Raw genomic sequence first — 56,535 nt, 5'->3', positions numbered from 1 at the left:
GAGGGCCCTGGCCACCACGGATCCTTCACGCGCTCGTCGCGGAGAACGGCTCGCCAGCATCCCTGGCGCGCCTCCCGTGCTCCACGGCGCCGCTGAGGGCTGCGCGTTCGCGCCCCGATGCCCCGCGCGGATCGACGCCTGCCTGACGACCCGACCCGAACCCGCGGCCACGCGCCACAGCCTGTGCATCCGGACCGAGGAGCTGCTGGCACAGGACCGGCTGGAGGTGAGCGCATGAGCGGCCTGGTGTCGGCCTCGGGCGCGGTGGTCGAGCTCGACGACGTTTCGGTGACGTTCTCGTCGGGCGTCGGCCGGGCCCGTCGCGAGGTGCGCGCGATGTCGGGGGTGTCGTTCGCGGTCGCACCCGGCGAGACGCTCGGCCTGGTGGGCGAGTCCGGATCCGGGAAGACGACCACTGGCGCCGTGGTGCTGGGATTGCAGCGGCCGGACTCCGGCGTAGTGCGTTTCGAGGGTGAGCCGCTGAGCCGCAGCCTGCGCTCGCGTGCCGGCCGGATGCAGGCGGTGTTGCAGCATCCGCGGTGGGCGCTGGATCCCCGGTCTACGGTGGTGAATTCCGTCCTCGAACCGCTGCTCGTGCATGAGCGGCGCGGCCCGCGCGTCGAGGCGCGCGCGCTAGCGATGCTCGAAGACGTGGGGCTGCCGGCTGCGTTCGGTGATCGCCGGCCGCATCAGCTCTCGGGCGGCCAGCTGCAGCGCGTGAGCATCGCGCGGGCGCTGGTCACACATCCCGCCTTCATCGTGTTCGACGAGGCGGTCAGCGCGCTCGATGTCTCGGTGCAGGCCCAGATCCTCAACCTGATCCAGGACCTCCAGCGCGAGCACTCCTTCGCCGCGCTCTTCATCTCTCACGACCTCGCGGCCGTCCGGTACATCTCCCACCGGGTCGCCGTCATGCGCGCCGGCGAGATCGTAGAGCTGGCGCCCACCGAGGTCTTCTACGAACTGCCCAGCCATCCCTATTCGCGTCAACTGTTCCAGGAGCTCTCACCGTGACCGACACCCATCGCCTCGCACCCGTCCTGCCCATGGGTCCCCGTCGCTCGAACGGCGACTTCGCGCTTGAGCCCGTGCACGGGAGCGACCGCGGGCAGGTGGAGTACGACTTCCCCGGCGTCCTCATCGGAACCGCGGAGTACGCCGAGGGTCCGACCGGAGCGACCGTGCTGTGGCTGCCGGAGGGTGCGCGCACGTTCGTCGACCGGCGCGGCGGAGCCGTCGGGGCGAGCGGCCTGTACGGCTTCAACCACGCGATCTGCCTCGCCGGCGGCTCGGTCTACGGCCTGTCGGCGGTGGCGGGCGTCTCGGAGGCTCTCTTCGAGCAGGTCGACCACCGTTCCGGCTTCGACCAGCTCCAGCTGGTCTCGGGCGCGATCATCTACGACTACTCGGTGCGCGACAACTCCGTCTTCCCCGACGCCGCGCTCGGCAAGGCCGCGCTCTCCGCCGCGCGACCCGGCGCAATCGAGGTGGGCCGCGTCGGCGGCGGTGCTTCGGCATCCTCAGGAAAGGTGGATGCCGCACGCGTCGAGTTCACTGGGCAGGGCGCCGCCTTCCGCCAGGTGGGCGATGTGAAGGTGCTCGTGGTGACGGTGCTCAATCCCTATGGGGTGATCCTCGACCGCGACGGCCGGATCGTGCGCGGCAATTACGATGCGTCCAGCGGCGAGCGCCGGCATCCGGCCGTCGACTACGAGGCTGCGATCGGCGAGTCCCGCCTCGTCGACTCGATGGCCGGCAACACGACCATCACCGCGGTCGTGACGAACGTCCGGCTGAGCGACATCGAGCTCAAGCAGTTCGGCCTGCAGGTTCACAGCTCGATGCATCGTGGCATCCAGCCCTTCCACACCCCGCTCGACGGCGACACGCTCTTCGCACTCACGACCGACGAGGTGTCGCTGCCGGAGGACCCGGCGACCTCGCGCGGCCGCCTCTCCCTGAATTCCACGGCCGTGGCCACACTCGCCGGCGAGACCGCATGGGATGCCATCCTCTGCGCGGCGGGCTGAGCGCGTGTACGAGTTCGAGAAGTACCGCGCGCCGTCGCAGCCCGAGGTGCACGACCTGGTGCGCAGCAACCCGTTCGCGCTCATCGTGTCCAACGGCGGCGGTGCGGAGGGAGCACCGACCGTCACGCATGCACCGGTCATCATTGAGCGGATGCCGCCGCGAGGTGACTTCGTCGGCGCTGAGCTGCTGGGCCATATCGCCCGGAAGAACCCGCAGTGGCAGCAGCTGACGGACGGCGACCCGGTGCTGCTGGTGTTCTCAGGACCGCACGGCTACGTCTCGCCCACGACCTACGCCGACGACCCGAATGTGCCGACGTGGGATTACGCCGCCGTGCATCTGACGGCTCGCGTGACGGTGCTGGACGACCGTGCCGACGGGATGCACGTCGTCACCCGGACGGTGGAGCAGCTCGAGAAGCTCGAGGCGACGCCATGGGACATGACGACGTCGCTGCCCACGTTCGAGCGCATCGTAGGCGGCATCGTGTCGTTCCGCTTCGAGGTGATCGAGCAGCGTGCCGTGTTCAAGGTGAGCCAGGACAAGCCGAAGGACGTTCGTGACAAGGTGGCGGCAGCGGCCAGGGCTCGGGGCTGCCCTCACGGCGACGTCGCTGCGCTCGTCGAGCGCATCGGAGGAGACGCATGATCGTGCACGAGTGGACGGCGCTGGGTGGTGACGGCCTTGATGAAGGCCGCAGATTCGGAGCCGCGTGGCCGTTGCAGCTGACGGCTGCGCTCGATTCCTACCTCGAGCTGTTCCAGGAGTCGGGGGTCTCGAGTTCCGTCGCGACCGAGGTTGCCCAGGGGTGTCGTGAGGCGACCGAGCAGCACGCCCCAGCAGTGGCCGCCGAGTTCCGTGGCGTGGCCGAAGGGAGTGGGCTGTCGTTGCAGGACGTGTACCTCCTGGCATCCCGCACCGAGGTGCTGGCGCGGATGACGCCGTCGATGGAGTGCTCGACGATCGTGCATGTGCCCGCCGACGGCGGCGGGCCACGCACGCTGCAGACGTGGGACTGGCACGAGACGCTCTCGAACGAGACGGTGGTGCGGCGATTCCGCGCGACGTCCGGCGCGCGGATCGCGACCTTCTGCGAGTTCGGTCAGCCGGCGAAGATCGGGGTGAACAATCGTGGGCTCGGCGTGCACTTCAACATCCTGCATCACCGCTCCGACGGCACTCGGACCGGCGTCCCTGTGCACGTCCTTGCGCGAATGATCCTCGAGGACGCCAGCACCGTCGCGGAAGCCGTCTCAATCGCCGAGAGCGTGCCTCTTGCCGCCTCGAGCGTGTTCACGGTGGCGGCGCTTCGCGACGGCGCTGCCGAGGCGGCGGCCATCGAGGTGTCCCCCGCCGCCGTCGCCGTCATAGCCGCGCAGCCCGGGCACACCCTCGTACACACGAACCACTTCCTCGATCCGGCTCTCGCTGCCGGTGAGTTCTCGCCGTATGAGACGACGAGCGTTCCACGGTACGAGTGTCTCGTCGACGCGGCCGACCTCGCGCGGATCCCGGACCACCACGAGCGGGCGCTGGCATTCGGCGCGATCCGCGACGCGCCGATCACCGTCCGTCCGCGGGCGGACCAGCCGGCCCACCTGCGTTGGGAGAGCAAGCTGACCGTGGCGCTCGACGTGGTGGATGGCGCACTCGAGTACGCGGCCGCGGCACCGGCCGACGTCGCCGACGCGACCTGGGTACGAGTCAGCGCCGCGTGAGCGAGCTGCTGCACGTCGGCGCGCTCATCCCCGCGGTCCTGGGCACGGGCGCGCTCGTGCGGGACCGTCGTCTGCGGCGCGCACCGGAGGTCGTCGCGTCGATCCTCATGCTGGTCGGGATGGCCGACGCGATGCTGTGGCACGTTGTCGCGCCGGTGTACTGGAGCGCGGCGCTGGTCGTCGTCGCACTGGGACTCGTCGTGGGACGGCGCCGCGGGGTGGTCGTGCGCGGTCGCTCGACCGCTGCACGCCGTGTCGGTGCGCACATCGCGCTCACGACCCACATCGCACTCGGGCTCGTGGTCATGGCGGCTCTGCTCGTGCTCACCGGCGAGGGAGCCTCCACAGCACCCGCCTCCGACAGCCACGGCCACGCGGGCGGTGGCGGCGTCGACGGCATTCGCCTGATGACGCTCGCGCTCTGCGCCGGTTACGTGCTCATCACGACGTGGTGCAGCCGCTCGGCGCAGCACCGGTCCGGCGGGCGCCTCCACTACTGGATGATGGCGCTCTCCGCCGTGGCGATGGGCGCGATGACGCTGGCGTGAGTGCCTGTCAGTCACTCAAGCGATCAAGGAGGTCGACGGCTGCCCGCGCGTACTCGCCGATCCATCGATCGTGGATGCGCTTGATCGGCAGGGGCGAGAGCGAGAGGTGACGCTCGCGGCCGATTCTGCGTCCTGAGACGAGCTCGGCGCTCTCCAGCACCCGCAGGTGCTGCAGCACCGTCGTGCGGTCGACCTCGGGGAACCGCGCGCACAGCGCCCCCGTGGTCAGCGGCTCTTCCTTGAGGGCGTCCAGCATGCGACGCCGAAGCGGCGACGCGAGAGCCTTGAAGACCGAATCATCGTCAGGCCCCTTGCCTTCGGCATCCGTCATGTTATAAAAATACAACATGTCTAACGAACTGAACGCTCTGTCTTTCACCGTGTCGGGACGGGTCGCCCGCCCGGTCGCACAGGTCTACGAGGCCGTCGCCGACCCCGATCAGCTGTCGAAGTACTTCACCACGGGCGGCGCGCGTGGCCGCCTCGAACCGGGCGCCGACGTCACGTGGGACTTCGCCGACTTTCCGGGCGAGTTCCCCGTGACCGTGGTCGAGGCCGACCCTCCCCGCAAGCTCGTCCTCCGCTGGGAGGGCCGATCGGCTCTCGAGAGCGAGACGACAACGACCTTCGAGTTCGAGCCCATCGACGGCGACTCGCGCACGCTCGTCACGATCACCGAATCGGCCTGGCAGCTGACGCCGGACGGCGCGAAGAACGCCTTCGGCAACTGCGAAGGCTGGACCGGGATGCTGAACGCGCTCAAGGCCTGGGTCGAGCACGGCATCAACCTGCGAGAAGGCTTCTACGCCTGACGTCCGTCGACCGTGCACGGCCGGGATGTGTCACCGGCGGCCGTCCGAGACGACCGCCGGTGACACTGCCTCGTCAGTGACCGGTCCGGTCAGCTGCGCGGCGGGTGGGCGGGCAGCCACCCCTCGAGGGTCGTCTCGAAGACCTGCGCGCCATCGACGGGCATGAGCGTGCGCTCGTCGATGCGCGCACCGAAGTAGGGCGCCTCGGGGTCGGTGACGACCTCGCGCGGGTCGCCGCGGAAGGCGAGGCCGCGGCGCACGAGCTCGTCCAGGCCCATCACCTCGGGGCCGGCGATCTCGATGTCGGCGTTCAGCGGAGCGCCCGCGGCCGTGCGGGCCACAGCCGTCGCGACGTCCTCCGCGGCGATCGGCTGCATGAGTCCCGGCGACAGGTGGATCGCCTCGTTCTTGCCCGACACCGCGGCGATGCTGCTGATGAACTCGAAGAACTGCGTCGCGTGGACGAGCGAATACGGGATGCCCGACTCGCGGATCAGCTTCTCCTGCGCGGCCTTGCCGTGGAAGTACGAGATGTCCTGCGGACGGTTCGTGCCGACCACCGTCAGGGCGACGTGGTGACCGACGCCGGCCTCGCGCTCGGCAGCGATGATGTTGCCGGTGGCGGTCGTGAAGAACTCCATGACGGCGTCCGGCTCGAACGACGGCGAGTTCGACACGTCGACGACGACGTCGGCACCCTCGAGGACCTCTTTCAGGCCCTCGCCGGTGACGGTGTTCACACCCGAGTTCGGTGACGCCGCGATCGCCTCGTGGCCGTGCTCGGTGAGCTTCGCGACGACCTTCGAGCCGATGAGCCCGGTGCCGCCGATGACGATGATCTTTGCCATGATGTGCCTTTCGTGTCACGAGCGCGGGAGAAGGGGAACGCTCACCAGCTACGACAAGATGGACCGCCCCGCTGTGACGGGTCCGACCGATCTGTCGATTCCGGATGCCCCGGCCCGGGCGTTCAGCGGCGGTTCCAGCTCTCGAGCTTGTCGGGGTTGGCGACAAGCCATGCTTCGCAGACCAGCGACCGCCGCACCCGCAGCACGAGCACCCCGACGACGGTGGCCCCGCGACGGACCACGACGCCCGGCATCCCGTTCACCGACTCGATGACCGTGTCGACCTCGGAGTCGCCCAGTACCCGCGTCAGGTATCGGACGACCTCGACACGACCCCGCAGCGGCGTGCGCGGAGCCGGCACGTGGCCGCCGCCGTCGACCGTGAGCGACGCGTCCAGATGAAGCACGCGAGCGAGGGCCGCGCCATCCGCATTCCTCGTGCCGGCGATCAGGGCTCGGGCCGCGCGCTCATGCTCGGCGGCGAGGGAAGTACTGGTGCGCAGATGCTTCAGCCACGTCGCCCGTCGGCGGCTCATGCCGCAGCCGGGGCGGCGTGCCCCAGCTTGTCGGGGCTCATCGTCCACAGCACCTGGATGATGCCTTCGTCCGACATCGTGAGCGCAAGGGTCGTCATCACGCCGTCCGCATCCGAGATCGTCGCGGCAGGCCGGCCGTTGAGCTGCACCCAGTCGATGGTCTTGCCGATCCAGAAGTGGCTCGAGAAGGCGGCGATGAACTTCGCGACCCGACTGCGACCTGCGACGGGGATACGTGCGGCGAGCTTGACTCCGTTGCCGTCGGTGTAGCTGACGACGTCTTCGGCGAAGAGCTGCTCGAGGGCCGAGACGTCGCCCTTCTGCGCGGCGTCGAGGAACGCCTCGAGTAGCCGGCGATGCTCGGACGCCTCCACCTGGGCGCGCTTGGCCGAGGCCAGGTGCTTGCGCGCCCGGCTGACCAGCTGCCGGGCGCTCTCGACGGTTGCCCCGACGATGTCGGCGATCCGCTCGTACGGATAGTCGAGGGCCTCGCGCAGGATGTATGCGGCGCGCTCGGTGGGCGTGAGCTTCTCGAGCGTCAGCAGGATGGCGAACTGCAGCGCTTCGCCGCGCTCCGCACCCAGCGCGGGGTCGGCATCCGTGTTCACCGGCTCGGGAAGCCATGGCCCGATATATGTCTCGCGGCGAGCGCGAGCGGACTGCGTCGCGTTGATCGACAGCCGCGTCGCGATCGTCGCGAGGAAGGCAGCCGGCTCGAGGATGCTGTCGCGGTCGGTGTTCTGCCAGCGGATCCAGGTCTCTTGCACGATGTCTTCGGCGTCCGCGACGGTGCCGAGCATGCGATACGCGATGCCGAAGATCCGGCGCCGGTGCTGTTCGAAGACATCGACGGCCGAGTCCATGTCATCCGCGTCCGCCGCGGGCGCCGCGCTCACACCCATGCTGCCTCTCACTCCGGTCGCCGCGCTCAGCGTACGCCCGCAGCCGCGTGTGCGGCGAGACCGGAGTTGTCGGGCGCCTGCACGCGCCACTGGTGGAAGGTCGTCGGGGCGATGATCGCGTCCGCGTCGGGCAGCAGCTCCCACCGGTCCAGTCGTGCTCCGAAGTAGGTCGCGAGGGGGTCGGCGACGACCTCGCGTTCGTCGCTGGTCCATTGCAGTTCCCTTTCCGCCAGCTCGCGCAGCTCGAAGATCTCGGGGCCGGCGTGCTCGACGATCGACTGGGTCGGGCGCCCGAGCGCGGTGCGCGCCACGGCGGCGGCCACGTCGTCGGCCGCGATGGGCTGCACGAGCGCGTCGGCGACGTGCGCGATGCCGCTGTGCATCGCCGCGGCGGTGATGCTGCGCACGAACTCGAAGAACTGCGTGCCGTGCACGATGGAGTACGGTCGGCCGGATGCCGTGATGAGGCGTTCCTGCGCGGCCTTGGCCTGGAAGTACCCGCCCTCGGAGCGCGCGAGTCGGTCGGTGCCGACGACCGAGAGCGCGACGTGGTGCCGCACGCCGGCGGCGTCGCCGTACGTGAGCAGGTTCATCGTCGAGGCGTAGAAGAACTCCCGCGCGGCCTCTTCGTCGAGGTACGACGAGTTCGAGGTGTCGACCACCGTCTCGACGCCCTCGAGCGCCTCTTCGAGCCCTTCGCCCGTGTACGAATTCACGCCGGTCGCGCGTGCAGCGACGACGACGTCGTGGCCCGTCTCCCGCAGCCGCGCGACCACGCGGGTGCCGATCAGGCCCGTTCCTCCGATGACAGCGATTCTCATGTCGATCCCTCTCCGTCGCAGCGGTCCGCGCGCGGGCGCGCACGGGCTCATCAGCCATGACCGGATGCCTCGGCCGGATGTGACGGATTCGCGAGAACTCGTCGAAATTCATGTCGGCTGTCACAGCTCGACGGGGTGGGCTGTCGTCTCTGGCAAGGGAACGTCTCCCCCGCTCGACCGATCCCGGCCCTGCTCGACAGATTCGCAAGGAACGATCATGACCACAGAAAAGCCCACCATCGTCCTCGTCCACGGCGCCTTCGCGGAGTCCTCCTCCTGGAACGGCGTGATCCTGCGGCTGCAGGAGCACGGCGTGCGTGCGGTCGCCGCCGCCAACCCCCTGCGCAGTCTCAGCATCGACGCCGCCTACGTGCGCGACGTGATCGCGTCCATCGGCGGCCCCGTCATCCTCGTCGGCCACTCGTACGGCGGGATGGTCATCACCGAGGCCGCCGCCGAGAACAGCGCCGTCGTGGGCCTCGTCTACGTCGCCGCGTTCACCCCCGACACCGGCGAAAGCGCCTTCACCCTCTCGGCGAGCGCTCCCGGCAGCACGCTCGGCGAAGCCCTCGCCGCCTACCCGGTGTCGACGGGCGGCAACGAGTTCGCCATCCGCCCCGACGTGTTCCACCACCAGTTCGCCGCCGACGTGTCCGAAGACGTCACGGCGCTCATGGCGGCGACCCAGCGTCCCGTCACCGAGGCGGCCCTGTCGGACGCCCTCGCGGCGCAGCGTCCGGCGTGGAAGGACACCCCGTCCTGGCACGTGGTCGCCGAACTCGATCTCAACATCCCGGCCGCAGTCCAGCGTGCCGGCGCCGAGCGCGCGGGATCGCGGGGCACGCACGAGATCGCCGGCGCCTCGCACGCCGTCGCCGTCTCGCAGCCGGATGCCGTCGCCGCCGTCATCGCCGCGGCCGGCAAGGCCTACCTCGCGAGCGTGACCGAAGCCGCGTGATCCGACCGGCGACGCCCCCGATGACGGTCCGGTCTCGGGGGCGCCGCCACCACCTTTTCTGCTAGGCGATGCGGGTGCCTGCTCTGCTAGGCGATGCGGGTGCCCGTCGGCAGGCGCCCGGCGGGCGTCCGCGTGCGCGCCCAGGCCCACCACATCAGACCCGCGGCCAGCAGTGCCTGCAGCGCCATGCCGACGAACCAGCTGGGCGCCGTGCGGGCGATGACCTCTTCGGCGGTGTCGGACTGCTCCATCGGGCGCGGGGAGCATTCGTCCCAGCGCTGCTCCAGGTCGGGCGCCTGCTGCGCGTATCGCACGCCGGACTTGATCTGGCCGAACAGGTCGACGGGGTACCCGTCCGCGTTGAACTGGGTCGGCGTCGCATCGGCCAGGATCACGAACGGATTGGCCGCGAGCAGCCACCACACACGGTCGAAGCGCGGCACCTCATACGTCATCACGTGCCAGTCGCCGCATGTGATCTCGACATCCTCGTCGCAGGGGTAGTCGCCCCGCGGCTCCTCCCCCGGCGCACACGGGTAGGTGTCGCCCTCGTACGACTCGTAGTCGAACGACCGGCTGTGACTGGTGACCTCCGAGCGCACCGTGTACCCGACGAGCGCGAAGGCGATGAGCGTGCCGATGACCAGTCCGGCGACGACGAGATACGTGGTCGCGACGGAGAAGAGCGGACGAGACAGGATGCCGCTGAGCGCGACGCCGATCGCCGCGATGACACCCACCTCGAACACGAGCACGAGCAGCGAGACCGAGATGGTCGCCGGGTCCCCACCGCCGGCGAGCGTCGCGATGAGGAGGAACGGCACGGACACGACGACGAACGCGAGCCCCGTGATCCATGCCGCGAGGAACTTGCCCACGAGGATCTCGAACGTCGTGGCGAGCGTGACTTGCACGGGCGCCAGGGTCGCGGCATCCCGATCCCCGTTGATCGCGTTGCCGCTGAGCGTGGGCGAGACCAGCACGACGAGCAGCAGCGTGATGTAGACGATCGTGGAGTAGATCGCCGCGCCGGGTTCGTTCGTGTATCCCCACGCGAGGAACGACAGCGCCGTCACGATCACCAGCAGCAGGGCGAAGACGCCCAGCAGCACGTACCAGGCGACACTGCGGGTGCGCTGCGTCAGCTCGAGGCCCACGATGGTGCCCAGGCGCTGAGCGTTCACGAGGTCGCCTCGCTTCCGTCGGCGGTGGGATGGGAGGGGGCGGATGCCGGAGGCGTGCGTTCGGGTGGAGGCTCGGCCACCGCGACCTGCGGCGGCACGCCTTCGCCGAGGTCGAGGAAGGTGCGCTCGAGCGTCCCCTGTGCGGCCGCGAACTCCACCACGCCGAGTCCCGCGGCGACGAGGTCGCGCAGCGCGGCGGCTGCGGCATCCTCCGTCTCGAAGGCGACCACGGCATCGCGACGGTCGGCGCGCACGGCCTCGGCGGGGATGTTCAGGGCGGTCGCGACCTGTTCGGCGGCGACGGATGCCTCGGCACCCGCGATCCGCACGCGCCAGGGGCGGGCGCGACGCGAGGCCGCCTCGACCCGGCTCGGATCCACGGTGGCACCGGCGACGAGGAAGACGGCGTCGTCGACGACCTCTTCGAGCTCGGACAGGATGTGGCTCGAGACCAGCACCGTGCGGCCCTCACCGGCGAGGCGGCGCAGCAGGATGCGCAGGTCGATGCGGGCCTGCGGGTCGAGCCCCGACGCGGGTTCGTCCAGCAGCAGCACGCGCGGGTCGTGCACGAGCGCCCGCGCGAGTCCCAGCCGCTGCTTCTGCCCTCGCGAGAGCACGCGCGCGGGCGCGTTGGCGAGTTCGACGAGCCCGACTTCGACCAGCAGCGCGTCGGCGCGAGCGGATGCCTCGGGCTTCGGCATCCCGTACAGCCGCGCCGTCACCTCCAGCGTCTCGCGCGACGTGAGCGTGCCCCACGCGCCGAGTGCGTCGGGCATCCAGCCGAGCCGAGCGCGGGCGGCCTGCGGCTCGGCGACCGGATCGACCCCGTCGAGGCGGATGGTGCCCGCGTCCGGCGCGAGCAGCGACGCGAGCATGAGGAGCAGCGTCGTCTTGCCCGACCCGTTGGGCCCGACGAGCCCCGTGACGCGGCCCGCGTGCGCCTGCAGCGTCACGTTGCGCACCGCCTGAACCTCGCCGAACGCTCGGCGCACACCCTCGACCACGATGCCCTGGGAAGTCACGCTCTCACCCTAGAGGTGCGCCGGCGTCTGTCCCCGCCGCCCCGCGGCCCCTCCGCCTCGCGGCGTCTATTCGCCGAGCCGTCGCAATTGGCCGCCCAGGCTCGGTAGAGGCGGCCGTTCGCGACGTCTCGGCGCGCTGCATCGCGCGCGGGAGGGGGCCAGGCGGAGGGGGCCAGGGCAGGAGTCCGGCTCAGGAGCGGAAGAAGTCGACTCCGAGGTCGGGGTGGTCGACGAAGACGCCGTCTACGCCGGCTTCCCGGATCACGGACCACTCCGACTCCCAGTCGCCGAACGCCGACGGGCCGCCACGACCACGGAACTGACCGATGAGGAAGTTGTTCTCGGGTCGGACCGTCCAGGTGAACACCTGCAGGCTCCGCTCGTGCGCGTCGGCGACGATCGGCGACGGTCCGGTCAGTCGCCCCAGCTTGTCGGGCGCGAGGATCATGCGCTTGTCGAGACTGATGCCGTCGACGCGTCCGACGAGCGCATCCAGGCCCGCGGGCGCCGCAGTCTGCCGGTATGTCAGCGCGGCTTTGCCGTGCGCCGACAACAGGTCGAACGGACGCCCGGCGGCCTCCAGCAGATACACGTACGCGGCCGGGATGCCTCGTTCCTGCAGCGCGTACAGAACGCTCGACTCGAACGACTCGATGACGAGGGGCAGCTCCCCCGCGGCCCAGCCGGCGTCGCGCAGCTCCGCGTCGATGAGTTCGGCGACATCCCAGCCGCCGGAGCCACCGAAGCACGTGCGGAAGTACGTGGCGTGCTTGATCTCGAGCACCACGCCGATCTCGCGACCGTGCTCGAGCGAGGCATCCCGCACCGCATCCAGCACGTCCCGCAGGCGCAGCACCGGCTGCTGATCGTCGAAGCTCGCACTGGACGGCCGCAGCTGCGGCAGCCGCTCGCGGCACCGGAGCGTGGCGAGCTCGTCCCACGTGAAATCCTCGGTGAACCACCCGGTCAGCTCGGCGCCGTCGATCGTCTTGGTGGTGCGGCGATCGGCGAACTCGGGGCGGTCGGCGACGTCGGTGGTGCCCGAGATCTCGTTCTCGTGCCGCACGACCAGCACGCCGTCGCGCGACACGACGACATCGGGCTCGACCGCGTCGACGCCCATCGCGAACGCGAGGTCGTACGAGGAGCGCGAGTGCTCTGGTCGATAGCCGGGCGCACCGCGGTGCCCGATGACGAGCGGAGTCCGGCGCGGCACGAACCCAGCGTAACCATCCACGATCGGCCGGGCCGGGGCATCCGTTCATAGCCTCCTCACAGCGGGAATCTGGGCGCGTGCACAGGCGTTCGGATACTGTGGATTCACAGCACCCCTGCTGGGACTTCCTTGACATTGGAGTGTGAGAGCAAGTGGCCCTCAACAACCCCGCGTTCAGCAACCCGGCCTTCCAGGATCCGAAGGCCGTTCAGACCTACCCGGGCGGCCGTCAGGCAGCGGGTCTGACCCCGCCGCCCGCAGCGCAGGCGCAGTACGGCGCCGCGCAGCACGCCGGAACGGATGCCGCGACCCAGGCACACCTCGAAGGCATGTACGCCGCCCCGTCGGCCGGCGCCGTCGAGACCGACCGCATGACGGTCGAAGACACCGTGTGGAAGACCGTCGGTCTCTTCGCCATCCTTCTCGTCACCGCCGCCGTCGGCTGGGTGTGGACGATGGCGGGCGTCACCGCGGCCAACCCGAACCCGTCGATCCTGCCCTGGATCATCGGCGGACTCGGCGGCTTCGTGCTGTCGCTCGTCGTGATCTTCACCTCGCGCAAGAAGGTGCGCCCGGCGCTCATCTTCGCCTACGCCGCGTTCGAGGGGCTCTTCGTCGGTGGCATCTCGGCGTTCTTCGAGTTCATCTGGCCCGGAATCGTCGTGCAGGCGACCCTCGCGACTTTCGCGGTCGTGGGTGTGACCCTCGCGCTCTTCGCGAGCGGCAAGGTGCGCGCGTCGAAGAAGGCCACCAAGGTCTTCATGATCGCGATGCTCGGCTATCTCGTGTTCTCGCTGATCAACGTCGGCCTGATGCTCTTCAACGTGCCGCTGGCCGGTGGCGCGTTCGGTCTGCTGAGCCAGGAGGTCTTCGGCATCCCGCTGGGCCTCATCATCGGTGTGCTGGTCGTGATCATGGCGGCCTATTCGCTGGTGCTCGACTTCGACCAGATCCAGCAGGGTGTGCGCAACGGCGCTCCCCGTCCGTATGCCTGGGTCGGCGCCTTCGGCATCATGGTGACGGTCGTCTGGCTGTACATCGAGATCCTCCGCATCCTCGCGATCCTGCGCGGCAGCGAGTAAGCACCGCGTCCCTTCGGAAGGCCGTCCGGTTCACCGGGCGGCCTTTCGCATTGTGTCGGCGGCGGTCCCGCTGCAGCGGATGACGGCGGTGCGTGCCACCATCGGTGCATGACGCGCTACGCGATCGATCTGCCGGCGGCGATACGTCTGCTCGAGGACGACGCCGCTGTCCCGGCGCAGCACAGCCTCGTAGGGCCGAACCTGCTGCGATCCCAGGCCTTGTCCGCGCTGTATCGCAGCGTGCGTTCGGGCGAGCGCTCCCCCACCGAGGGTCGCGAGCTGCTCGAACGGCTCGCCGCCCTCAAGATCCGGCTGCTCGGCGATCGGGTGTCGCGCGCGGTGGCGTGGCAGATCGCGGATCAGCTCGGCTGGGACGACACGGCGGATGCCGAGTATCTCGCCGTCGCGAAGCTCCAGGCCGATGCGCTCGTCGCGCTGGACCCGGCGCTCCGCGACGCGGCAGAGGGCATCGTTCCGCTCGCCGACTTCGACGACCTCACCCGCTGAGCCGGCGCCCGCGTTCTGCTGTGGGCGGAACACCTGGGCGGCGGCGGCATCCGCGTTCTATCGTGACGGCATGGCCGAGATCATTCCGCTGCCGACCCCGTCCGAGCGCCGCTCCGCGCGCGATCCCGAGCCGCTGTGGCGCGACGCCCTCGGCGATCGTCTGCGCCGTCTGCGGCATGAACGCGGCGAGCGCCTCGCCGACACGGCCGAGCGCGCCGGGGTGTCGCCGCAGTACCTGTCGGAGATGGAGCGCGGCCTCAAGGAGCCGTCGAGCGAGATGATCGCCGCCGTCGCCGGAGCCCTCGAGGTCACGCTCATCGAGCTGACCGCCGGAGTCGTCGACGACCTGCGCTCGCAGGCTTCGGAGCGCTCCGCCGTCGGCGTCCGTGCGACCTTCACCCTCGCCGCCTGACGTTCCGGCATGCCGCGCGGCCCGGGTCGCCCGTGCCCGGATTGCTCGACGCTGCTCCCGTCGTGCTCGCCCCGCGCCCCTCGCCGCCCGACGTCCGGCACTTCACGCCCCCACGCGCGGCCTGACTGACGCTCGCCCCACGGTTGCTCCGCCCTGCGCCTGTCGTGCTCGCCCCGCGCCCCTCGCCGCCTGACGTCCGGCACTTCACGCCCGCACGCGCGGCCTGGCTGCCGCTCGCCCCACGGTTGCTCGACCCTGCGCCTGTCGCATCCCGGGCGCCGTCACTCGCGCTCGACCGTCGTTCGCTTGCCCTGAATGCACGGCGAACCAGCCGATCCGCGTACATGCAGGGCAAGTGAACCGGGGGTGGCGCGGCAGAACCCCTGGCCGCGGCATCCGTCGCCTGGATAGCCTCGGAGACATGAGCCCGTCGAAGACCCCCGCCGAGATCCTCGATATCGGCGGCCACGAGGTGCGCATCTCGAGTCCCGACAAGGTGGTGTTCCCCGAGCCGGGCCTGACGAAGCTCGACATCGTGCGGTACTACCTCGCCGTCGCCGACGGTGCCCTGCGAGGCGCAGGCGGGCGGCCCATGGTGCTCAAGCGCTTCCCCAAGGGCATCGACGCCGAGCCGTTCTTCCAGAAGCGCGTGCCCGAGAACCACCCCGACTTCATCGATACCGCGACGCTGCAGTACGCCTCCGGTACGTCGGCCGAAGAGGCGGTGATCCGGGATGCCGCGGGCCTGGCGTGGATCGTCAACCTCGGCTGCCTCGACCTGAATCCGCATCCCGTGCGCGCCGAAGATCTTGACCGGCCCGACGAGCTGCGCATCGACCTCGACCCGATGCCGGGGGTCGACTGGTCGCAGATCGTGGACGTCGCCTTCGTCGCGCGCGAGGTACTCGACGACGTCGGCCTGGTCGGCTGGCCGAAGACGAGCGGCTCACGTGGCCTGCACATCCTCGTGCGCATCGCGCCGCAGTGGGATTACAAGCAGGTGCGGCTCGCCGCCGAGACCCTGGCCCGCGAGGTCGAGAACCGGGCGCCCGGGCTCGCGACCGCGCGGTGGTGGAAGGAGGAGCGCGGCGAGAGCGTGTTCGTCGACTTCAACCAGAACGCGAAGGACCGGACCGTGGCATCCGCGTATTCGATCCGCCCGCTGCCCGATGCGCGCGTGTCGACGCCGCTCGACTGGGACGAGGTTCGCGAGCGCCGGCCCGAGGAGTTCACCGTCCTGACCGTGCCGTCGCGATACGCCGAGGTCGGCGACCCGCACGCGGGCATCGACGACGCGGTCGGCACGCTCGACGGTCTGCTGCGCCTGGCCGAAGAACTCGGACCCGCTGAGAAGCCGCCGCGCGCAGGCGGCGCGGACGGCCGGCGGCAGTCCACGATGCCGCTCATCGAGGTGGCCCGCACCAAGACCAAGCCCGAAGCGCTCGAGGCTCTCGAGGAGTGGAAGTCGCGGCATCCGTCGGTCACCGAGCAGCTGCATCCGGCGGATGTGCTCGTCGACGGCATGCGCGGGTCGTCGTCGCTCTGGTACCGCGTGCGGGTGAACCTTCAGCACGTGCCGGAGGCCGAGCGCCCGCCGCAGGAAGAGCTCATCGCCGACTACGACCCGTGGGCCGGCAAGACCTGGCCCGGCCGTCCCGGCTCCTGACCGCACCCGGCGCATCGGTCGCGTGGGCGCAAGCCGCGTCCGCAATTCAGTCCCACCGGAATGGGCGAAGGAGCGTCGCCACGGAATTTCGCGGGCCTGAACTACTCGACCGACCGGTAGGACTGAGTTGCAGACGCCCCTCATCCCCGAACAGGGCATCCCGGGCGTCGAGCGAGCAGCGCTGGCCCACCCACGCCGCCGGAGGCTCCGCTCGCTCAACGACCCGAGGGCGGTCAGGCACGCAGTCCGGCTTCGAGGCGCTCGAGGCCGTACTCGAATGCTTCGTCCACGTCGCCGCCGAGGCGGAACGCGCCCGCCAGCTCCATGTTGATGAACCCGGTCGCCCACGCCACGACGAGCCGTGCCGCCTCGAGGGCGTGTTCGTCTCCGACGAGCGCCCGCGTCGCGTCGAGGACCGGACCCGCCGCGCGACCCAGCGCCTCCGACGCCCCGTCGATGGCATAGAGCAGCCGGAAGCCTTCCGGGTGCTCATGCGCGAATGCCCGGTACACGCGCGCAAGGCCGGCGATGTCGAGACCGGATGCCGCAAGCCGGCCGGTCAGCTCGTCCGCCGTCGCTTCGGCCACCAGCAGCACCAGCGCATCGCGATCCCGCACGCGCTTGTACAGCGACGGCGCACGCACGCCGACGCGTTCGGCCACCGCCTGCATCGTGAGACCGGCGGTGCCGCCCGTCTCCAGCAGCTCTCGGCCAGCGGCGACGATGTCGGGCAGGGTCGTGCGTTCCGGTGTCGGCATCCGTTCCTCCTCGAAGGCTATTGACGTAAGCCATCATAGCTACGTATCATAGCCATACTCAAGGAGGCATCATGAAGCTCGGTCCCCACCTGCACCGCCTCGGCAACGACATCGTCGCCGCGTACCTGATCGACGTTCCGGAGGGCATCACGATCATCGACGCCGGACTCCCCGGCCATTGGCGCGATCTGCAGGACGAGCTGGCCGCGATCGGCCGCCCGATATCAGACGTGCGCGGCGTCGTGCTGACCCACGGCGACAGCGACCACGTGGGCTTCGCCGAGAGGCTGCGCCGCGAGCACGGTGTGCCGGTGTACGTCCACGCGGCGGATGCCGATCGTGCCCGCGGCGGCGACAAGCCCAAGACCGAGATGGGCCGTATGCGCCTGGCACCCACGCTCGGATTCTTCGCATACGCGCTGCGCAAGGGCGGCGTGCGTACGACGTACCTCACGGAGGTGACCGAGGTCGCCGACGGCGATGTGCTGGATCTGCCTGGCGCGCCGCGGGTGATCGGGCTGCCCGGGCACTCGCCGGGCAGCATCGCCGTCCACGTTCCGGCGGCCCGCGCCGTGTTCGTCGGCGACGGGCTGACCACGCGGCACGTGCTCACCGGGCGCACCGGTCCGCAGCCGGCGCCGTTCACCGACGACCCCGCCGCGGCGTTGGCTTCGCTCACGGCACTCGCGAACGTCGACGCGGACTGGGTGCTGCCGGGCCACGGCGCACCCTGGCACGGGTCGCCCGCCGAGGCTGCGGCATCCGTCAGGGCTGCCGCCTCGGCGGCCACCGGCTGAGCCATTGGCACTCCGGGTTCACGGGCGCCTCCGCGGCAATCCGGCGCGTCTGCCGCAAACAACTGCCCCCGCGACGCCCGCTGCTCCCGTGCGCAACTCCGGAAGAATCGGCAGCCAGGGCCCCGTGAGGCACCCCGGACGCCGGTTCTTCCGGAGTTGCGCACACCCGACGCCGGTACGGACGGCCGGGGCGCAGCCGCGGGTGCCGCAGGACGATGCCCGCGCCTCAGGCCACGCCGCGCTCGAGCACGTGGTCGGCGAGCCCGTAGGCCACCGCGTCGACGGCGGTGAAGACGCGGTCGCGGTCGGTATCGGCCCGCAGCTTCGCGGCATCCTGTCCCGTATGCCGGGAGAGGATCGCCTCGACGTCGCCGCGAACGCGCACCAGCTCGTCGGCCTGCAGGATCAGGTCGGGGATCGTGCCGCGCCCCTGCCCGGCGGGCTGATGCAGCACGACGCGCGCGTGCGGCAGTACCGAGCGCTTGCCGTGCGCACCGGCGGCGAGCATCACGGCGCCGACGCCGATCGCCTGGCCCACGACGGTGGTCGCGACGTCGGGCCGCACGTGCTGCATCGTGTCGTAGATCGCGAGCATCGCGGCCGGATCGCCGCCCTCGCAGTTGATGTAGAGCTGGATGTCGCGCTCCGGGCTGTCGGCGTCGAGGTGAAGCAGCTGAGCGATGAGAGCGTTCGCGACGCCGGCGTCGATCCCCGTGCCGAGATAGACCACGCGCTCGGCGAGCAGGTGCGAGTAGACGTCCATGATGCGGTCGCCGCGCGGATGCTGCGCCACGACGTTCGGAATCGTGTACGAGCTCATGCCGCCACCTCATTCGTTCGCTCAGCCGGGACCCCGAGCCCTGCGGGCCGGCGCCGTCGCGGCACGACCTGTGAGAAGTCGTCGACGATGCCGTCGATGAAGCCGTACTCGAGTGCCTGGGTCGCCGTGTACCAGCGGTCGTGCAGCGAGTCCTCGAAGATGCGCTCGACCGGCTGGCCCGTGTCTTCCGCGGTGAGCCCGAGCACGGTGTCGCGGACGTACCGCAGATCGTCGGCCTGAACCTCGACCTCGACCGCCGAGCCGCCGATGCCGGCCGATCCCTGGTGCATCAGGATGCGCGCGTGAGGCAGGGCCCGCCGCTTGCCTTTGGTGCCCGACGACAGCAGGAACTGCCCGGCACTGCATGCCAGGCCGAGCGCGAGCGTCGCGACATCGTTCGGAATGAGCCGCATGACGTCGCGGATCGCGAGCATCGACGGCACCGAACCACCCGGTGAGTGGATCCAGAGGGCGATATCGGATGCCTCGTCCTCCGCCGCGAGCGCCAGCAGCTGGGTCGCGAGCAAGGTGCCGTTGTCATCGTCGAGCGGACCGTCGAGCACGAGCACGCGCTGGTGGTACAGCTCGCGCCGAGCCTCGGCTCCGAACTGCGGGATCTTGCCTTCTTCTGCCATGCCTCCAGCCTGCGTCGCGGCGCCGGCCGTGGCATCCGGATCCGCTCCCGGCGGCTCCGCCCACAGCGGAGCCGGAGCGACATCGTGACCTGGGACGGTCCACCGCGACAGCGCCGGTCGGTTGACCCGCCCAGCAGAAGTCCGCCAGCATGACGAGCATGTATCTCGTCTCCGTGATCGCCACGACGTTCGTCCTGCCTCTGCTCGCCACGATCATCGAACTGGTCGCATCACCCGGCTCAGACCCGCTGGTGGTCGCGGGCAAGTGGTTCGTCTTCTTCGGCGTGGGCATCCGCCTGCTCCTCGCCGGCCTGAGCCAGATCTTCCGTCCGGGGTTCACCGCGAAGAACCTGCTGGGCATCGAGACAGATGACGCGAACCAGGTCGTGCAGGAGCTGGGATTCGCCAACACCGCGATGGGCATCGCCGGCCTCGTGGCCTACTTCTTCGCTCCTTCGTGGCTCCCCGCGGTGGCCGCCATCGCCGGCATCTTCCTTCTGCTGGCGGGCCTGCGGCACCTCGTGAAGAAGGGCAAGAGCGCCACGGAATGGATCCCCACGATCACCGATCTGATCCTCGCCGTCGTCCTTCTCGCGTTCGTGGTCGTCTCGCTTCTCGCGTGACGGGCCCGGGAGTGCGGTCGTGACCTTCACCGCCGCGTCGACTCGGGCGACGCGATCGTGAGCGCCTCGAGCGCCCGCCGCTCGCCTGCGCCACGTCCGAGCGCCCGCCGCTCGCCTGCGCCACGTCCGGGCGCCGGCCGCTCGGCGCCCGCGCCCAACCTGGCGATGGTGATCGTCGCCATGACGATCGGCAACGCGATCATCCTGGTGAGCCAGACCGCGATTCCGTTGGCCCTGCCCTCGGTGATGGAAGAGCTGCAGGTGGGATCGTCCGCGTCGCAATGGGTGCTGACGGCGGGCCTTCTGCCACTGGCAGGCTTCCTCGTTCTCGGGGGTCGGCTGGCCGACCTGTTCGGGCTGCGGCGCGTGTTCGTCCTCGGCACTACCATCTTCGCGCTCGCATCACTCGGAGCCGGACTCGCGCCGACCTTCGAGCTGCTGGTGGTGGCGCGAGCGGTGCAGGGGGTCGGCGGCGCCCTCCTGCTGCCGACGTCGGTGGCGATCGTCTCGTCGGTCGCCGGCGCGAAGCAGGCCGGACGAGCGCTGGGAGCCCTCGGCGGTGCAGCGGCTGTGGCCGGGGCATGCGGCCCGATCATCGGCGGCGCACTCACAAGCGCGTTCGGGTGGCGGGCTGTCATGCTCGTCAACGTCCCGCTCGCCGTCTTCGCGCTGGTCATGTCGCTCCTGGTCGTGCCGAGGGATCCCCGGTCTGCAGAACGGCCCCGCGTGGACCTCCTGGGTGCGGCGCTGCTGTGCATCGCCCTGGTCGGCGTCGTGTTCGGCATGACGCAGTCCCAGGTGTGGGGCTGGACCTCGCCCGGGGTGTACCTGCCGATCGCGGCGGCGGTCGCGGCAGGGGTGGCCTTCTTCGTGGTCGAGCGTCGCATCCGCGATCCGCTGATGAATTTCGCTTTGCTGCGCAGACACAGGGACTATGCCGGAGCGACCATCAGCCAGGGCCTGGGCGGCATGCTCGAGATGGGCCTCGGGATCGTCTTTCCCTTGGTGCTCATCCTCAGCATCGGCCTCGACCCCGTCATGGCAGGTCTCGCCCTCCTTCCGACGACGCTGCCGATGGTCATCGTCGCCCCGCTTGCCGGTCGGTGGTACGACAGGTCGGGCGGCCGGACTCCGCTCGTCGTCGGTTTCGCTCTTCTTGCCCTCTCCGCGATCGCGCTGATGTTCGGTGTGTGGGCCGGCGGGCTCGGGCCGCTCATTCCGGGGCTGTTCCTTTACGGCGTGGGCCTCGCGATCGTCCTGACCGTGAACGACCCGGTGTCGCTGGATTCCGTTCCGAAGCAGTACCACGGCGAGGTGTCGGGGGTCTCGGCGACGGCAGAGCAGTTCGGCGGCGCGCTCGGGATCTCGCTGCTCTTCGTCGTGCTGCAGACCTCGTACGTCGCCCGCCTGCATGCGCTCGTCGATGAATCGTCTCTGTCGGATCTCAGCAGTGAGCAGTACGCGCAGTTCCACAAGGCGATGGACCAGGCCGAGCAGACGGGGCTGAACTTCCAGAGCTTCGATCCGAGCTTCCAGCCCTACCTTCAGACGGCCTACGACGCCGGTACCTTCGGCTACGTCATCACCTTCGCGGCCACCGCACTCATCGCCGTACTCGGCGTCATCTCGTCGCTGCTGCTCGTTCGCAGGTCGCGCGCCGAGGCTCCGACCGACATGTCCTCACCCGAGTCGGTCTTCGCCGCGAGCGTGACGGTCGGCAGCGGCCAGTCGCGGCGTCGATCCGTCGGCTAGACCCGGCGCGAGGGCGCCGCGAGCACGTCGCGCACGGCCTGCGCGAGCGCCTCGGTGACGCGGTCGGGGTCGACGCGTCGGGCCATCTGCGCGGCCTCGCGGGCGAGGCGCGCGTGCTCGTCGGGGTCGTCGACCACGCGGACGATCGCCGCCGCGAGCGCGTCGATGTCGCCGTCGGGCACGAGCACGCCGCCGCCGTTCGCGAGGTGATCGCGTGGCCCGTAACGCACGTCGTACGCCACGACGGGGCATCCGTGCACCATCGCCTCGACGATCGCGAGCGCTTGGCCTTCGAACGCGGAGGTGGTGAGGAACGCGGATGCTTCATCCAGCACGCGTCCCGGATCGTCCGTGATGCCCCGCAGCACGACATGCGCGCCGAGACCCAGCTCGTCGATCAGCTGCTGCAGGCGGTCGTGCTCGACACCTCCGCCGTAGATGTCGAGCGTCGCGTGAGGCACCGAGGCCAGCACGGACCGGAAGGCGCGGATGGCGTGGTCGACGCGTTTTCCGGGCGCCAGGCGATTGAGCATGACGACACGGCCCCGGTCGCGCTCCGAACCGGGCACGACCGAGGAGGCCGCGGGCACGCCGGCCGGGATCACGAGATGCACGCCCTCGTCGCCGAACCGCTCGACCACGTCGGTGCGCTGCGACTGGCTCAGCCACAGCACGGCATCGAAGCGCTCCGCCATGCTGAACCAACGGTCCCACAGGGCGTTGACGGGCGCATCGGGCGTGTAGGGCGGCTCGAGGTGGATCGTGTGGATCGAGTGGATCAGCCGCACGCCCGGGTCGCTCCAGCCGGCGATGAGCTCGCCGAGCTGCCGCGACTCGCAGATCACGACGACCGGCTTCTCGCCGCCCGTCGCCCGCAACTGCGCAACGACGTGCTCGAGCCACGCGCGGTACAGCTCCCCGAACCCGGTCAGCACGCCGATCACGGCACCGTCTGGTCCGTACACCGCGACCGGCGCCGTGGTGATGTGCCAATCGGGATCGCCGTGGATCACCGGGATGCCGACCAAGGGACGCCCTTCGGCGTCGTCGACGCGGCGGTACTCCAGGGCGGGGTCGGGCTCGCCAGGCCGCGCTGCGGTGCGCAGCCAATCAGCGGCTCCGCCGCGGGGATCGGATGCCTCGTCGAACAGGTTGCGCATGCGCTCGGAGTCGACGATCAGGTCGCGCGCGTCGAATGCCCGCCGGTGCTGCGCGTGGGCGGCCGCGGTGCCGGGGTCGAACGTCAGGATGAGCGGGCCGCGTCCCTCGTGCACGCCGGCGGCGGCCATCTGCCGCGCCCGGGCGAGGACCGCAAGCCCGTACCCGCCGTCGTGATCGGGAATGAGCCTGCTCGAGAGGATCAGGTACTCGGCATCCGGAAACTGCGTCACGGTCCTATCCTCCCCCACCCTCCGGTGCACCGCCCGCGCTACCCCGCGGGCGCACCCGCGCGCCGCTCGCGGCGACCGCGCGGGAGAGACGACGGATGCCGCGGACATGAGTCCGCGGCATCCGTCAGGTCGTCATTCCCACTCGATGGTGCCCGGGGGCTTCGAGGTCACGTCGAGCACGACGCGGTTGACCTCGCGCACCTCGTTGGTGATGCGGTTCGAGATCTTCGACAGCACGTCGTAGGGCAGGCGGGTCCAGTCGGCTGTCATCGCATCTTCGGACGAGACCGGGCGGAGCACGATGGGGTGCCCGTAGGTGCGGCCGTCGCCCTGCACGCCCACCGAGCGGACGTCGGCGAGCAGCACGACCGGGCACTGCCAGATCTCGTTGTCGAGCCCCGCCCGGGTCAGCTCTTCGCGCGCGATGGCGTCGGCGTCACGCAGAATCTCGAGGCGGTCAGCGGTGACCTCACCGACGATCCGGATGCCGAGGCCGGGGCCCGGAAAGGGCTGGCGGCCCACGATCCCTTCCGGCAGGCCGAGCTCGCGGCCGATCGCGCGCACCTCGTCCTTGAAGAGGGTGCGCAACGGCTCGACGAGCTCGAACTGCAGGTCTTCGGGCAGGCCGCCGACGTTGTGGTGCGACTTGATGTTCGCGGTGCCCGCGCCGCCGCCGGACTCGACGACATCGGGATACAGCGTGCCCTGCACGAGGAAGCGGATGGGCTCACCGTCGGCCTCGGCCTCGGCGATCAGCGCCTTCTCTGCTTCTTCGAACGTGCGGATGAATTCGCGTCCGATGATCTTGCGCTTCTGCTCGGGGTCGCTCACGCCGGCGAGCGCGGTGAGGAACCGCTCGCGCGCATCGATCGTGATGAGCCGCACGCCGGTCGAGGCGACATAGTCCTGCTCGACCTGCTCGCGCTCGCCCTTTCGCAGCAGTCCGTGGTCGACGAAGATCGCGGTCAGCTGGTCGCCGACGGCCTTGTGCACGAGCGCCGTCGAAACGGCCGAGTCGACGCCGCCCGACAGTGCCGAGATCACCCGGCCCGACCCGATCTGGGCCTGGATGCGCTCGACCTGCTCGGCGATGACGTTGCCGCTGTTCCAGTCCGCAGGAAGACCGGCGGCCTTGTGCAGGAAGTTCTCGAGCACGTTCTGGCCGTAGTCGGTGTGCTTGACCTCGGGATGCCACTGCACGCCGTAGAGGCGGCGCTCATCGCTCGCGAAGGCGGCCACGCGGGTCGCCGACGTCGAGGCGAGCACGTCGAAGCCCTCGGGTGCCCGCGACACCTGGTCGCCGTGGCTCATCCACACGTTCTGCTCGGCCGGCTGGCCGCCCAGGAGCACGCCGCCGTCACCCGTGACCGCGGCATCCGTCGCTCCGTACTCCCGGAGTCCCGTGTGCGCGACCTCGCCGCCCAGCTGCTGCGCCATCACCTGGAAGCCGTAGCAGATGCCGAGTGTCGGGACGCCGAGCTCGAGCACCCCGGTGTCGAGCTGCGGGGCGCCCTCTTCGTAGACCGACGAGGGTCCGCCCGAGAGGATGATGCCGACGGGGCTCTTCGCCGCGATCTCGGCGGCCGTCGCGGTGTGCGGCACGATCTCGCTGTACACGCCCGCCTCGCGCACGCGCCGGGCGATCAGCTGCGCGTACTGCGCACCGAAGTCGACGACGAGGACGGGGCGCTGGGATGTCTCGGTCTGCTGTGTCAACGCAGGTTCTCCGTCGGGATCGTTTGGGTGAGGGAAGAGTGATCGGCTCGCGTGTGCAGTTCTTCGTCCTCACGGCGCCGGAGGTAGGCCCTCACCTCGCGGGCGACGCGCGCCTCCATGAAGAACGACAGGAACGGCACGATGCCGCCGAGCGCGAGCATGATGAAGCGACCGAACGGCCACCGCATGAGGCTCCACACGCGGAAGCACGAGAAGAGGTACACGACGTAGAACCAGCCGTGCGCCACGAGGATGAACAGCGAGATGTTGAAGCCGTCGCCGACGGACGTCATCTCGCACGCGTTCGTCATGGGTGCGAACAGCGACCACCACTGGCAGTCCGGGCCCGCGATGACAGGTGCGAACCAGAGCAGACCGCCCGAGCCGCCGGCGAAGAGCTCGACATGGATGGGCGTGTACTTGAGGATCATCTCGGCGAGCAGCAGAAGCAGCATCGTGCCGGTGATGATCGAGCAGATCTGGTAGAACTTCAGGGCTCCGCGGATCGCCGGAAAAGAAGCGAGCTTGGGGGCGCGGGGCATGGCGTCCAGTCTACCCGCGGGATTCTGCGGCGCCGTTCGACGACGGGTGCCGCATCCACGCACGTCGCCCCCGTCCTGGCAGGACGAGGGCGACGTGTGAAGGCGATCAGTCCGCGGTCGGCAGCGTCACCTCGATCAGCCCGGCCGGGTAGCGGTCGCGTGCCGACACGAACAGTAGGTCGCGCTCGGTATCGATCGACACTCCATAGACCTTGTTGCCGTAGGCGTGGGCGCTCAGCCGCTGCACGAGCGACAGATCCGAGGCCTGGTAGATCGTCGCACCGGACTGCTCGAAGAGCGTGTTCTGGTTGCCGACGATGACCAGCCCGGCCTCAGCGTCGACGTCGATGGACCGGAAGTCGGCCTCGGCGGTCTCGAGGGTGGCGACGAGCGAGTAATCCACACCGCTGTAGACGCGGATTCCTTGCGTCGACCCCGCGGTGTCGCTGTTGCTCACGTAGATGAGGTCGTTCACCTCGTCGTACGCGACGCCGTGCGTGCGCCAGGGACCGCCGTCCGCCGGCCCCTCGACGAGACGGATGAGCTCACCCGACTCGGCGTTGCGGACGTCGAAGCCGGTGCCGCGGAGGCCGCCGAACACGCGACCGCCCGCGAAGTCGACATCCATCCCGCGCACGCCGCCCGAGAAGGCGAAGGGTCCTGCGACCTTCGCGCCGGTCTCGGCATCCATGATCACCCAGTTGCCGCCGAACGCGACGGTGAGGTTGCCCGTCTCCGTGTCGAAGGCGATATCGCGCAGGCCGTCCTCGACCGGATCGAGAGTCGGAGCACTGAGGGTGCGCACGATCGTGTCGGTCTCAGGGTCGATCACATGCACCCGCGCCGGACGCATCTCATCCGCGAGGTAGACGAGGCCGGTGGCCGGGTCGACCGCGGAGCCGACGGGACGGATCTCATCGGCGCCCTCGGCCGTCTCTGTCGGGATCGCCGTGAGAGCGGTGGCCGTGTAGGGCTCCGGGCCAGGATCCGTCGGATCCGTGGGATCCGTGGGATCGGTCGGGTCCGTGGGATCGGTCGGGTCCGTGGGATCGGTCGGGTCCGTCGGATCCTCCGTCGCGGTGCGGATGCTGACCGTGACGGCCCTCGGCTCGAGCTCCTCGCCCGGAGGGTTCAGGCGGAAGTCGCGGTTGGCGACGAAGACGCGCTGTTGTTCTTCGTCGACGGCGATGCCGTAGCCGTCGCGACCGAACTCGGGACCCACGTTGTCGACGTGCAACGCGCCCGTCTCCAGGTCGTGCACGGAGAAGCCGCCGCCGGTTGCGCCGCTGCCGGTGTACCCGATGTAGAGGAGTCCGCGCCCGGAGTCGATGTCGAGCTGACGCGCATCCGGGCGAACGGCCGCCTCCCACATCTTGGCGAAGTCGTTCGCGGCGTCGAACGCCTGAATGCCGGGGTTGCCCTCGACATCGGTGAACGACGTGGTCACGATCCAGCCGGTCGCCGGGTCGGCGGCGACGTAATAGGCATCTGCAGTCCCGTTGATCACGCCGAGCGACTCGCCCGTCGAGGCGCGGAACACCTCGACACCCCGGGCTGGCACCGCGACGTAGACGAAGTCGTTCACCGGGTCGACATCGATCGATCGGTTGGACTCGATGATCGGGTACGACCCGCGAACCACCTGGCCGAAGTCCGCGTCGGCGATCGATACCACCACCCAATTGCGGTTCTGCTGACCCACGTAGAGCAGCTGCTTCTCTTCGTCGATGCCGAGATCGCGGATGTTCTCGGGCAACGTCATCTCACGCAGCACCTCATCCGTGTCGGGGTCGATCTCGAAGACCTTCCGGCTGTTCTGGTCGCCCAGGTACAGCACGTCGCGCGTCTGGTCATAGGCGACGCCCGCGGGCAACGCCGCGGTGTGCTCGCCACCGACGCTGTTGGGCATCACCGAGCTGAGGTGTCCCAGCTGTTCGTAGGCGAACGGCTCGCTCGGATCCGTCGGCTCCTCCGGCTCGATGCGCGTGCTCTCGGTCACCGCGAAGGGCTCGAGCTCCTCGCCGGGCGGGTTCAGGCGGAAGTCGCGGTTCGCGACGAACACTCGCTGGCGCTCCTCGTCGACCGTGATTCCATAGCCGTCCTTGCCGAACTGCGGACCGACCTTGTCGACCAGCAGCTCGCCGCTGGCGAGACTGTGCACCGAGAAGCCGCCGCGATCGGCGGACGTGCCGGTGTAGCCCACGTACAGCAGACCGCTCTCCGAGTCGATGTCGACCTGACGCGCGCCCGCGCGCACTTCCTTCTCCCACTTCAGGGCGAAGCCGTTCACGGCGTCGAAGGCCTGCACATCGGGGGTGCCCGCCACGCCCTGGAACTTGGTGGTGACGACCCATCCCGTGGCCGAGTCGGCGGCCACGTAGTAGGCGTCGGCAGTGCCGTTGATCACACCGAGGGACTCACCGGTCGAGGCACGGAACACCTCCACACCGCGTGCCGGCACGGCGACGTACACGAAGTCGTTGACGGGGTCGACATCCATCGAGCGCTGTGACTCGATGATCGCGTACGGCCCCCGCTTGATCGCACCGAAGTCGGCGTCGGCGATCGAGACGACCAGCCAGTTTCGGTTCTGCTGACCCACGTAGAGCAGCTCGTTCTCCTCATCGATGCCGAGATCGCGGATGTTCTCGGGCAATGTGATCGTGCGCAGCACCTCGTCGGTGTCGGGGTCGATCTCGAAGACCTTCCGGCCGTTCTGGTCGCCGAGGTACAGCACGTCACGCGCCTGGTGGTACGCGACGCCCGCCGGCAATGCCGCGGTGTGCTCGCCGCCGATGCTGTTGGGCATCACGGCGCCCAGCTGAGCGGTCTGCTCGTAGTCGAATTCGCCGGCGGGCTCCTCGGGATCCGTCGGGTCTGTCGGGTCGGGTCCATCCGGGTCGCAGCCGAGGCACGGCGCCGGGGTGCCCGGGTCGATCACCTGCGGCTCGACGCCGTCGACGACGAGCTTCTGGCCGTCCTGCTTGGTGATCGTGAAGCCGTCCAGGAACGCACCGTCCGCGGTGCGCGCCTCGAAGCGGAGCGTTCCGGACGAGACGTCGATGACCTGGTACGTCTGCATGCCGGCCACGAGGCGGCGCAGGTGGGCGTCATTCTCGTTCCAGTGGCGAGGACCCGCGTCATAGAACTTCGAACCGACGCTGGCGGTCACGTACACGGTTCCGGTGTGGCTCAGCTCGGGATCTGCGCCCTCGGGCAGCTCGGTCTCGTTCGCGAGGAGGTTTCCCCGGCCGTACGCATGGTCATGCCCGTTCAGCACGAGGTCGACCCCGTGCTCCTCGAGGATCGGACCCCACGCCTGGCGGATGCCGAGATTGTTGCGCCCCTCGTCGAGGGAGTAGACGGGATGGTGGAAGTACACCACCGTCCATTGCTGGGGGTTGTCGGCGAGGACACTCTCGAGCCACTCCGCCTGGACGCTCAGACCCTCGGTGTCGACGATGTTGCTGTTGAGCGAGATGAACCGGACGCCCTTGTGGTCGGTGAAGTACACCGTGCCCTCGAGCTCGTCGTAGACGCCGCCCTCACCCTCGGGGCCGTTGGCCGGGTACGAGAACTGGTTCCGCCACTGCTCCGAAAGTCCCCCCTCGTACTCGTGGTTTCCAGGCGTGGTCAAGATGTTCTGCGTGCCGAGCGTGTATGAGAAGGCGTCGTAGAGCTCGCCCCACTGCTCGTCGGACTCGGCGTCGTTGACCAGGTCGCCGATCTGCAGAACCAGGTCGGCGTTGGGACGGTCGCGGAACGCGTTGCGGACGACCCGCGACGCGTCGGACGAGATGCCGTTCTGGATGTCGCCGAGATACACGAACGAGAAGCGGTCGGCATCCGTCGAGGCGGTCTCGAAGTCCTGCCATTCGCTGAAGTTCGTGCCGTCGCCGACACGGTACATGTACGCGACGCCGGGCTGCAGCCCGGAGAGGGTCGCCGTGTGCACCGACTGGGAGTAGCCCAGGTCTGTCGTCTGCTCGGAGCGCTCCTGCGCGAGGAGCTGCTGCACGCCGCCGGGATAGGACTGCGCCGTCAGCGTGCGGTACTCGACGATGCCGTCGACGACATCCGTCGAGGTGCGCCACGCGATGACCTGCTGCGTGGTGGGATCGGCGCCGGGAGTGAGGGTGATGCGGTCGGGAACGCGCGCGGCTGCGTAGCGTTCCGCCGCGGGGACGGATGCCGCGTGCGCGGGTGCTGCGACGAGCATGCCCGCCGCGATCACGCCCAGGGCGAGGCCGCCGGCGATCAGCCGTCGGGGTGTGCGGAGACGAGCCATGGCTCAGGACGCCTTTCGGTTGCGGAGAAGAGTGCGGGTGATCAGTGCGGTGCCACCGGCGGCGAGCAGCGTGCCGACCGCGATGATCCCGATGGGCAGCTCGCCGCCAGTCGCCGGAAGCAGCGCGCCGGCGCCGGTTCCGGCGGCGGGACGGGTCACGATGATGTCGGCCGACACCGTGCGGTCGGACTCGAGACCGCGCAGTACGATCGAGTGCTCGCCGGGCTGCGTGTCCTGCGGGATGGTCACGGCCGCCGTGATGGCGCCGGCGTCGCTCGCGGTCGAGAGCGCCAGTGTGACCGGCGTCGAGTGCAACTCGATCGAGACGCGCTCACCGCCCAGGAAGCCGGTCGCTGAGACGTCCAGCGAACCACCAGGTGCGACGGTGTTGTCGCTGAGCGTGACCGTCGGCTGTTCGGCGCCCGGATCGGTCGGGTCCGTCGGGTCCGTCGGGTCCGTCGGGTCCGTCGGATCGGTCGGGTCCGTGGGATCGGTCGGGTCCGTGGGATCGGTCGGGTCCGTGGGATCGGTCGGGTCGGTCGGGAGCGGCGGCGGGGCTACGCCCTCGCGGCTGGAGCCCGGGCCGCCCGCCCACAGTTCGTCGTCGGAGACGATCTTGGTCCCGTCGTCCTCTTTCGTGATGGTGAACGCGTCGAACAGGGCCCCGTCGACAGTGCGCGCCTCGACATGCATGCGACCGTCTTCGGTCACGTCCACCGTCTGGAACAGCTGCACGTCACGGCCAACGACTCGCAGGTTGGCGCCGTTGCGCGTCCAGTTGTTGTCGCCCTCGGGGTCGGGAACGTACATCTTGGGGCCGGCGACGCTGACGAGATAGACGGGACCTGTGTGGCTGGTCGAGGCATCCGCTCCCGCAGGGAGGTTTTCCTCGTTGGACACGAGGTTTCCTCTTCCATAGGCGTGGTCGTGGCCCTGGACGACGAGGTCGACGTCGTACTCCTCGAACAGCGGCAACCACGCCTCTCGAAGGGCGGCGTTGTCCCTGCCGCTGGTGACCGAGAACACCGGGTGGTGGAAGCTCACGACGCTCCACGGGTTGGGGTTCTCAGCGAGCACCTGCTCGAGCCACGCCGTCTGCGCCTCACGCGACGCAGCGCCCATGGCCTGCGTGCTGTCGAGGCTGATGAAGCGGACGCCCTGGTAGTCGGTGTAGTACACCGTCTCGGCGAGCGTCTCCTGGCCCGAGGGGCCGTTGAGCGGGTATTCGAACTGCGCACCCCAGTGCCGGGCCAGATCGGGTCCCGGGTAGTACTCGTGGTTGCCCGTGGACGCGATGACATTGAGGTACTGGTTCGAGAAGGCGGCTGCCTCGTGCCACTCGCCCCACTCGGCATCGCTGCTCTCGGTGTCGATAAGGTCCCCCGCGTGCACCACGGCCCGTGCGTAGGGTCGCGCTTCGAACGCTGCGCGGAACGTGCGGGACGTGTACGCCTTGTTGTCGTTCTGCGCGTCACCCTGCACCAGGAAGCTGAAGCCGCCGACCTCGTCTGCGGCGGTGGTGAACTCGAGCCACTCGCTCCAGGTTTCACCGTCTCCGACCCGGTACACGTACGTGGTGCCGGGCTCGAGGGCCTCGATCGTCGCGGAGTGGTGCGCCACGGCGTAGCCGAGGTCGGCGTCGAACTCGGCGGTCGACGTGGCGGCCAGTGTCTGCGCACCGGTGACCAGGCTCGGTCCGCTGAGCGCCCACTGCACCTGTGGGGCGCTGACGGCGTCCGAGGTGCGCCACGTGACGGACTGGCTTGTCGCGGGCGTGGTGGTGGGCGTCAGGATCACCCGGTCGGGGACGGCCGTCGGCTCGTGGACGGTCGCGGGGTTGACGGCCGGCGGCGCGAGGCCACCGCCGGCTGCGACGGCGACACCTCCGCCGACGGTTGTCAGGCCGACGACGACGGCAAGCGCACCTGCCGTCAGCACGGCGGGATGGGCGAATCGGGGCACGCGAAAACACCTCTCGAGGGAGCCGCTGGATCGGGTGGCGGCTCGGTCAGCGCACAAGGCGCGAGCCGCTCCCATGGCGGCCCGAGGAGAGTCTCTCGACCGGTTCGGGCGTATTCGGCGGCTTCGTCGGATCTTCTTCGATCGTTCATACAGCGGCCGAGAGTTCCCCTGCCCGTCGGGCGCGCGAAGCGGGCACGCCGCCTGCAGTTCGGTGTGGCGTCACTCGCCGTTCATCGAGTTCTGGGCTCAGGGCACGCAGACTCCGGTGGACGCAGTCCAACAAGAGGCGGGCTCAGGATGCCGTCGCCTCGTCGCCAGCAGCGTCATCGAGGTCCTCGAGGTCCTCGACCTCCTTCTCCCACGCATCGCGGGCGAGGCGGTACCAGAGGTAGAACGCGAAGCCGGCGAACACGGCCCACTCCGCGGCGTAGAAGATGTTGAGCCAGTTGACGTTCGAGCTCTCGTCGGGAGCCGGAGACGCGATCGCGGTCAGCCCTCCGAACGGCGCCGACGACGCGAGATACGGGCGGTACACGTCCAGGTCGTCGACGTCGTGCCAGCGTCCCAGCAGTGCGGCGGGCGACATGCGCGTCATGGTCTGCGGATCCGCGCCGGACGGCGGCGGCAGCGGCCCCTCGTCCGAGATGAGGCGGCCACTCACATCCACGAGCACGCGGGGATCGGATGCCTCGGCCTCGAGCCGCTCGATGGCGGCGAGCGCCTCGTCCTCGGTCGCCGCCCAGCCGAGCGCGACGGCGATCGACGTCGGTCGCTCGGGGGTGGTCAGCCGCAGCTGGCCGGTGACCCAATAGCCTTCGACGCCGTCGTTGAACCGCGACTCCACGACGAGGAAGTCGCCGGGCACCCACGACCCCGCGGTCCCGGCTCGCTGCCCGACGAGCGGCTCGGGAAGATACTCGCCCGGCGCCGCGACCTCGTCGAGCGGCCGCACCTGCTCCGTGGCGCCCGGAGGTGGCGGGTCCGTGTCGATCGCGCGGCCCAGCTGCCATTGACCCAGCCACGCGAACACTCCCGCGACGACGAGGCACAGCAGAAGCATCCCGATCCACTGCGGCCGGACCATCACCTCGCGCAGCGTCGGTGGGAAGACCTCCGGATCGGCGGCGGCCGCGCCTGCGGGGTCGGGGTCGGTCACGGCTCGCGTCATCCGGCGGCGTAGGGCGCGACGACGACCTCGACGCGCTGGAACTCCTTGAGGTCGGAGTATCCGGTGGTGGCCATCGACTTGCGCAGCGCCCCGATGAGGTTCGCCGTGCCGTCGGCGACCGGCGCCGGGCCGTACAGGATCTCTTCGAGCGAGGCGACCTGGTCGACCTTCACGCGGCGGCCGCGCGGCAGCTTGGGGTGATGCGCCTCGGGACCCCAGTGGTATCCCTGGCCCGGGGCATCCGTCGCGCGCGCCAGCGCCACGCCGAGCATGACGGCGTCGGCGCCCATCGCGAGCGCCTTGACGATGTCGCCCGAGGTACCCACGCCGCCGTCGGCGATCACGTGGACGTAGCGCCCGCCCGACTCGTCGAGGTAGTCGCGGCGGGCTCCGGCCACGTCGGCGACGGCGGTGGCCATCGGCGCGTGCAGACCGAGCGTGGCGCGAGTGGTGGATGCCGCTCCCCCGCCGAATCCGACGAGCACGCCCGCGGCGCCGGTGCGCATCAGGTGCAGCGCCGCGGTGTAGGTGGCTGCGCCGCCCACGATGACGGGAACGTCGAGGTCGTAGATGAACTTCTTGAGGTTGAGCGGCTGGTCGACGCTCGACACATGCTCGGCCGAGACCGTCGTGCCGCGGATCACGAACAGGTCGACGCCGGCAGCGACGACCGTCTCGTACAGCTCCTGCGTGCGCTGCGGGGTGAGCGCGCCGGCGACGGTGACGCCGGCCGCACGGATCTCGGCGAGACGATCCCGCACGAGCTCGGGCTTGATCGGCTCGGCGTACAGCTCCTGCATGCGACGGGTGGCGGCGGCCTTCTCGAGACCCGAGATCTCGGCCAGCAGCGGCTCCGGGTCTTCGTAGCGGGTCCACAGGCCCTCGAGGTCGAGCACGCCGAGGCCGCCGAGCTGGCCGAGCATGATCGCCGTCCGCGGGCTCACGACCGAGTCCATCGGAGCGCCCAGCACCGGGATGTCGAAGCTGAACGCGTCGATCGTCCACGTCGTGGAGACGTCCTCGGGGTTGCGCGTGCGCCGCGACGGCACCACCGCGATGTCGTCGAACGTGTACGCGCGGCGTGCGCGCTTGGCGCGACCGAGTTCGATGTCCATGCTCACCACCCCAGCCTACCGGGCGGGTTTGTCGCGCCCGCAGCCCGCCTCACCGTCCCGCCCTCCTCCCGCGCCCCGTTCGCCGGATCCGGAAACGGGAGATTCGTCGCGTTTCCGGAGCGCCACGCCGACGCCGCTCCGGAAAGACCGCCGACATCCGATTTCCGGATCCGGCGATCGACCGCACATCTCCCCTACCCACGCCAGGACGAGGGTTCCGGATGCCGGGGCCCCGGCATCCGGAACCGCTCAGCGCGTGCGGGCCACCCGCGCCTCGTCCCATACCGGCGCGTCGGACTCGAAGACGCGGCCGTCGGCGCCGAACACCACGAACCTGTCGAAGGATTTCGCGAGCCAGCGGTCGTGCGTGACGGCGAGCACGGTGCCCTCGAACCGGTTGAGCGCGTCCTGCAGGGCCTCGGCCGAGACCAGGTCGAGGTTGTCGGTGGGCTCGTCGAGCAGCAGCAGCGTCGCCCCCGAGAGCTCGAGCAGCAGGATCTGCAGGCGTGCCTGCTGCCCGCCCGACAGGCTGTCGAAGGTCTGCTCGGCCTGGCCGACGAGGCCGTAACGGTCCAGGGCGGAGCTTGCGGCATCCCTCGGCAATCCTGCTCGGGCGTCTTCACCGCGATGGAGGATGTCGAGCAACGTGCGCCCGGTGAACTCGGGGTGCGTGTGGGTCTGGGCGAACCAGCCCGGCACGACCCGGGCTCCGAGCACGGCGCGGCCGGAGTGGGGCACCGGCTTAAGGGCGGCGCCCGTCGTCGTGACGTGTCCGAGCCGCGCATCGGGGTCGGTGCCGCCGCGGGCCAGCAGCCGCAGGAAGTGCGACTTGCCCGACCCGTTCGAGCCGAGCACCGCGACGCGGTCACCGAACCACACCTCGAGGTCGAACGGCTTCATGAGTCCGGTCAGCTCGAGCTGCTCGGCGACGACGGCGCGCTTGCCCGTGCGGGCGCCCCGGAGCCGGAGCGCGAGATCCTGCTCGGGCGGACGCTCCTGCGGCGGACCGGCCTCTTCGAACTTGCGCAGACGTGTCTGAGCCGCCCGATACCGTGACGTGAACGAGTCGTTCGCGGTCGCCTTGACCTTCAGCGTCGCCACCAGCTCCCTGAGCTTGACGTGCTGCTCGTCCCAGCGCCGCCGCAGCTCGTCGAGCCGCGCCATGCGCTCGTCGCGAGCGCGATGGTACGTGCCGAACCCGCCGCCGTGCACCCATGCCGTGCTGCCCGCGCCGCCGACCTCGAGGGTCGCGATGCGATCCGCGGCCCGCGCCAGCAGCTCGCGATCGTGCGACACCAGCAGCACCGTCTTCGGCGTCTCGCGCAGTCGCTCTTCGAGCCAGCGCTTGCCGGGCACGTCGAGGTAGTTGTCGGGCTCGTCCAGCAGCAGCACCTGGTCGGGTCCGCGCAGCAGTGCCTCGAGCGCCAGCCGCTTCTGCTCGCCGCCCGACAGCGTCGTGAGCTCACGGAACCGTGCTCGAGAGAACGGGATGCCGAGGGCCGCGGTGGTGCACGTGTCCCACACCGTCTCGTACTCGTAGCCGCCGGCCTCGGCGTAGTCGGCGAGCGCGCCCGCGTAGCGCATCTGGGTGTCGAGGTCGTCGTGCTCGATGATCGCGGCTTCGGCGTCCTCGAGCTCGCGCGCCGCGCGACGGACCCGGTCGGGAGCGACCGAGATCAGCAGGTCGTGCACGGTCTGGCCCGCTTCGCCGTGACCGACGAACTGGTCCATGACGCCCAGGCCGCCGTCGATCGAGACGACCCCGCCGTGCGGCGCGATCTCGCCGCGCACGATGCGCAGCAGCGTGGTCTTGCCCGCGCCGTTCTGGCCGATGAGCGCCGTCGTCGAGCCTTCGCCGACGCGGAAGCTCACTTCATCCAGCAGCGGCCGCCCGTCCGGCAGCGCGTACGAGACGGCGGCGATGTCGATGTACCCCACGGTGTTCCTGTCCGCTGCGGCGCCCTTCCGGCGAGCGGGCAGCCGACCAGACTACCCCAGCACCTCTCCCCCACACCTCTCTTGCGAAAACACCAGCCCGTCACGGCGACACGCCGCGCCACGGCATCCCTCCCCGGCGTGTCGGCCGACGGACTGGTGTTTCCGCAACCCGGCGTGGGATGAGAGACGGAAAGGATGCCGCAACCTCAGGCCGCGGCCTACCGGCCAACCTCTCCGGCGAAAACACAGCCCGTCACGGCGACACGCCGCGCCACGGCATCCCTCCCCGGCGTGTCGGCCGACCGACTGGGTGTTTCCGCAACCAAGCGTGTGGGGTGAGGGGCGGAAAAGGGATGCCGCAAACTCAGGCGGCCGCCTACCGGCGCACCCCTCCTGCGAAAACACCAGCCCGTCACGGCGACACGCCGCGCCACGGCATCCCTCCCCGGCGTGTCGGCCGACCGACTGGTGTTTCCGCAACCCGGCGTGGGATGAGAGACGGAAAGGGGGTGCCGCAAATTCAGGCGGCCGCCTACCGGCGCACCCCTCCGGCGAAAACACCAGCCCGTCACGGCGACACGCCGCGCCACGGCATCCGTCCCCGGCGTGTCGGCCGACGGACTGGTGTTTTCGCAACCAGGCGCGGGCGAGAGGCGGAAAGGGATGCCGCAAACTCAGGCGGCGGCGTACCGGCCCGACTTGATCGCGCGCTCGCGCGCCTTGGCCGCCTCTTCCTCGCGGTTCTTCGGCGGCGTCACCGCGACGAGGTCGTCGAGCAGGTGCTGCGTGATGTGGGAGATCTCGTGCACCGCGCGGTCGAACGCCTCCTGGTTCGCCTTCGACGGCTTCGTCGTGCCCGCGATCTTGCGGACGTACTGCAGCGCGGCGGCGTGGACCTCTTCGGAGGATGCCGCGGGCTCGAAGTTGTGGAGGGTGTGGATGTTCCGGCACATGTCCCCGACGATACGCCCCCGCTCCGACGGACGGCCAGCCTCCGGCGGCGTCCGCGCCCCCGGGAGGCTCCGCGCGACGCGCCGGCGGCGCGGGAGTGGGCATGGGGACCGCTCCCCCGCCCGAGATGGCTACCAGCGCTCGGTGCCGCGCGGGATGACGTCGAGCACGTGCGGGAGCTCGGTCGGGAAGCACGAGCGGAAGAGCTCGGTGATCTGCGGGTCCGAGCCGTAGTCGTCGACCAGGCGCAGCCCGATCATGGTGCTGATGAGCATGCCCTCGGCCATGAAGGAGCGGGCCTCCTCGGCGTCGAATCCGACCTCGTCGCGGAAGAACCGCCACACCGAGGCGAAGCCCTTGCGCGCGGCCGGGCCGATCATGGGGTGGCTGCCGAGCAGATACGCGTGCGCGAGGGTCTGGTGCAGCCCCCGGACCTCGAGCAGGTTGACGTACGCCTCGCCGATCCGCTTGCCGACCGGCTTGTCGCTGTCGTCACCCTCGGCCAGCGCCGCGCGGAACGCCTCGAGCAGCCTGGCCAGCGCGTCGTCGATCGTCGCGAGGAAGAGGTTCTCCTTCGAGCCGAACAGCCGCACCACGTAGGGCTGGCTGACGCCCGCGGCCCGGGCGACCTCGTCCGTCGTGGCGCCCTCGTACCCTCGCGCGCCGAAGACCATCAGGGCGGCGTGGAGGATCTGACGGCGGCGCTCATCCGACGTCAGGCGGCGCGCCGGATCGGTCGTCTCGTCCACGGCGACGGTGCTGTCGGAACTCATGCCGGAAGGTTATCAGCGAATGACTTGACTTTGTAATCAGTCGATTACTACATTTCTCTTCAGAAGTAATCATTCAATTACTACGGAGACCTCATGGCCCTCGATCCCCTCGCCACCGCCCCGACCGAGCAACGGGCACGGCCCCGTCGCGCTCGGCCGTTCGCGCTCGTCATCGCCGCGGCATCCCTTCCGATGTTCATGGCCACCCTCGACAACCTCGTCATGACCAACGCGCTCCCCGTGCTGCATCGCGAGATGGGTGCGAGCGTCGAGCAGCTGCAGTGGTTCGTCAATGCGTACACGCTGGCGTTCGCCGGCGCGATCCTGATCGCCTCCGCTCTCGGCGATCGCTTCGGCCGGCGGACGGTGTTCGCGATCGGCATCGCGGTGTTCGGCATCGGCTCGGTGTTCGCCGCGCTCAGCACGGATCCCGGCCAGCTCATCGCCGCCCGCGCGCTGCAGGGATTCGGCGGCGCGGCGGTCATGCCGCTGTCGCTCGCGCTGCTGAGCGGCGCGGTGCCTCAGACCCGGCGAGCGCTCGCGATCGGCATCTGGGGCGGTGTCTCGGGGCTCGGCGTCGCCGTCGGACCGCTCGTCGGCGGAGCGATCATGGAGGGCTGGAACTGGCAGGCGATCTTCTGGATCAACGTGCCTGTCGCGATCGTCGCGATCCCGCTGGCGCTACTGGTGCTGCGCAACGACTTCGGTGCGCGAGCTCGCATCGACGTGCCGGGCGCGGTGCTCGCAGCGGCGGGTGTGCTCGCCCTCGTGCACGCCGTCGTGCGCGGCAACGACGACGGCTGGGACTCGATCGGCGTGATCGGCGAGATCGCCCTCGGCGCCGTGCTGCTCGGGATCTTCTTCGCGTGGCAGGCCCGCGCGAAGGCTCCGCTGGTGCCGCTGCGCCTGTTTCGCGACCGCTCGTTCTCGGTGACGAACATCATCGGATTCGCGTTCAGCTTCGGCACGTTCGGCGCGGTGTTCATCCTCATCCAGTATCTGCAGGTGGTGCAGGGATCATCGCCGCTCGAGGCGGCCCTGCAGACCACGCCGTGGACCCTCGCCCCGATGGTGGTCGCCCCGATCGCGGGGATGCTGGCGCCCCGTGTCGGTACACGCGTGCTCATGGTGCTGGGCCTCGGCCTGCAGGCGGCGGCACTCACCTGGATCGGTCTCGTCATGTCGACCGACCTCGACTATCCCGCGCTCATCGCGCCGTTCATCATGGCGGGCGTCGGCATGGCCCTCGTCTTCGCGCCGTCGGCGACGGCGCTGCTGGCCACGCTCGGACTGCTCGATCATGCGAAGGCCTCGGGCGTGAACTCGACGGTCCGAGAACTGGGCGTCGCGCTCGGCACCGCCGTCATGACCGCGATCTTCGTCAGCGCCGGGGGCGAACTGCTGCCCGACCTCTACGTCGACGCGGCGCGACCGGCCGTGCTCACCGGCGCGGGCGTGCTCCTCGCCGCGACGATCACGGCGCTGTGGCTTCCCGCGGGGCGCTCGGCGACGAGCGTCCCCACGCCCACTCCACGCGCCGCTGGTGCGTCGAGCGGAGCCTCCGGGCGCGTGGGCCCAGCCCCGGCGCCGGCCGACGCGGAAGCCCCGGCTGCGGCATCCGACCTCGCCGGGGTCCGCTGATCCCGGGTCGCTGATCCGCGCTCCCCGGCCCCGCCGGTCCCTTCGCGTCGTGAGCCACGACGCGGAGGGGTCGCGGCGTCGGGCATCACTGCGGCGTCAGTCGCTCTTGCCGCCGAGAGCACGGGTGAGGACGCCGTCCAGAAGGAACAGCAGGAACGCCGCCGATCCGATCCACGGCGACAGCGCCACCACCACGCCGCCGATGATGAGTGCGCTCAGCGACGCACGGCCATAGCCGACGGCCTGCTCCTCGGTCAGATCGGGGAGCATGACGTCGCGGCGATGCACCGCCCACTGCCATTGCACCCAGCCGAACAGGATCGCGAAGAAGAACGTCACCGGCATCGCCATCCGACCCGCGAAGTACTCCTGGTACTCGGTGATCAGGCCGGTGGCGAAGGGCACGAGCACGACGAAGAGCAGCCGGCCGTTGTTGAGCCAGATGAGCACCGAATCCGCCCTGGCGACGTGCTCGAACTGCTGCACATGCACCATCCACAGCAGACACAGCAGCACGAAGCTCAGCACGAAGTTCAGCAGCAGCTCCCCCATGCCGGCGAGCGCGTCCCACATCTCGGCATCGCTGGTGACCTTGCCGATGGAGTGGGTGGTCAGGTCGAGCACCAGCAGCGTCGCCGCGATGGCGAACACGCCGTCGGTGAACGCTTCGAGCCTGACCGTGCGCTGCGTCGCCGCCGGATGCCGCCGCTGTCTGATCACGGGATCAGGGTAGCGGCGGGTGGGCGCGCTCCGGAGCTTCCGACCCGCTGGAAAGATGGGGCCATGATCGAACGCGTCCCGTACCTCGTGATCGGCGCCGGTGCCATGGGCCTTGCCACGACGTGGCAGCTCGCCCGCCGCGGGCACCGGGTGCTCACACTCGAGCGGTTCGAGCAAGGTCACGCGCGCGGAGCTTCGCACGGCGCGACCCGCAACTTCAACAACGCCTACGCCGCCGAGCACTACCTGGACCTGCTGACGCTCGCTCGCATCGAGTGGGACGAGCTCGCCCGCACCACCGGCGAACCGCTGCTCCGGCTGCACGGACTGGTGACGCACGGAGACCCGGCAGTGATCGACGGAGTCCACGCCGCGCTGACGGCGAGGAGCGAGCGGGCCGAGGTGCTCTCGGCGACCGAGGCCGGCCGGCGCTGGAGTGGCATGCGATTCGACGGCGACGCCCTGTTCGCCCCCGACGCCGGGGTGGTGCGAGCTGCCGCCGCGCTCGAGGCGCTCGAGCGCGGCGCGCGAGGTCACAGGGCCGACATCCGCTACAGGCACGCCGTCACCGCGCTCGAGGAGCGGCCCGACGGCGTCGCCGTGACGGTCCGCGCGGGCGATGCGAGCACCGAGATCGTGGCCGACATCGTGGTGGTCACCGCCGGGGCGTGGACCTCCGGCATCCTTCCCCCGTCCTTCCCGCTGCCCCGGCTGACCGTGACGGAAGAGAGCCCGGCGCACTTCACGCCGTTGCGCGCCGCAGCCGAGTGGCCGTCGTTCAACCACTTCGTCGACCCCGATCGCCACATCGGCAATGTGTACGGCATGCCGACGCCGGGCGAGGGCGTCAAGGTGGGGCTGCACCTGGTCGGGCCCGTCGTCGACCCCGACGCGCGGACCTTCCAGCCCGTGCCTGCGCTCGCTGAGCGCCTTCGCGAGTACGTGAGCGAGTGGATGCCGGGGCTCGATGCCGACTCCGCGGTCCCGATCAGCTGCACCTACACCTCGACCGACACCGAGGACTTCGTGCTCGACCGGCGAGGCCGCATCGTCGTCGGCGCCGGCTTCTCGGGCCACGGCTTCAAGTTCACACCGGCCGTCGGTGCGGTGCTGGCCGGCCTCGCCGTCGACGACACCGCGCGCGCCGCAGCGCCCTTCCGCCTGACCTGACGCACAGGCGAAGCGAGACGGCCGCGGTCGCCGCATCTCAGAACACGCGGTATCGCGTGGAGGTACTCGCACGAACCATGACGCGCGCGGCCATGCCCGGCCCGGCGACACAGAGAACGGATGCCGCGGCCCGCGCTCGCGCGCCGGGTTGCGGCATCCGTTCCTGTCGCTGGATCAGCGCTTGTAGTTGGGGGCCTCGACGACGATCTGCACGTCGTGGGGGTGCGACTCCTTCAGGCCCGCGGCGGTGATGCGCACGAACTTGCCCTTGGCCTTGAGCTCTTCGATGGTGCGCGCGCCGACGTAGAACATCGACTGGCGAAGACCGCCGACCAGCTGATACGCCACGGCCGAGACGGGGCCGCGGTAGGCGACCTGGCCCTCGATGCCCTCGGGGATGAGCTTGTCGTCGCTGGGGACGTCGGCCTGGAAGTAGCGGTCCTTCGAGTACGAGGTCTTCTTGCCGCGCGTCTGCATCGCGCCCAGCGAACCCATGCCGCGGTACTGCTTGAACTGCTTGCCGCCCTGGAAGACGATCTCGCCCGGCGACTCGTCGGTGCCGGCGAGGAGCGAGCCGATCATGACGGTGTCGGCGCCCGCGACCAGGGCCTTGGCGATGTCGCCCGAGTACTGCAGGCCGCCGTCGGCGATCACAGGGACTCCCGCTTCGCGCGCGGCGAGGGATGCCTCGTACACGGCCGTGACCTGGGGAACGCCCACACCGGCCACGACACGCGTCGTGCAGATCGAGCCGGGGCCGACGCCGACCTTCACGGCGTCGACGCCCGCGTCGATGAGTGCCTGCGCACCCTCGCGAGTGGCGACGTTGCCGCCGATGACGTCGATGTGGTCGAAGCTCGAGTCGGCCTTGAGACGGCGGACGAGGTCGATGACGCCGGCGGACTGACCGTTCGCGGTGTCGACGACGAGGACGTCGACGCCCGCATCGCGCAGCGCCTCGGCGCGCTGCCACGCGTCGCCGAAGAAGCCGATGGCCGCGCCGACGCGCAGGCGGCCCTGCTCGTCCTTCGTGGCGAGCGGGTACTTCTCGCTCTTGTCGAAGTCCTTGATGGTGATGAGCCCCGCGAGCTTGCCGTCGTCGTCGATGAGCGGCAGCTTCTCGACCCGGTGATGCGCGAACAGCGCGATGACCTCGCCGGCGCTGATGCCCACGCGGCCGGTGACCAGGTTCTCGCTGGTCATCACGTCGCGCACCTTCGTGGTCTGGCGCTCGAAGCCCGACACGAAGCGCATGTCCCGGTTGGTGACGATGCCGACGAGGCGCCCCTCCTCGTCGATGACCGGCAGGCCCGAGATGCGGTAGGTGGCGCAGAGGTTGTCGACCTCTTCGATCGTGGCATCCGGTGTCGTCGTGATCGGGTCGGTGATCATGCCGGACTCGCTGCGCTTGACCCGGTCGACCATCGACGCCTGCTCTTCGATCGCGAGGTTGCGATGGATGATGCCCAGCCCGCCCTCGCGGGCGATGGCGATCGCCAGGCGGGCCTCGGTGACGGTGTCCATCGCGCTCGAGATGAGCGGCGTCGCGACGGTGATGCGCCGCGTGACGCGCGACGACGTGTCGGCCTCACTGGGGATCACGTCGGTGTGCCCGGGCAGCAGCAGCACGTCGTCGTAGGTCAGTCCGACGAAGCCGAAGGGGTCGTTGTGCTCCATGGGGTCTCCTGCGCGCGCGGCGCGTTGCTCGAGATGGACGGCGGCGGCCGGTGCGCTTATGACGCTCCGTACTCGATTCTAAGCGCGCGAAGACGCCGTTTGTTCCCGCGCGTGGCACCCGCGCACGCGAGGAGCGGAACCGGAACGGATGCTCCGCGCGCCCCTCCGCCCGCCGCTTCGCGCCGCGGAGCCGCGGGGTATCCGGGCCCACGGCGCGAGGCATCCCGTTGCGAATCCATCACGTATCCACAGGGTGTCGTAGGCGAAACACCGGCGACACATTACAGTCGTACCGTCGTTCATCACGGCCGATGCGACCCGAGCTTCGGTGTACGTGTCGTGCGAACTGGAGGTTCTGTGGGTCCTGCGACTGTGACCACGAGACGCATCGCCGGAAGGCGCGCCACCGCTGCGCTTTTCGGGCTGCTGCTCATCCTGCTCGGGCTGTTCGCCACCGCGACACCCGCACTGGCAGACGAAGACGATCCCTACCGCATCAGCGGCAACGTGCAGCTCGACGGTGAGCCGCTCGAAGGGGTCGTCCTGACGATCGACGGTCCCGGGGGTGAGCAGGAAGTCGAGACGGATGCCGAGGGGCAGTGGCGCGTCGGAGTCCCCGAGCGCGGCGAGACCTACGTCATCACCCTCGACGAAGACACCCTCCCCGAGGGCATCGCCGTCGTCGATCCCGAGGACGACACCCCGAACGTCAAGGAAGTCGAGATGAGCCAAGGCGGCCGCGTCTCGGTGAACTTCTTCATCGGCGAGGGTGAGCGCAACGTCACGAGCTTCTTCGACCAGCTCGTGCAGCGGATCGTCCAGGGCCTCAGCTTCGGCCTGATGCTCGCACTCGCCGCGATCGGCCTGTCGCTGGTCTACGGCACGACCGGCATCTCGAACTTCGCGCACGGCGAGATGGTGACCTTCGGCGCCATCGCCGCGCTCTTCCTGGTCGGCCCCGCGAGCCTCGCGCTGCCGTGGTGGCTGGGATACCCCATCGCGGTGATCCTGAGCGCGGTCTTCGGGCTCGTCCTCGACATGATCCTGTGGAGACCGCTGCGCCGAAGGCGCGTCGGAGTCGTTCAGCTCATGATCGTCAGCATCGGGCTCTCGCTCGCCCTGCGCTACACGTTCCAGCTGTTCATCGGCGGTGGCACGCTGCAGCTCCCGTTCTCGTCCCAGGAGAAGCTCCCCCTCTTCGGCGTGGTGCAGCTCAGCATCATCGACATGGCCTCGCTCGCGATCTCGATCCTCGTGATCGTCGCCTTCGCGCTGTGGCTGACCCGCTCGCGGCTGGGCAAGGCCACACGCGCCATCTCCGACAATCCCTCTCTCGCGGCGGCGTCGGGCATCGACGTCGACGCCGTGGTGCGAGTCGTCTGGATCGTCGCGGGCGGTCTCGCCGGCCTCGCCGGCATCCTGTACGCGTACTACCGTCCCGGCATCAAGTGGGACATGGGCGCCCAGATCCTGCTGCTCATGTTCGCCGCGGTCGTGCTCGGCGGTCTGGGAACCGCATACGGCGCGCTCGTCGGCGCGATCATCGTGGGTCTGCTCGTCGAGGTGTCGAGCCTGTGGATCCCGGCCGACCTCAAGTACGCGAGCGCCCTGTTCATCCTCATCGTCATCCTGTTGTTCCGCCCACAGGGAATCCTCGGACGACGCGAGCGGATCGGTTAGGACCACCCATGGACTGGATTCAGATTCTCTCGAACACCGCCTCGTCGATCCTCAGCCCGGCGACGATCGGGTACGCGCTGGCCGCGCTCGGCCTGGCCGTGCACTTCGGCTACGCGGGCCTGATCAACATGGGCATCGCCGGCTTCATGGCGATCGGCGCCTACGGCTACGCCATCTCCATCCTCAGCTTCGGACTCCCCTGGTGGGCCGGCGCTCTGGTGGGACTGGTCGGAGCCGCGATCTTCGCCCTGATCCTCGGTATTCCCACCCTCCGTCTGCGGGGTGACTACCTCGCCATCGTGACCATCGCGGCCGCAGAGGTGGTGCGCCTGCTGTTCCTGACGACCGCGTTCGACTCGGTGACGGGCTCGGCCGACGGGCTGAGCGGGTATCACGGCAGCTTCCGCGATTCCAACCCGATTCCCCAGGGCGAGTACGGCTTCGGTCCGTGGGTGTACAACGAGACCGGCTGGTGGGTCCGCATCATGGGCCTGGTCACGCTCGGCATCGCCGCCCTCGTGGTGTGGATGCTCACGCGCAGCCCGTGGGGACGCAACCTGAAGGGCATCCGCGAGGACGAGGACGCCGTGCGCTCGCTCGGCAAGAACGTGTTCGCCTACAAGATGCAGGCCCTCGTGCTCGGCGGCGTCCTCGCCGCCGCGGGCGGCATCGTCTACGCGCTGCCGTCGGCGGTGAGCCCCGGCGTGTACGTCACGTCGCTGACGTTCTTCGTGTGGACCGCCCTCCTTCTCGGTGGCGCCGCGACGGTCTTCGGTCCGCTGCTGGGCTCGCTCATCTTCTGGGCGCTGCAGACGTTCCTCGCGAACGTGCTGCCGGCGATGGCTTCGGCCGGCTGGCTCCCGGGCCTGAACCAGATCCAGGCCGGAACGCTGCGGTTCATCCTCGTCGGCGTCGCGCTCATGCTGCTCGTGATCTTCATGCCGCAGGGCATCCTCGGCAACAAGAAGGAGCTGACCTTTGTCCGATAACAGCACTCCCGGCAACGGCATCCCCGACGACGGCATCCCCTCCGAGGCCGCGCCCGCCACCGGCTCGGCGCCTGTCGCCCGCGCCAAGACGACCGGGCTGCACGTGGGCGAGGCGGTGCCCGGCGTCGCGAAGGTCGACCCGATCATCGTCGCCGACCGCGTCCGCCGCACCTTCGGCGGCGTGACAGCGGTCGACGTCGAGCACGTCGAGATCCCGCGTGGCGCGATCACCGCCCTCATCGGCCCGAACGGCGCCGGCAAGACCACGCTGTTCAACCTGCTGACCGGATTCGACCAGCCCGATCAGGGCACGTGGTCGTTCGAGGGCAAGTCGCTCTCGGGCGTCCCCGCCTACAAGGTGGCCCGCCGCGGACTGGTGCGCACCTTCCAGCTGACCAAGGCGCTGGGCCTGCTCACCGTCATGGAGAACATGAAGCTGGGCGCGCAGAATCAGCGCGGCGAGAAGTTCTGGGCCGGCATGATCCCCGCACTGTGGCGCTCGCAGGATGCCGAGATCGAGGACCGCGCGATGGTCCTGCTGCAGAAGTTCAAGCTCGACGCCAAGGCCGACGACTTCGCCGCGAGCCTGTCGGGCGGCCAGCGCAAGCTCCTCGAGATGGCGCGGTCGCTCATGACCGATCCGACCCTCGTGATGCTCGACGAGCCGATGGCCGGCGTCAACCCGGCGCTGACCCAGTCGCTCCTCGACAAGATCCTCGACCTCAAGGACGAGGGCATGACCGTCCTGTTCGTCGAGCACGACATGCACATGGTGCGCCACATCGCGGACTGGGTGATCGTGATGGCCGAGGGCCGCATCGTCGCCGAGGGCGACCCGGCGACGGTCATGAAGGATCCCGCCGTCATCGACGCGTACCTCGGTGCCCACCAGGATCTCGATCTCGGTGTCGTCACCGGGCGCATCGACGTCGTCGAAGCCGACCCGACGACGGATGCTGCGGCCTCCGCCGCCGCATCCGCCACGGTCCTCGTCGATGAGGGCATCGCCGAAGAGGAACAGGAGGACCGCACATGACCGCTCCCACCGCGACGGGAACGCCCGTCGTCGTCATCGACGAGGTGCACGCCGGTTATCTGCCGGGCGTCAACATCCTCAACGGCTGCAGCCTCGTCGCCGAGCAGGGCGAGCTCATCGGCATCATCGGCCCGAACGGCGCCGGCAAGTCGACGCTGCTCAAGGCGATCTTCGGCCAGGTGAACATCCGCAGCGGCTCGATCTCGCTCGAGGGCGAAGACATCACCGGCCTGCGGGCGAACAAGCTCGTGGCGCGGGGCGTGGGCTTCATCCCGCAGAACAACAACGTCTTCCCCAGCCTCACGATCGAGGAGAACCTGCAGATGGGGCTGTATCAGCGGCCCGGCATCTACAAGGAGCGCCTCGAATTCGTCACCGGCATCTTCTCCGAGCTGGGCAAGCGCCTCAAGCAGCGCGCCGGCTCTCTGTCGGGCGGTGAGCGCCAGATGGTCGCCATGAGCCGCGCGCTCATGATGGATCCCAAGGTTCTGCTGCTCGACGAGCCGTCGGCCGGCCTCTCCCCGGTCCGGCAGGACGAGGCGTTCATCCGCGTCTCCGAGATCAACAAGGCCGGGGTGACGTGCATCATGGTCGAGCAGAACGCGCGTCGCTGCCTGCAGATCTGCGACCGCGGCTACGTCCTCGACCAGGGCCGCGACGCCTACACGGGCACCGGGCGCGAGCTGCTGAACGACCCCAAGGTCACCGAGCTGTACCTCGGCACGCTCGGCACCTGACCCGCCGACCTCGGACTGAGCGGGGGCCGGATGCCACAGCATCCGGCCCCCACTTCGTCGTAGGCGGCAGCCTCTCTCCGCGCGAGAATCCACCTGGCGGAGGTTGGATTCTCGCGGGGTTGCTGCGCAGGGGAAGGGCATGGATCCCCGGGCAGCGCACGCGAAACGGCCCCGGGTCCAGGACCCGGGGCCGTCGCGTCAGAGAGGATCAGCCCTCGTACGGACCGTACGTGTTGTCCTCGCCGAACTGGTAGATGCCGATCGTCGCCTCGGTCGGGTCGCCGACCTCGTCGAACGTGATCGGGCCCGACACGCCGTCGTAGTCGGCGGTGCCACCGCCTACGATGATCGCGGCGCAGCCGGCGTACGACTCGCACTTCTCACCGTCGCCGGAGCCGCCCGAGACCTCGATCAGCTTCTCGGCCATTGCGGCCGAGTCGGTCGAGCCCGCGGCGAGTGCCGCGAGGGCGAGGAGGATGGTCGCGTCGTACGACTCGGCCGCGTAGGTGTACTCCGTCAGCGGATCCATGCCCTCGGCCTCGACGAACTCGTCGAGCGCGTCGGTGAAGTCCGTGATGGCGTCCAGCGACAGACCCGGGAACGTGCCCTTCGCGCCGGTGAGCGAGCCCGGCGGGAAATCCTCGCCGAAGTTGGCCAGGTTGCCGTCGACGAAGTACAGGTCTTCAGCGGGGAACTGACCGAACAGGCTCGGGAGGATCGTCGTGACCTCTTCGAACGTGATCAGTGCGATCGCGTCGGGGTCGGCCGCGAGGACCTCCGAGATCTGCGCGTCGAAGCTCGTGTCACCGGTGTTGTAGGTGGGCTGAGCGACGACCTCGCCGCCGGCCGCCTCGAACGCCTCGGTGACGTACTTGGCCAGACCGGTGCCGTACGAGTCGTTCAGCACGATCATGCCGAGCGTCTGGTGGCCGTCCTCGGCGATCAGGTTGCCGAGCACGTCGCCCTGCAGCACGTCCGACGGCGCGGTACGGAAGTAGAGCCCGTTGTCGTCGTAGGTCGTGAACGCGTCGGAGGTGTTGGCCGGCGAGAACTGGATGACTCCCGCGCCCGTGACCTGGTCGATGAACTGCAGCGACGTGCCCGACGACGCAGCGCCGATGATGGCGGAGACGCCCTCACCCAGCAGACGCGGGATCTCGGCCTCGTACGCCTTGTTGTCGGTGTCGCCCGAGTCGCCGAACACGACATCCACGTCGAGTCCGGTGTCGGCGGTGACCTCGTTGATCTGTGCCATCGCGTAGGCGACGCCGGCTTCCTCGGGCGGTCCGAGGAACGCGAGGTTACCGGTCTGCGGCAGGGCGGTGCCGAGCGTGAGGCTCAGCTCCTCGGTCGGACCGGCATTCTCGGTCGGCTCTTCGGTGCCACCGGTGCCCCCACCGGCACAGCCGGCGAGGACGAGGGCGCTGGCGCCGACGAGCGCGAGACCGCCGAGGACGGTGGTCTTGCGCGAGCGGGTGAAGACGCTCATGTTGCTCCTTGCTGTGGTGTGTACGCGGATCGGCTCGGGAACCGACCTCAATGACCTAAACCTAACCGCGGCAGGCACCCGCGTGTGTTGCTCTTCGTTAACGGTTTGTAACGCCGCAGGACCGGGGATTTCGGTGCGAATTCGTCCACACCGACGACGCATACCCCTCGTGGGTATAAACTCGATCGTGTCGTACCCCCAAGGGGTATCCACGATCCGGAAGAAGGAGTCCACCTATGGCTGAGTTCGAGTACACCGTGACCGGCATGACCTGCGGGCACTGCGAAGCGTCGGTGCGCGGCGAGGTGTCGAAGATCGAGGGCGTCCAGGACGTGCGCGTGAGCGCGGCATCCGGTTCCCTCACCATCGTCGCCTCGGGTGAGGTCGCCGACGACGCCGTCCTCGCCGCCGTCGACGAGGCCGGCTACAGCGCGGTCCGCGCCTGATGGTGACCTCGGCCCCGTCCGCCCGGGTCGAACTCGAGATCGGCGGCATGACGTGCGCCTCGTGCGCCGCACGGATCGAGAAGCGCCTGAACCGGCTGGACGGGGTCGAGGCATCCGTCAACTACGCCACCGAGAAGGCGGTCGTCCACGCGCCGGCCAGCTTCGACCCGCAGACGCTCATCGACGAGGTCGTGAAGACCGGTTACACGGCAGCACTCCCCCAGCCTCCCGCCGCGGATGCGGAGCACGCACCGGCGCATGACTCCGAGCTGACGGGGCTGCGCCAGCGGCTCATCGGCTCGATCGTGCTGTCGGTGCCGGTGATCCTCCTCGCGATGATCCCGGCGCTGCAGTTCACGTACTGGCAGTGGGCCTCGCTGGCCCTCGCCGCGCCGGTCGTGGTGTGGGGCGCCTGGCCGTTCCACCGCGCGGCCTGGGTGAATCTGCGCCACGGCGCCGCCACCATGGACACGCTCATCTCGCTCGGTGTGTCGGCGGCGTTCCTGTGGTCGCTGTATGCGCTCTTCCTCGGAACCGCCGGGATGCCGGGCATGACGCACGGCTACGAATGGCCGGTGCTGCTCGGTGGCACCGCGCAGCCGGGCGACGGAGCCGGAGCCATCTACCTCGAGGTCGCCGCGGGCGTGACGACCTTCGTGCTGGCCGGCCGCTACTTCGAGGTGCGCGCGAAGCGCCGGGCAGGAGCCGCGCTGCGGGCGCTGCTCGCGATCGGCGCGAAGGACGTCGCCGTGCTGCGCCCCGTGCCCGGCGGCGGGGTCGTCGAGACCCGCGTGGCGATCGCGGACCTGCGCGTGGGCGAGGAGTTCGTGGTGCGCCCGGGTGAGAAGATCGCCACCGACGGAGTCGTGGTCTCGGGCACCTCCGCCGTCGACGCCTCGATGATCACCGGAGAGTCGGTGCCCGTCGAGGTCGCGCCCGGCGATGCGGTCGTGGGAGCGACCGTCAACGCCGGAGGCCGGCTCGTGGTCCGCGCGACCCGTGTCGGCGACGACACGCAGCTGGCGCAGATGGCGCGGCTCGTCGAAGAGGCGCAGTCCGGCAAGGCCAAGGTTCAGCGCCTGGCCGACCGCATCTCGGGCATCTTCGTGCCCATCGTGCTGGTCATCGCAGTCGGCACGCTCGCCGCATGGCTGCTGGCCGGGGCATCCGCTCCCCTCGCCTTCACCGCCGCGGTCGCCGTGCTCATCATCGCCTGCCCGTGCGCGCTCGGCCTCGCCACCCCGACTGCCCTGCTCGTCGGCACCGGGCGCGGGGCCCAGCTCGGCATCCTGATCAAGGGTCCCGAGGTGCTCGAGTCGACGCGCGCCGTCGACACCGTCGTGCTCGACAAGACCGGCACCGTGACCACCGGCCGCATGGCGCTGGTCGACGTGGTCCTCGCGCGCGGCGACGACGCCGCCGTGCCGGGCGGAGAAACCGTTCCCGGGCGGAGCATCGGCTCCGAATCCTCCGCCGCCCGCGCGGATCTCCACCAGGCGGACGCCCGAGAGGCAGCGGATCTCCGCCGGGCGGAGGCCGGGACGGCTGCGGATCTCCGCCAGGCGGACGCCCGGGAGGCAGCGGATCTCCGCCAGGCGGACGCCGGGACGGCAGCGGATCTCCGCCGGGCGGAGGCCGGGCTCACGACGGATGCCGGAGCACCCGCCCGCACCGAACTCCTCCGTCTCGCCGGGGCCCTCGAGCACGCGTCCGAGCACCCGATCGCGCAGGCGATCGCACGGGCCGCCGCCACCGAGACCGGGCCGCTGCCCGACGTGGAGTCGTTCCAGAACGTGCCCGGCAAGGGCGTGTCGGGCGTCGTCGAGGGGCACGCCGTGCTCGTCGGGCGCGAGGCGCTCCTGGCGGACTGGGCACTGACCCTGCCGTCGCCGCTGGCCGACGCGAAGGCGCAGGCCGAGGCATCCGGCCGCACCGCGGTGCTCGTCGCGTGGGACGGAGAGGTCCGCGGACTCCTCGTGGTCGCCGACCAGGTCAAGCCGACCAGCCGCGAGGCGGTCGCCCGGCTGCGCGCGCTCGGCCTCGAGCCTGTGCTGCTCACCGGCGACAACGCCGCGGTCGCGCGCGCGATCGCCGACGAGGTGGGCATCGAACGGGTCACCGCCGAGGTGCTGCCGCAAGACAAGGTCGCCGTGATCACCGCCCTGCAGGCGGAGGGCCGCGTCGTGGCCATGGTCGGCGATGGCGTGAACGATGCCGCCGCTCTCGCGCAGGCCGACCTGGGCCTCGCGATGGGAACGGGAACGGATGCCGCGATCGAGGCCTCCGACATCACCCTCGTCCGCGGCGACCTGCGCAGTGCCGCCGACGCGATCCGCCTGTCGCGCACGACGTTCCGCACGATCCGCGTCAATCTGTTCTGGGCGTTCGCGTATAACGTGGCGGCGATCCCTCTCGCCGCGCTGGGATTGCTCAGCCCCATGATCGCCGGCGCGGCGATGGCACTTTCCAGCGTCTTCGTGGTGGGCAACAGCCTGCGACTGCGCCGTTTCCGATCCCTCTCACAGTGAAGGACTCTCCGATGACCGACATCGCGACCCACGACCACAGCCAGACCGACGCCGACAGCCACCACGGGTACATCACCGACAAGGACAAGTACCTCAATCGCATGAAGAGGATCGAGGGTCAGGCCCGCGGCATCCACAAGATGGTCGAGGACGAGAAGTACTGCATCGACATCCTGACGCAGATCAGCGCGCTCACCTCCGCCCTCGAGGCCGTCGCCGTCGGACTGCTCGACGACCATCTGCGCCACTGCGTGGTCGACGCCGCACGCCTGGGAGGCGCCGAGGCCGACGCGAAGATCACCGAGGCCACGCAGGCCATCGCCCGCCTCGTCCGCTGAGGGGCGCGGCCGGTGCGCCGCGCCTGCCCGGGGCGGCCGCTCGGGGCTGTTCCGGCCGCGGCGTTGAGAAACCACATGTCGGTTGAGACACCACGCAGAGGTTGAGAAACCACGACTCGCGGGATGCCTCAACCTACGCGCGGTTTCTCAACCTCAAGCACGTCGCGCCGCCGCACCGCCGCCTGCCCCGCATAAGCACCACCCGCCCTACAAGCGCGGCTGCACCGTACAGGCGCGGCGCGCGCAGGTCGCGCAGCACGCGGACTGTTCGGGGCGTGCGCAGGGCGCCGCCCTGAGAAACCACATGTCGGTTCAGACACCACGCAGAGGTTGAGAAACCACGACTCGCGCGATGCCTCAACCTACGCGCGGTTTCTCAACCTCAAGCACGTCGCGCCGCACCAGCGCCCCACGCCCGCGCCCGGCGCCCCATGCCCGCGCCGAACCGCACCCGGTGGCGGGGGTCAGGATGCTGCGGCCACCCGCGTCCGCCGCGCGTGGACCACCGAGTCCACCGTGAGAACGGTGAGCGCGACCCACACCAGCGCGAACCCGATCCAGCGCTCGACCGGCATCGGCTCGCCGAGCACCCACGCACCGATGATGAACTGCAGGATCGGCGCCACGAACTGCAGCAGGCCGATCACGGTGAGCGACACGCGGCGCGCGCCGGCCGCGAAGAACAGCAGCGGCACCGCCGTGATGACGCCCGCCAGGCTCAGCAGCACGGCGTGGCCCCAGCCGCTCGCACCCATCGTGATGCCCGTGGACGTGCCGACGACGACCAGGATGATCACGGCGATCGGCATGAGCCACAGCGACTCGAGCGTCAGGCCGCTGACAGCATCCACCGATGGTCCGACGCGCTTCTTGACCAGCCCGTACAGGCTGAAGCTCGCCGCCAGGGTCAGCGCGATCCACGGGAACGACCTGTACCCGACGATGATCACGATGACGGCGACGGCGGCGATGCCGATCGCGACCCACTGCGTGACGCGCAGCCGCTCGCGCAGCACGAGCACCGCCAGCAGCACCGTCGCGATCGGGTTGATGAAGTACCCGAGGCTGGTCTCGATGACGTTCTCGTTGAGCGCCCCGAACATGAAGACCTGCCAGTTCACGTAGATCAGCAGGCCGGCGATCACGGTCAGCCCCAGCACGCGCGGCTGCCGGAAGATCGCGGCGAGCCGCCCCCACGTGCGCGTCACGGTCAGCAGCAGTGCGCAGAAGACCAGCGAGAGAACGATGCGCCACGCGACCAGCTCGAACGGTCCGGTCGGCGCGAGCAGCACGAAGTACAGCGGCAGGAACCCCCACAGGAAGTACGCCGAGAACGCGTACACCCCGCCGAGACTGCGCTCGCGAGAGAGATCGGCGGATGCCGGGGGCAACGCCACCCCGGCTGTCGACGCCGCGGACTCGGCCAGTTCGTCGGTGTCACCTCCGGCGGGGCTCTCGGAGGGTTCGCGGTTCACCACCTCAGCCTAATGAGCGCCGCCGACGCCGGGTCGCCGTTCCCGGGGAATGCGAGAGGGCCGGATGCCACGGCATCCGGCCCTCTCGAAGCTGCGCTGTGCGCGGGGTCAGCGAACGACGACCGCCAGGACGTCGCGGGCCGAGAGCACGAGGAACTCGTCGGCGCCGAACTTGACCTCGGTCCCGCCGTACTTGCTGTAGAGCACGCGGTCGCCGACGGCGACGTCCAGCGGGACGCGGTTGCCGTTGTCATCGATGCGGCCGGGGCCGACGGCGACGACTTCGCCCTCCTGGGGCTTCTCCTTGGCAGTGTCGGGGATGACGAGGCCACTTGCGGTGGTCTGCTCGGCCTCGACCTGCTTGATGACGATGCGGTCCTCGAGCGGCTTGATGGAAACCGACACGGTCTACCTCTTCTTTCCTTGAGACTGAAGACTCGTTAGCACCCGCACAGTGAGAGTGCTAACGCCAAGTGTAGGCACGTGATTGGCACTCGTGCAACGTGAGTGCCAATTCGTGACGTCCCGATGATTCCAAGATGAGAATCCGAGCATTCGGCACTGAGCCCTGTACCCGCGCGTGATGCGGATGTATCATCACAGCACCGCGTGCCTCTACCACTGGGAATGGTGGGCCGCGGCGCGAGATCGGGGGAACTCGCCACTAGTGAGCTGGGGGCAGTCTTCATGGGTGGGTCATATTTTCTTGCTGTCGACGTGGGAACGAGCCGCGTAGGGGCAGCTACTGCGAGACTGAGCGCGGATGGCAGCATCACCGCGGCACCGTTCGCACTGGGTCGCAAGAGCGACAGCGTGGCCACGGTCGCCTTCGTTGCAGAAGACGGCGACCTGCTGTTCGGCGATGCCGCCGAACGGCGTGGGGTCACGCAGCCCGAGCGGCTGATCCGCGAGTTCAAGCGCAGCATCGGCGATGAAGTGCCGCTCACGGTCGGCGGTCAGGCGATCCGCGCCGAGCAGCTGTATGCGCGCACCGTCTCCGGTGTGATCGAGCTGGTCGCCGAGCGTGAAGGCGCTATGCCGGACGGGGTCGCACTGACGCACCCGGCGATGTGGGGCCCTCACCGACTCGGCCTCGTCCGCGCCGCGCTGGATGCGCTCGGCGTGGGAGAGGTGGCATTCATCACCGAACCCGAGGCGGCCGCCCGTCACTACGAGGCCGCCCGCGCGCTCCAGGACGGACAGACCCTCGCGGTGTACGACCTCGGCGGCGGAACGTTCGACTCCGTCATCCTGCGCAAGCACGGCGAATCGTTCGAGGTGGTCGGCGAACCGGTCGGACTCGACAATCTGGGCGGCGCCGACTTCGACGACGACGTGCTCCGACACGTCCTGCGCGCCGCAGAGGTGCCGGCCGAAGCGCTGGAGGATGCCTCTGCCGACGGCCGGATCGCGCTCTCGCAGCTGCGACGCGAGTGCGTCGACGCCAAGGAGGCGCTCTCGTTCGACTCCGACGTCGTGATCCCCGTGCTCGTCGCGGCCGGACGCTCCAGCGTGCGACTGACGCGGGCGGAGTTCGAGGACATGATCGACGAGTCGCTCGAGCAGACGATCGACGCGCTCGAGGATGCGCTCTACGCGGCGGACGTGGATGCCGAAGAGCTGGAGTCGGTCCTCCTCATCGGCGGGTCGTCTCGCATCCCGCTGGTCACGCAGCGTCTGTCTGAGCGACTCGACCGACCCACCGCGATCGATGCCGATCCCAAGTCCTCCATCGCCCTGGGCGCCGCCCGCACGGCGCTCGTCCGCTCCCTCGATCGCGACCTCGGCGTGTCGGGCGAGCTCGTGCCCTGGGATGACACGGCCGCCGCGGGCGAGCTCGACGTGATTCCCACCGCGCCCGCCTCGGTGCTCGCCGCACCCATCGGGCCCCTCGCGACACGGTCGGCGCCCACCGTCCGCCACATCATGGCCATCTCGAGCGGAGCCATCCTCGTCGCCGCCGCCATCGTCTTCGGAAGCACGCTGACCGCCGGCTCGGGGCTGAGTGCGTTCTTCGCCCCGCCGGCTTCGGAATCCACGCCCACTCCGACATCCGAAGCCGAGACGCCGGTGACGGATCCGGATGCTGCGCCCGACGCCGCCCCCGTCACGCCGGTGGCCGCGCCGCACCAGCAGCAGACCACGCCGCGCAACGCGCCGCCCCGCCGCAGCCAGAAGCCGGTCGCGACGCCGAAGGCCGACGCGGCTCCGACCCCGAAGCCGACCAAGGGCGCACAGACGCCCCCGCGCACCACCGAGACCGCCGACACCGGCACACCCACCGAAACCGAGACGAACACCGATCCCGGCACCACCGACCCCGGCACCACCGACCCGGGCACCACCGACCCGGGCACCACCGACCCCGGCACTGACCCGGGCACCGACCCCGGCACCACCGACCCCGGCACCACCGACCCCGGCACCACCGACCCCGGCACCACCGACCCCGGCACTGACCCCGGCACTGACCCCGGCACGACCGACCCGGCACCCGAGCCGGCTGACGACCCGCCCCCGGCCGAGCCAGAACCCGCGGCCACCCCCGATCCGAACACGCCCGCCTGATCCGCCCCGGCGCTCCATCATGCCTACGCCGACAGCAACGGTGGCGTCGTTCTTCGACGCTGCGGATTTCACGGGCCCGCGCTACGCGCGCCCCCTCATCGACGCCCTCACGGCCGGCGACACGCCGCCTCGTGTGCTCGTCTCGGGAAATGCCGGATCGGGCAAGTCGACGGTGCTTCGCAGTGCGCATCGGTTCCTGTCCGAGAACGGGATTCCGCTGGCCGTATTGAGCCCCGACACGGACGTGACCGAGGTGCCACCATCGAGCATCCTGCTGGTCGACGATCTGCACCTCGTGCCGGCGGCCCAGCTGCAGGAGCTGGATGCCCGCGCATCGGACCCTGACGCCGCGCTCGTCGTGACCAGCCGGCCGTGGCCTCTCACCACCGAGCTGTCGTCGATCGCTCGCCACCTCGAGCGCAGCCGCCCGGCCGTCGTGCTCGGCCACCTCACCCGCGCCGACGTGCTCGATCATCTCGCTGCGCAGGACCGCGCCCTGTCATCCGCCTGCCTCGAAGCGATCCTTCAGATGACGGGTGGTGTGTCGTG

Annotated in this window: 53 protein-coding genes (2 of these 53 running past the window's edge); 26 read left to right on the top strand and 27 right to left on the bottom strand. The window is 69.9% G+C overall.

Translation table 11 applies throughout. From position 1 onward, the window contains the following. The 6 genes in view from ACLKM7_RS18565 to ACLKM7_RS18540 are tightly spaced (each overlapping or abutting the next) and all read left to right on the top strand, a layout consistent with a single transcriptional unit that may run on beyond the window. Positions 1-238, top strand: partial view of an ABC transporter ATP-binding protein gene (locus ACLKM7_RS18565; protein WP_436448780.1) — the 3' end only. The gene continues 737 nt to the left of window position 1, outside the view; only the last 238 of its 975 coding nucleotides appear in the window; its start codon lies beyond the left edge, outside the window; its stop codon occupies positions 236-238. Then, positions 235-1,014 (top strand): ATP-binding cassette domain-containing protein, encoded by a 780-nt coding sequence (locus tag ACLKM7_RS18560; protein WP_436448779.1) that lies wholly within the window; start codon positions 235-237, stop codon positions 1,012-1,014. The genes ACLKM7_RS18565 and ACLKM7_RS18560 overlap by 4 nt, the downstream gene beginning before the upstream one ends. Further along, positions 1,011-2,030 carry a P1 family peptidase gene (locus ACLKM7_RS18555; protein ID WP_436448778.1) on the top strand — a complete coding sequence of 340 codons (1,020 nt, stop codon included), beginning with the start codon at positions 1,011-1,013 and terminating at the stop codon, positions 2,028-2,030. The genes ACLKM7_RS18560 and ACLKM7_RS18555 overlap by 4 nt, the downstream gene beginning before the upstream one ends. After that, the gene (locus tag ACLKM7_RS18550) at positions 2,005-2,679 is read left to right on the top strand and encodes an FMN-binding negative transcriptional regulator (RefSeq protein ID WP_436448777.1); all 675 of its coding nucleotides are present in this window, start codon (positions 2,005-2,007) and stop codon (positions 2,677-2,679) included. Before ACLKM7_RS18555 ends, ACLKM7_RS18550 begins: the two co-directional genes overlap by 26 nt. Then, positions 2,676-3,749, top strand: a complete 1,074-nt coding sequence (locus ACLKM7_RS18545) for a C45 family autoproteolytic acyltransferase/hydolase (protein WP_436448776.1) — start codon at positions 2,676-2,678, stop codon at positions 3,747-3,749. The genes ACLKM7_RS18550 and ACLKM7_RS18545 overlap by 4 nt, the downstream gene beginning before the upstream one ends. After that, complete coding sequence (locus tag ACLKM7_RS18540) at positions 3,746-4,297, top strand: hypothetical protein (RefSeq protein WP_436448775.1); 552 nt, start codon at positions 3,746-3,748, stop codon at positions 4,295-4,297. Before ACLKM7_RS18545 ends, ACLKM7_RS18540 begins: the two co-directional genes overlap by 4 nt. A 7-nt stretch (positions 4,298-4,304) precedes the next feature. Here the strand turns inward: ACLKM7_RS18540 and ACLKM7_RS18535 are convergent, their stop codons facing one another. Next, the gene (locus ACLKM7_RS18535; RefSeq protein WP_436448774.1) at positions 4,305-4,628 is read right to left on the bottom strand and encodes an ArsR/SmtB family transcription factor; all 324 of its coding nucleotides are present in this window, start codon (positions 4,626-4,628) and stop codon (positions 4,305-4,307) included. 16 nt (positions 4,629-4,644) lie between these two features. On the opposite strand from ACLKM7_RS18535, the gene ACLKM7_RS18530 reads away from it, so the two are divergent. Next, a complete protein-coding gene (locus ACLKM7_RS18530) occupies positions 4,645-5,109 on the top strand; it encodes an SRPBCC family protein (RefSeq protein WP_436448773.1) in 465 nt (154 codons plus the stop codon). Positions 5,110-5,198: 89 nt separating this feature from the next. On the opposite strand, the gene ACLKM7_RS18525 is transcribed toward ACLKM7_RS18530, so the two are convergent. The 4 genes from ACLKM7_RS18525 to ACLKM7_RS18510 form a co-directional block, all read right to left on the bottom strand. Next, positions 5,199-5,957, bottom strand: coding sequence for an SDR family oxidoreductase (locus ACLKM7_RS18525; RefSeq protein WP_436448772.1), 759 nt, complete (start codon positions 5,955-5,957; stop codon positions 5,199-5,201). A 122-nt stretch (positions 5,958-6,079) separates the two neighbouring features. Next, entirely contained in the window at positions 6,080-6,493 is a 414-nt protein-coding gene (locus ACLKM7_RS18520; RefSeq protein ID WP_436448771.1) for a hypothetical protein, read from the bottom strand. Beyond that, the gene (locus ACLKM7_RS18515; RefSeq protein ID WP_436448770.1) at positions 6,490-7,395 is read right to left on the bottom strand and encodes an RNA polymerase sigma-70 factor; all 906 of its coding nucleotides are present in this window, start codon (positions 7,393-7,395) and stop codon (positions 6,490-6,492) included. Before ACLKM7_RS18515 ends, ACLKM7_RS18520 begins: the two co-directional genes overlap by 4 nt. A gap of 26 nt (positions 7,396-7,421) precedes the next feature. Next, complete coding sequence (locus ACLKM7_RS18510) at positions 7,422-8,216, bottom strand: SDR family oxidoreductase (RefSeq protein WP_436448769.1); 795 nt, start codon at positions 8,214-8,216, stop codon at positions 7,422-7,424. 217 nt (positions 8,217-8,433) lie between these two features. Here ACLKM7_RS18510 and ACLKM7_RS18505 point away from each other — a divergent pair, with 217 nt between their 5' ends. Then, positions 8,434-9,174, top strand: a complete 741-nt coding sequence (locus tag ACLKM7_RS18505; RefSeq protein WP_436448768.1) for an alpha/beta fold hydrolase — start codon at positions 8,434-8,436, stop codon at positions 9,172-9,174. A gap of 86 nt (positions 9,175-9,260) precedes the next feature. Here the strand turns inward: ACLKM7_RS18505 and ACLKM7_RS18500 are convergent, their stop codons facing one another. The 3 genes from ACLKM7_RS18500 to ACLKM7_RS18490 form a co-directional block, all read right to left on the bottom strand. Beyond that, positions 9,261-10,358, bottom strand: a complete 1,098-nt coding sequence (locus tag ACLKM7_RS18500; RefSeq protein ID WP_436448767.1) for an ABC transporter permease — start codon at positions 10,356-10,358, stop codon at positions 9,261-9,263. Further along, entirely contained in the window at positions 10,355-11,380 is a 1,026-nt protein-coding gene (locus ACLKM7_RS18495; RefSeq protein WP_436448766.1) for an ABC transporter ATP-binding protein, read from the bottom strand. Before ACLKM7_RS18495 ends, ACLKM7_RS18500 begins: the two co-directional genes overlap by 4 nt. A 190-nt stretch (positions 11,381-11,570) precedes the next feature. Further along, positions 11,571-12,596, bottom strand: a complete 1,026-nt coding sequence (locus ACLKM7_RS18490; RefSeq protein ID WP_436448765.1) for a glycerophosphodiester phosphodiesterase family protein — start codon at positions 12,594-12,596, stop codon at positions 11,571-11,573. Positions 12,597-12,748: 152 nt separating this feature from the next. Here ACLKM7_RS18490 and ACLKM7_RS18485 point away from each other — a divergent pair, with 152 nt between their 5' ends. From ACLKM7_RS18485 to ligD, 4 genes are all read left to right on the top strand, one after another. Then, the gene (locus tag ACLKM7_RS18485; protein ID WP_436448764.1) at positions 12,749-13,678 is read left to right on the top strand and encodes a Bax inhibitor-1/YccA family protein; all 930 of its coding nucleotides are present in this window, start codon (positions 12,749-12,751) and stop codon (positions 13,676-13,678) included. 108 nt (positions 13,679-13,786) lie between these two features. Next, positions 13,787-14,185 carry a type II toxin-antitoxin system VapC family toxin gene (locus tag ACLKM7_RS18480; protein ID WP_436448763.1) on the top strand — a complete coding sequence of 133 codons (399 nt, stop codon included), beginning with the start codon at positions 13,787-13,789 and terminating at the stop codon, positions 14,183-14,185. Positions 14,186-14,255: 70 nt separating this feature from the next. Beyond that, positions 14,256-14,597 (top strand): helix-turn-helix domain-containing protein, encoded by a 342-nt coding sequence (locus ACLKM7_RS18475; RefSeq protein ID WP_436448762.1) that lies wholly within the window; start codon positions 14,256-14,258, stop codon positions 14,595-14,597. Between the two features lie 421 nt (positions 14,598-15,018). Beyond that, complete coding sequence (gene ligD / locus ACLKM7_RS18470; RefSeq protein WP_436448761.1) at positions 15,019-16,263, top strand: non-homologous end-joining DNA ligase; 1,245 nt, start codon at positions 15,019-15,021, stop codon at positions 16,261-16,263. A 233-nt stretch (positions 16,264-16,496) separates the two neighbouring features. Here ligD and ACLKM7_RS18465 read toward each other — a convergent pair whose 3' ends face one another. Next, complete coding sequence (locus tag ACLKM7_RS18465) at positions 16,497-17,021, bottom strand: TetR/AcrR family transcriptional regulator (protein ID WP_436448760.1); 525 nt, start codon at positions 17,019-17,021, stop codon at positions 16,497-16,499. Positions 17,022-17,092: 71 nt separating this feature from the next. On the opposite strand from ACLKM7_RS18465, the gene ACLKM7_RS18460 reads away from it, so the two are divergent. Then, positions 17,093-17,818 (top strand): MBL fold metallo-hydrolase, encoded by a 726-nt coding sequence (locus tag ACLKM7_RS18460; protein ID WP_436448759.1) that lies wholly within the window; start codon positions 17,093-17,095, stop codon positions 17,816-17,818. Positions 17,819-18,044: 226 nt separating this feature from the next. On the opposite strand, the gene ACLKM7_RS18455 is transcribed toward ACLKM7_RS18460, so the two are convergent. Together ACLKM7_RS18455 and ACLKM7_RS18450 are read right to left on the bottom strand one after the other, a co-directional pair. Next, positions 18,045-18,638, bottom strand: a complete 594-nt coding sequence (locus ACLKM7_RS18455) for a ClpP family protease (protein WP_168912693.1) — start codon at positions 18,636-18,638, stop codon at positions 18,045-18,047. After that, on the bottom strand, positions 18,635-19,273 hold the full coding sequence (locus ACLKM7_RS18450) for a ClpP family protease (protein WP_436448758.1): 639 nt from the start codon (positions 19,271-19,273) through the stop codon (positions 18,635-18,637). The genes ACLKM7_RS18455 and ACLKM7_RS18450 overlap by 4 nt, the downstream gene beginning before the upstream one ends. Before the next feature lie 158 nt (positions 19,274-19,431). Here ACLKM7_RS18450 and ACLKM7_RS18445 point away from each other — a divergent pair, with 158 nt between their 5' ends. After that, positions 19,432-19,896 carry a DUF6790 family protein gene (locus tag ACLKM7_RS18445; RefSeq protein ID WP_436448757.1) on the top strand — a complete coding sequence of 155 codons (465 nt, stop codon included), beginning with the start codon at positions 19,432-19,434 and terminating at the stop codon, positions 19,894-19,896. A 26-nt stretch (positions 19,897-19,922) separates the two neighbouring features. On the opposite strand, the gene ACLKM7_RS18440 is transcribed toward ACLKM7_RS18445, so the two are convergent. Continuing rightward, positions 19,923-20,078, bottom strand: coding sequence for a hypothetical protein (locus tag ACLKM7_RS18440; RefSeq protein ID WP_436448756.1), 156 nt, complete (start codon positions 20,076-20,078; stop codon positions 19,923-19,925). Between ACLKM7_RS18440 and ACLKM7_RS18435 the strand changes: the two genes are divergently transcribed. Then, entirely contained in the window at positions 20,077-21,648 is a 1,572-nt protein-coding gene (locus ACLKM7_RS18435) for an MFS transporter (RefSeq protein ID WP_436448755.1), read from the top strand. The genes ACLKM7_RS18440 and ACLKM7_RS18435 overlap by 2 nt on opposite strands. Here ACLKM7_RS18435 and ACLKM7_RS18430 read toward each other — a convergent pair. From ACLKM7_RS18430 to ACLKM7_RS18385, 10 genes are all read right to left on the bottom strand, one after another. Further along, positions 21,645-23,039 carry a glycosyltransferase gene (locus ACLKM7_RS18430; protein WP_436448754.1) on the bottom strand — a complete coding sequence of 465 codons (1,395 nt, stop codon included), beginning with the start codon at positions 23,037-23,039 and terminating at the stop codon, positions 21,645-21,647. The two genes, ACLKM7_RS18435 and ACLKM7_RS18430, sit on opposite strands and share 4 nt — an antisense overlap. 132 nt (positions 23,040-23,171) lie before the next feature. Beyond that, complete coding sequence (gene guaA, locus ACLKM7_RS18425) at positions 23,172-24,755, bottom strand: glutamine-hydrolyzing GMP synthase (protein ID WP_436448753.1); 1,584 nt, start codon at positions 24,753-24,755, stop codon at positions 23,172-23,174. Continuing rightward, complete coding sequence (locus ACLKM7_RS18420; RefSeq protein WP_436448752.1) at positions 24,752-25,297, bottom strand: DUF3817 domain-containing protein; 546 nt, start codon at positions 25,295-25,297, stop codon at positions 24,752-24,754. The genes guaA and ACLKM7_RS18420 overlap by 4 nt, the downstream gene beginning before the upstream one ends. A 106-nt stretch (positions 25,298-25,403) precedes the next feature. Continuing rightward, positions 25,404-29,585 (bottom strand): metallophosphoesterase, encoded by a 4,182-nt coding sequence (locus ACLKM7_RS18415; RefSeq protein ID WP_436448751.1) that lies wholly within the window; start codon positions 29,583-29,585, stop codon positions 25,404-25,406. A 3-nt stretch (positions 29,586-29,588) separates the two neighbouring features. Further along, positions 29,589-31,547, bottom strand: a complete 1,959-nt coding sequence (locus ACLKM7_RS18410; RefSeq protein ID WP_436448750.1) for a fibronectin type III domain-containing protein — start codon at positions 31,545-31,547, stop codon at positions 29,589-29,591. Positions 31,548-31,839: 292 nt separating this feature from the next. Further along, positions 31,840-32,631, bottom strand: coding sequence for an SURF1 family protein (locus ACLKM7_RS18405; RefSeq protein WP_436448869.1), 792 nt, complete (start codon positions 32,629-32,631; stop codon positions 31,840-31,842). 80 nt (positions 32,632-32,711) lie between these two features. Next, positions 32,712-33,830 (bottom strand): GuaB3 family IMP dehydrogenase-related protein, encoded by a 1,119-nt coding sequence (locus ACLKM7_RS18400; protein WP_436448868.1) that lies wholly within the window; start codon positions 33,828-33,830, stop codon positions 32,712-32,714. Positions 33,831-34,079: 249 nt separating this feature from the next. Further along, positions 34,080-35,768, bottom strand: coding sequence for an ABC-F family ATP-binding cassette domain-containing protein (locus ACLKM7_RS18395; protein WP_436448749.1), 1,689 nt, complete (start codon positions 35,766-35,768; stop codon positions 34,080-34,082). 674 nt (positions 35,769-36,442) lie between these two features. Beyond that, a complete protein-coding gene (locus ACLKM7_RS18390; RefSeq protein WP_436448748.1) occupies positions 36,443-36,721 on the bottom strand; it encodes a DUF2277 domain-containing protein in 279 nt (92 codons plus the stop codon). A 129-nt stretch (positions 36,722-36,850) separates the two neighbouring features. Continuing rightward, on the bottom strand, positions 36,851-37,492 hold the full coding sequence (locus tag ACLKM7_RS18385) for a TetR/AcrR family transcriptional regulator (RefSeq protein WP_436448747.1): 642 nt from the start codon (positions 37,490-37,492) through the stop codon (positions 36,851-36,853). Between the two features lie 93 nt (positions 37,493-37,585). On the opposite strand from ACLKM7_RS18385, the gene ACLKM7_RS18380 reads away from it, so the two are divergent. After that, the gene (locus ACLKM7_RS18380; RefSeq protein WP_436448746.1) at positions 37,586-39,133 is read left to right on the top strand and encodes an MFS transporter; all 1,548 of its coding nucleotides are present in this window, start codon (positions 37,586-37,588) and stop codon (positions 39,131-39,133) included. A 96-nt stretch (positions 39,134-39,229) separates the two neighbouring features. On the opposite strand, the gene ACLKM7_RS18375 is transcribed toward ACLKM7_RS18380, so the two are convergent. Then, positions 39,230-39,853 (bottom strand): TMEM175 family protein, encoded by a 624-nt coding sequence (locus tag ACLKM7_RS18375; protein ID WP_436448745.1) that lies wholly within the window; start codon positions 39,851-39,853, stop codon positions 39,230-39,232. Between the two features lie 63 nt (positions 39,854-39,916). Between ACLKM7_RS18375 and ACLKM7_RS18370 the strand changes: the two genes are divergently transcribed. Then, positions 39,917-41,023 carry an FAD-dependent oxidoreductase gene (locus ACLKM7_RS18370; RefSeq protein WP_436448744.1) on the top strand — a complete coding sequence of 369 codons (1,107 nt, stop codon included), beginning with the start codon at positions 39,917-39,919 and terminating at the stop codon, positions 41,021-41,023. A gap of 174 nt (positions 41,024-41,197) precedes the next feature. On the opposite strand, the gene guaB is transcribed toward ACLKM7_RS18370, so the two are convergent. Beyond that, positions 41,198-42,700 carry an IMP dehydrogenase gene (gene guaB / locus ACLKM7_RS18365; RefSeq protein ID WP_436448743.1) on the bottom strand — a complete coding sequence of 501 codons (1,503 nt, stop codon included), beginning with the start codon at positions 42,698-42,700 and terminating at the stop codon, positions 41,198-41,200. 372 nt (positions 42,701-43,072) lie between these two features. Here guaB and ACLKM7_RS18360 point away from each other — a divergent pair, with 372 nt between their 5' ends. The 4 genes from ACLKM7_RS18360 (at position 43,073) to ACLKM7_RS18345 (ending at position 47,142) form a co-directional block, all read left to right on the top strand. After that, positions 43,073-44,380 carry a branched-chain amino acid ABC transporter permease gene (locus ACLKM7_RS18360; RefSeq protein ID WP_436448742.1) on the top strand — a complete coding sequence of 436 codons (1,308 nt, stop codon included), beginning with the start codon at positions 43,073-43,075 and terminating at the stop codon, positions 44,378-44,380. A gap of 8 nt (positions 44,381-44,388) precedes the next feature. Beyond that, positions 44,389-45,369: a branched-chain amino acid ABC transporter permease gene (locus ACLKM7_RS18355; RefSeq protein ID WP_436448741.1), complete on the top strand. Its 981-nt coding sequence runs from the start codon at positions 44,389-44,391 to the stop codon at positions 45,367-45,369. A gap of 97 nt (positions 45,370-45,466) precedes the next feature. Then, on the top strand, positions 45,467-46,405 hold the full coding sequence (locus ACLKM7_RS18350; RefSeq protein WP_436448867.1) for an ABC transporter ATP-binding protein: 939 nt from the start codon (positions 45,467-45,469) through the stop codon (positions 46,403-46,405). After that, on the top strand, positions 46,402-47,142 hold the full coding sequence (locus ACLKM7_RS18345; RefSeq protein WP_436448740.1) for an ABC transporter ATP-binding protein: 741 nt from the start codon (positions 46,402-46,404) through the stop codon (positions 47,140-47,142). The genes ACLKM7_RS18350 and ACLKM7_RS18345 overlap by 4 nt, the downstream gene beginning before the upstream one ends. Before the next feature lie 208 nt (positions 47,143-47,350). On the opposite strand, the gene ACLKM7_RS18340 is transcribed toward ACLKM7_RS18345, so the two are convergent. Further along, positions 47,351-48,631 (bottom strand): ABC transporter substrate-binding protein, encoded by a 1,281-nt coding sequence (locus ACLKM7_RS18340; protein WP_436448739.1) that lies wholly within the window; start codon positions 48,629-48,631, stop codon positions 47,351-47,353. Positions 48,632-48,867: 236 nt separating this feature from the next. On the opposite strand from ACLKM7_RS18340, the gene ACLKM7_RS18335 reads away from it, so the two are divergent. The 3 genes from ACLKM7_RS18335 to ACLKM7_RS18325 are packed head-to-tail and all read left to right on the top strand — an operon-like array spanning position 48,868 to position 51,943. Next, positions 48,868-49,077: a heavy-metal-associated domain-containing protein gene (locus tag ACLKM7_RS18335; protein ID WP_436448738.1), complete on the top strand. Its 210-nt coding sequence runs from the start codon at positions 48,868-48,870 to the stop codon at positions 49,075-49,077. Further along, positions 49,077-51,605: an HAD-IC family P-type ATPase gene (locus tag ACLKM7_RS18330; protein ID WP_436448737.1), complete on the top strand. Its 2,529-nt coding sequence runs from the start codon at positions 49,077-49,079 to the stop codon at positions 51,603-51,605. Before ACLKM7_RS18335 ends, ACLKM7_RS18330 begins: the two co-directional genes overlap by 1 nt. 11 nt (positions 51,606-51,616) lie before the next feature. Continuing rightward, positions 51,617-51,943 carry a metal-sensitive transcriptional regulator gene (locus ACLKM7_RS18325; RefSeq protein WP_436448736.1) on the top strand — a complete coding sequence of 109 codons (327 nt, stop codon included), beginning with the start codon at positions 51,617-51,619 and terminating at the stop codon, positions 51,941-51,943. A 464-nt stretch (positions 51,944-52,407) separates the two neighbouring features. Here ACLKM7_RS18325 and rarD read toward each other — a convergent pair whose 3' ends face one another. Together rarD and groES are read right to left on the bottom strand one after the other, a co-directional pair. After that, positions 52,408-53,334, bottom strand: a complete 927-nt coding sequence (gene rarD, locus ACLKM7_RS18320) for an EamA family transporter RarD (RefSeq protein WP_436448866.1) — start codon at positions 53,332-53,334, stop codon at positions 52,408-52,410. Between the two features lie 192 nt (positions 53,335-53,526). Beyond that, on the bottom strand, positions 53,527-53,823 hold the full coding sequence (gene groES, locus ACLKM7_RS18315; RefSeq protein WP_017203655.1) for a co-chaperone GroES: 297 nt from the start codon (positions 53,821-53,823) through the stop codon (positions 53,527-53,529). A 408-nt stretch (positions 53,824-54,231) separates the two neighbouring features. On the opposite strand from groES, the gene ACLKM7_RS18310 reads away from it, so the two are divergent. Then, on the top strand, positions 54,232-55,986 hold the full coding sequence (locus tag ACLKM7_RS18310) for an Hsp70 family protein (protein ID WP_436448735.1): 1,755 nt from the start codon (positions 54,232-54,234) through the stop codon (positions 55,984-55,986). A 19-nt stretch (positions 55,987-56,005) separates the two neighbouring features. Next, positions 56,006-56,535, top strand: partial view of a helix-turn-helix transcriptional regulator gene (locus ACLKM7_RS18305; protein ID WP_436448734.1) — the 5' portion only. 2,014 nt of this gene lie beyond the right edge of the window; the window shows 530 of its 2,544 coding nt (coding positions 1-530); it begins with the start codon at positions 56,006-56,008; its stop codon lies beyond the right edge, outside the window.

It is taken from the genome of Microbacterium sp. I2 (genome assembly GCF_051364985.1).
GTDB lineage: Bacteria > Actinomycetota > Actinomycetes > Actinomycetales > Microbacteriaceae > Microbacterium.
Note: the sequence above shows the minus strand (reverse complement) of the source record. Positions and strands in the feature narration are given on the sequence as shown.

Bases quoted from the DNA above. Each gene is read 5' to 3' on its own strand.
- ACLKM7_RS18455 (WP_168912693.1), bottom strand. From the start codon at position 18,638: ATGAGCTCGTACACGATTCCGAACGTCGTGGCGCAGCATCCGCGCGGC.
- ACLKM7_RS18380 (WP_436448746.1), top strand. From the start codon at position 37,586: ATGGCCCTCGATCCCCTCGCCACCGCCCCGACCGAGCAACGGGCACGG.
- ACLKM7_RS18415 (WP_436448751.1), bottom strand. From the start codon at position 29,585: ATGGCTCGTCTCCGCACACCCCGACGGCTGATCGCCGGCGGCCTCGCC.
- ACLKM7_RS18325 (WP_436448736.1), top strand. From the start codon at position 51,617: ATGACCGACATCGCGACCCACGACCACAGCCAGACCGACGCCGACAGC.
- ACLKM7_RS18505 (WP_436448768.1), top strand. From the start codon at position 8,434: ATGACCACAGAAAAGCCCACCATCGTCCTCGTCCACGGCGCCTTCGCG.
- ACLKM7_RS18475 (WP_436448762.1), top strand. From the start codon at position 14,256: ATGGCCGAGATCATTCCGCTGCCGACCCCGTCCGAGCGCCGCTCCGCG.
- ACLKM7_RS18345 (WP_436448740.1), top strand. From the start codon at position 46,402: ATGACCGCTCCCACCGCGACGGGAACGCCCGTCGTCGTCATCGACGAG.
- ACLKM7_RS18560 (WP_436448779.1), top strand. From the start codon at position 235: ATGAGCGGCCTGGTGTCGGCCTCGGGCGCGGTGGTCGAGCTCGACGAC.
- ACLKM7_RS18535 (WP_436448774.1), bottom strand. From the start codon at position 4,628: ATGACGGATGCCGAAGGCAAGGGGCCTGACGATGATTCGGTCTTCAAG.
- ACLKM7_RS18340 (WP_436448739.1), bottom strand. From the start codon at position 48,631: ATGAGCGTCTTCACCCGCTCGCGCAAGACCACCGTCCTCGGCGGTCTC.
- ACLKM7_RS18525 (WP_436448772.1), bottom strand. From the start codon at position 5,957: ATGGCAAAGATCATCGTCATCGGCGGCACCGGGCTCATCGGCTCGAAG.
- ACLKM7_RS18440 (WP_436448756.1), bottom strand. From the start codon at position 20,078: ATGGCGACGATCACCATCGCCAGGTTGGGCGCGGGCGCCGAGCGGCCG.
- ACLKM7_RS18405 (WP_436448869.1), bottom strand. From the start codon at position 32,631: ATGGTCCGGCCGCAGTGGATCGGGATGCTTCTGCTGTGCCTCGTCGTC.
- guaB (WP_436448743.1), bottom strand. From the start codon at position 42,700: ATGGAGCACAACGACCCCTTCGGCTTCGTCGGACTGACCTACGACGAC.
- ACLKM7_RS18370 (WP_436448744.1), top strand. From the start codon at position 39,917: ATGATCGAACGCGTCCCGTACCTCGTGATCGGCGCCGGTGCCATGGGC.
- ACLKM7_RS18400 (WP_436448868.1), bottom strand. From the start codon at position 33,830: ATGGACATCGAACTCGGTCGCGCCAAGCGCGCACGCCGCGCGTACACG.
- ACLKM7_RS18385 (WP_436448747.1), bottom strand. From the start codon at position 37,492: ATGAGTTCCGACAGCACCGTCGCCGTGGACGAGACGACCGATCCGGCG.
- ACLKM7_RS18355 (WP_436448741.1), top strand. From the start codon at position 44,389: ATGGACTGGATTCAGATTCTCTCGAACACCGCCTCGTCGATCCTCAGC.
- ligD (WP_436448761.1), top strand. From the start codon at position 15,019: ATGAGCCCGTCGAAGACCCCCGCCGAGATCCTCGATATCGGCGGCCAC.
- ACLKM7_RS18435 (WP_436448755.1), top strand. From the start codon at position 20,077: ATGACGATCGGCAACGCGATCATCCTGGTGAGCCAGACCGCGATTCCG.
- ACLKM7_RS18510 (WP_436448769.1), bottom strand. From the start codon at position 8,216: ATGAGAATCGCTGTCATCGGAGGAACGGGCCTGATCGGCACCCGCGTG.
- ACLKM7_RS18480 (WP_436448763.1), top strand. From the start codon at position 13,787: ATGACGCGCTACGCGATCGATCTGCCGGCGGCGATACGTCTGCTCGAG.
- ACLKM7_RS18530 (WP_436448773.1), top strand. From the start codon at position 4,645: ATGTCTAACGAACTGAACGCTCTGTCTTTCACCGTGTCGGGACGGGTC.
- ACLKM7_RS18460 (WP_436448759.1), top strand. From the start codon at position 17,093: ATGAAGCTCGGTCCCCACCTGCACCGCCTCGGCAACGACATCGTCGCC.
- ACLKM7_RS18390 (WP_436448748.1), bottom strand. From the start codon at position 36,721: ATGTGCCGGAACATCCACACCCTCCACAACTTCGAGCCCGCGGCATCC.
- ACLKM7_RS18335 (WP_436448738.1), top strand. From the start codon at position 48,868: ATGGCTGAGTTCGAGTACACCGTGACCGGCATGACCTGCGGGCACTGC.
- ACLKM7_RS18545 (WP_436448776.1), top strand. From the start codon at position 2,676: ATGATCGTGCACGAGTGGACGGCGCTGGGTGGTGACGGCCTTGATGAA.
- ACLKM7_RS18330 (WP_436448737.1), top strand. From the start codon at position 49,077: ATGGTGACCTCGGCCCCGTCCGCCCGGGTCGAACTCGAGATCGGCGGC.
- ACLKM7_RS18550 (WP_436448777.1), top strand. From the start codon at position 2,005: ATGCCATCCTCTGCGCGGCGGGCTGAGCGCGTGTACGAGTTCGAGAAG.
- ACLKM7_RS18465 (WP_436448760.1), bottom strand. From the start codon at position 17,021: ATGCCGACACCGGAACGCACGACCCTGCCCGACATCGTCGCCGCTGGC.
- ACLKM7_RS18520 (WP_436448771.1), bottom strand. From the start codon at position 6,493: ATGAGCCGCCGACGGGCGACGTGGCTGAAGCATCTGCGCACCAGTACT.
- ACLKM7_RS18420 (WP_436448752.1), bottom strand. From the start codon at position 25,297: ATGCCCCGCGCCCCCAAGCTCGCTTCTTTTCCGGCGATCCGCGGAGCC.
- ACLKM7_RS18450 (WP_436448758.1), bottom strand. From the start codon at position 19,273: ATGGCAGAAGAAGGCAAGATCCCGCAGTTCGGAGCCGAGGCTCGGCGC.
- ACLKM7_RS18515 (WP_436448770.1), bottom strand. From the start codon at position 7,395: ATGGGTGTGAGCGCGGCGCCCGCGGCGGACGCGGATGACATGGACTCG.
- ACLKM7_RS18445 (WP_436448757.1), top strand. From the start codon at position 19,432: ATGTATCTCGTCTCCGTGATCGCCACGACGTTCGTCCTGCCTCTGCTC.